Source organism: Mycoplasmopsis californica (assembly GCF_000695835.1).
GTDB lineage: Bacteria > Bacillota_I > Bacilli_A > Mycoplasmatales > Metamycoplasmataceae > Mycoplasmopsis > Mycoplasmopsis californica.
This window is the reverse complement of record NZ_CP007521.1, coordinates 346029-403699: the sequence shown is the minus strand read 5'-3', so window position 1 is coordinate 403699 and position 57671 is coordinate 346029. Positions and strand designations below refer to the sequence as shown.

The following is a 57671-nucleotide window of genomic DNA, read 5'->3' as shown; positions in this document are numbered from 1 at the left end:
TTCAATATCAGTTGAAGCAGAGTTTAACTCGTTAATTTTGTAATTTACATTTTCAATTGGACTGAAATTTGAATCGGTTGCAATCAAAATACCTTTTTTGATATTTGAATGAATTTGAGTTAAAAAGTTGGTTGAGGCAATTAGTTTCTTGTTTTTTTCATTAGAAATGAAGCCACGTCCAGGACGCAAGAACATTTCTAAGTGTAATTTGCCTTTTGTACCACTAATTGTTGCCAAATGTATTGATTTTGAAGTAATTTCAATATTTGAGTTAACAACTTCTAGACTTCTTGAAGTAACTGGCCCAGGTTTATCAACGTTTAAAACAACTTTGATAACTTCATCGTCATTTACTAACTCAGGGCTATATTGGAATTTAACTTTACGTAAATTCATGATTAAAGATGTAACATCTTCGACCACGCCGTTAATTACTTGAAATTCATGTTCAACATCTTCAATTTTAACAGCGCACATTGCCAATGAAGTAATATTTGACAATAGCACTCTACGTAAAGCGACTGCAACAGTTTGACCAAAACCTCTTTCTAAAGGTTGTAAGGCAAAAGTTGCATGATTGACTTCTTTAACATTTGCATTGATTGTTTCAAGTTGGGTGTAGTCTAATTTTGCCATTTTTTCCATTATTTCCTCCTTAGATTGTTTTGTTTCTATCTCATTTTTTCACGTTTAAGAACACGTTTAGGAGGTCTAGTTCCGTTGTGTGGAACTGGTGTAACATCCTTGATTTCAGTAACTGTGATACCTGACACTTCTATTTGTTTACGAGCGGCATCTTTACCTGCTCCTAAACCTTTTAATTCAACTCTAACACTTTTCATGCCACGCTCTTTAGCCATTTCGGTAGCTGCTTGCGCTGCTAGACCGGCAGCATAAGGGGTTTTTTTCTTCGATCCTTTGTAACCAATAGCCCCTGATGATGATCAAGCGATTACGTTTCCGTTTTCGTCCGCAAAAGTAACAATTGTATTTTGATTAGTTGAGTGAATGTGAGCAACACCACTAACTACTGCTCTTTTTTTAGTTTTTTTAGTTTTAGTTGTAGCCATTATTAACTCCTATTTTTTCTTACCTGCAACTGTTTTTCTAGGACCCTTACGTGTACGAGCATTAGATTTAGTTGATTGACCTCTAACAGGTAAACCTTTACGGTGTCTCATACCACGGTAGCATTTAATTTCCATTAAACGTTTAATATTTAATGAAACTTCACGGTGTAAATCACCTTCTGTTTGGTATTCTCTCGCAGCTTCACGGATTGCTGATAATTGTTCTTCGCTTAGATCTTTAACTCTAATGTTTTCGTCAATTTTTGCTTTTGCAAGTATTTCTTTTGATATTGTTAAACCAATACCATAAATGTATGTTAATGAAATAACAACACGTTTATTGTTTGGGATTTCAACGTTTAAAATTCTAGCCATTTATATTCCTATCCTTGTCTTTGTTTGTGTTTTGGTTGTGCGCAGATAATTCTAATAATTCCTCTACGTTTAATAACACGACAATCTTTGCACATTCTTTTAACGCTTGCTCTAACTTTCATGTTTTCTCCTTATTTATGACGGTAGATAATACGCCCTAAATTCAAGTTGTAAGGACTTATTTCTACATCGACGCTGTCCCCCGGCAAAATACGAATATGATTTACCCGCATTCTTCCAGAGATATGAGCTTTAATTACCATACCGTTTTCAAGCTCTACCTCATATTCATCAGTAGAAAAAGCTTGTTTAACGATTGCTTTAAATTTAATAGCATCTTTTGCCATTTAAATTCCTTTCGTCAAAACCACACCCTTGCCATCCTGAATTAAAACTGTGTGTTCATAATGTGAATTAGTTAAACCGCTAGCGCTAACAACAGTTCAGCCATCACTTTTAACTTTGACTTTTGAATTTTTTTGCATAACCATAGGTTCAATGCAAATTACCATTCCATCTTTTAATAAAGGACCACTTCCAGGCAGGCCATCATTGAAGACGTTAGGTTCTTCATGTAATGAATAACCTATCCCATGCCCGCAGTACTCATCAGGGGTGTAAAATTTGTTTTTTCTAATAACTTGACCAATTGCGTAACTGATATCACCAACTCTAGCGCCGGGTTTAATCGCTGCTACGCCTGCCTCAAAAGCTTGTTTGGCCACATTAATTAGTTTTTTATTTATCGGAGTGATAGTACCAACACCTTTTGTGAATGCACTATCGCTATTCATTCCTTTGTATATACATCCTAAATCACAAGATACGATATCGCCATCTTTTAAAATGTAATCACTAGGAATGCCGTGGATCAATTCTTCATTAACTGAGATGCACATCGTATGTTTAAATCCATATAAACCTAAAAATGCAGGTTGTGCTCCTCTTTTTACTATTTCATTAAAAGCGATTGAATCCAGTTCTTTTAATGAAACACCTGGTCTTATGTAGTTATAAACAATTTGTTTAACTTCTGCCAGAATTTGGCAAGATTTTTTAATATTTTCAATTTCAATTTTATTTTTAATATGTATTTGCATCTTGCCACCAAAAATTGTTATATTAAAATATAACATTTAAATATTATCAAAAAAACATAAAAACACAAATTTATTTTTAGGATTTTTTAGTTTGTATTAAAATTTTGCTTTATTTTTTTCTTATATATTTAATTTAGTGCAATTTTAAATGTGATAGCGGAAAAGTCTAATTTGCCACAATGTCTATACGCATTTTATATAATTAATTTAAAAATAAAATTAAATTTTGAATTACAAAGATAGTATTAGATGATAAATTTTTGCAATAAATTTATTATAGTCATTTATGATAACGTTATCACCAAAATCTGAATCTACGTCGTCATATTTAACGTTAAATTCTTCTTGATGTGTTAAAAAATAATCCTGATATTCAGAAAAATTTTTAGGATTAAAGTCAGCACGCGTTTGTAAATCAATAACTACTAAGAGAGTTTTATTTGGCGTATGAAAAAATAGTCTGTGTTATCACGGCTCGTTTTGACATATTTTTTTAAATTTTCAGCAGAAGGACAATCTCATCTGGATATATTTTTGTGCAGATCATAATAAGGCATCTTTTTAGAAATTATAAAGATTTGAAAATACGGGATATTATTTGTGCGTATATTTACCGTTTCACCGAGCATATTTTCAAAATAATTGTTAGAATTCTGCTTATAGTTTGACATTACGAATTTAACTGCGATTTCTGCAATCGCTTTTTTATTTTTAGTAATTGTGACATCAACTCTTTTATCAATATGTCGTCCGTTAATTGTACCCTCTTTACCTGCATTAAAGCCTAAACTTTGCACTTCGTACTCGGTGCCTAATTTTTTGCTTAAATCTGTAGCAATAGCGCCTGCAAAATTTTTAATTTAGCATTGCTTGGAGGCCCTGAAGTAAGCGAGGTTAAAAAGATTTTTTTAGAATTTCTAAAAATTGATAGTTATAGCTCCCATATGTTTTTGTTGAGTTTTTTTTGATTTTTGCAGTTTATAACAAATATATTTTTTTATGTCACTTGATGAATAAGTAAAATAACCACCATTCTTATACTTTCCCAGCCTTGAGACATAACTTATAAAATCTTGATCTCTAAGTATACCCTTAATTTTATTGCACAAAAATTAGCATTTTTATATTTTGAATGCTAATTTTATTTATTTTTTTACCTTTTTTTAATTAATGCACCTAGATATAAATGTAGATAATTGAAAGGTTAAAATGAAATATAAGAAAGTTAAAATCTTAAGCACCATCACGACATTAGCGTCTTATGCTACTGTTGCCTGCGCGAAGTCCAATAACGATGTTGGGATTGATATTAAAGTTTCAAAAAAACAAAATCAAAAAAAGACGATTAAAAATAATAAAATTGATCAGTTTAACTTTAGTTATGACGGAATAAATTATTTATGTCTTAAGGAAGATAATTTCCATAAAAAACGTTTGTACTATGGTTCGATGGTGCTTGATGAAAAAAATTCACAGATCGATAAAATGATACCTAAGATAAAAGATTATTATATTGATAATTTTGAAGATTTTGATTTTCCCACCATTTCAGAAATATCGCTATTAATAAGGTCGCTAAAACCAACTAGATTTTGAACTTTTAGCAAGTATGAACCTAGGCCAATAAGCCCTTCTGAATTCAATGAGATTGCTGATAAATTATTGTCTTTTTTGGACGTTAAATCCATCAGAGAATATATTGCAACTCCTGATGCAAAAATATTGAAAGAGAGTGCTTTTAGAATTTTGAATTTTGACTTTTTAAAAAAACATCTTGAGACTTATTTGCATAAGAGTTTTGAACTTTATTGCTCATATGAGGCGAGTGAAAATCTGATGAAAACACAAGATAATTTGATTGGCGGCTACCAAGAAAATAATGAAAAAACCTGCTCAATAGAGAATTGAGTGCCGAGGTCACCAAAAGATAAAAATTCATATCACGACAAGAATCTAAATAAAAAAATTCCTTCGCTTTTGTGAAAGTTGCAAAGAACAATTACTTCTAAGTCCAGTTTCCATGAAGATAACCGAGATATTTTCATATCAAAACAATTTTATGAAAAAAGCTTAAAAGAAGATGAGTCGTTATCTCTTGACCTAATTGACTGAATTTATTTAAGTGACGCTAAAGGACTAATGATTCAGTCAATACAATACAAATTACTGCTTAATTGACTGAAATTTTTATGTTTTATTACAAATTCAGTGCAAAATGAAATGCAAGAAAATCTTGTTTCAATTAACGACCCAAGAAAAACACTGGCTGAACATTTTGTTGATAATTTTAACATAATAAGCGAACTTGAAGATGCAATTTTAAATTATCTTAAACTTGATTATGCTATGGGTCTAACCTTTGAAAGTGAAAATAAAAATATTTTTCAATTATTTAGTGGGTTTGAATATACAAAAACAACTGATTTTAGAGATACCTATCGCTGAGCATGAAAAATATATCATGACGTTGTTCAACCTATTAAATATTTAATGGGACAAAAATGACAAAAGGAAACTAATTCAAAATTTATAAAAACATTTTCGTCAAAAAATATTGAATTTTACAACTTTATATGAGCAAGCATAAGTTCTGTTGACAAAATTGATAAACCTTATCTATTACTAGAAGAAGCTGCTGAATTAAAATTAAGCAATTTTATAAATCTTTATTCTGAGATATTTCAATGGAAATTTAAACATTAAAATTCAGTGTATTTATTTGAACTTTTTGTGTAAAAACGCAATTTTTTTCCTTTTTTTAGAAAAACTACAAAATAATTGAATATGTATAAGTGAATGGATAATCGTCCATTTTACTAAAGGAAAGGAGATAAATGAAACTAAGAGCAATTTTAGATGGTGCATCTAGTGTAGGTGGTGGATTGGATATAAGCAATAATTTACAAGCTATTGCAGATAAAGTCCAGTTTTACTTAAACATCACATTAGGTGCATTTGCTGGACTGCTAACTTTAATTGTGATTTGTGTTGCCGCTTACTCATTTTGAGCGGCAGGAAAAACGTCTAATGAAGAAGAAAGAAAAACGCAGTTAAAAAGGTTGAAGTGACTTGGCATATTTTTAATCGCAATTGTTGTTTTATGAGGAATAACACCAATTATTACAACCATTATGAAAACATTTGCAACAATAGGTAATTAATATGATTACAAGTGCAATAAATACATTAATTTATTATATTTGACTAGGTCTTTATTACATTTGTGTTGTGGTACCATTGTTATTTGTTAAAGGTATTGTCAAAATTTATGAATTAATTTCTATAGGTCTACCTCAGTATTTGCTTTTTGGGATGAATGTAAATAAACCGCTAAGTTTTTCTCATTTGCCAGATATGTTTAAACGTTTAGCTATTATTTCAGCATTGGTTTACGTGTTTTTATTCATTATTAGCGTTATTAGATTAGGATTTTGAAGAGGGGAATGGGCGGAAACTAACCCTGTGTCTACTGCTTTGAAATTTTCATTTATTTCAATGATTTTTGTTGTTGGCATCCCGTTATTAATATATTTATTTAACATTTTAATTTCGATAATGTTTAGCCTAATCATTTCAACAAAGGATTTAGCAGTAGATAAACAAATTTTTAATTCTTTATACAACCCCGAAGAAATGTCTTCGGTAAGTTTTGATGATTGACAAAGCGTAGCAGACAACAATTTTAATTTTACGCGGGAAATATATAATGAGTTAAGTCACGGAACCCGCTCTAAAATGTTATTTTTAGGTTCCTTAATGTCTTATGCCACCTGTATTCCGTTGGTGGCGGGTCTATTAACTATAGTACAAAAAATATTTCAGCAATTTTATTTATTTATTATTTCTCCATTTGTCGCATCAAGTTCAATTGCGGATGGTGGCAAACGAATGAAGAGGTGAGCATGAATGTATTTTGGAAAAAGTTTTGTAATTTTAGGCCTAGTATTATCAGTTCAGGTATTTACAATATTTCTTTCACTAAGCGAAAAATGGATAAACACTCTCGAAATCGACTGAATAGCCAAAATTTTACTGCTGTTTGCAGTATGTGTGGGTGGTGCATTTGCTGCCAAGGGTGTGGCATCAGAACTTGGTAATCTAGTCGGCGAAGCTACGTCACTCAAAGCCTCATTGAATCAAACTAAAAAAATATTCACCACATCTTCAAACGTCATACAAAATATGCCTGTTTACAAAACAAATAATTTTAGTAAAGATAGAACCGTATTAAATAAATTTACTAATTATGAATGAGCGGGAAGGTTAAAAAGAAGGGATATTTTATCAAGTAATATTGCCCAAAAACACAGAACTAATACTGAATTTAATCAAAAAATAAGCAATGTTACACAATTAAATTCTAATACAGGCCTGTCAGGGGTAAGAAGCTCAATCTTAGATATAGTCTCAAAACGGTTAAATTCACACAAGGTCTCTAATTCAAATGCAAAAATATCATCTGGTTACAAAAATAAAAATATATTTTAGAAGAATATTTAAACACAAAAGGAATAAATATGTTACAACCTAAAAATATTAAAAAGACAAAAAATAAAGTATTTAAAAACTATACGTGACTAGATTTTGGTATTCTTGTTGCTATTTTAATGACTTCATTTTTTGGATCAAATATTTTATTGCCTAAAAGTTTAAACACTCTGATTAAACTTGTGGTTTGGTTTGCTTCGTTTGCCGTTTTAAGTATAGTTTTAATTAAAATTCCTAAATATCAGGTTCGTTTATATATTTTATTTTTTTGAATGCTTAGATACTCATTTAAAACTAAGAAATATGAGAACAAAAATTTAAGCACACAATTATTAGTTCCATATGAAAAAATTCTAGACAACACTTATGTGCAAACAAAAAATTTAAAAAGTGGAACTAAGTATTTTGCAGTAATTAAATTTAAAGGTAAAACGCCATGAAGTGAGGAAGCAGAGGATGCCGAGGCGTTTTTAGCAAAGTTTATCAATTTGCTAGATTCGTCAAATTTACATTTAAGCATTATACGGAATAAAGAACTTATTGATTACACTGCGAATTTTGAGTGTTTAAAGTCAAATATTGAGTCTAAAATGAATCGGTTAAATGATTTAGGGGCACCTAAATCTGTTAAAGAAAATTTTGAAAATCTTTATCACGAAAGATACTTAGATTTTGACATGCTTGATAAAGAAATTCTGGTGGATACTTATTATATAGTTTTGTATCAAAGTCGAATTCATGAATTAAACAAAAGCGTGGACAATGCGTATACGTTACTTAATTCTATGGAACTTGAACCCGAAGTTGTAAAAGGTATAAACTTAATTAAATTTCTTGCAAGACAGAATCATTTAAAAGTTGATCAGCAGAAAGCTAACGAGTATTTAGAAAAAGCAAGCGATAAAAACAATTGAAAAACTCAATTGAACCTACCAATAAACAAAAAAGATTGAATTTCACGTGTAAAAAACTGGTTTTTTAGACATAAAACAAAAGGAAAAGAACTTAGCATCGAAGTAAAAGAGTTAAATTTATCATCATTATTATGTAGCGAAAAAGTTATTTTTAAGCCTAGTTATTTTATTAAAGATGGCAAATACTATTCAATTCAGGTTTTGTCCGAATTACCATTGCGTTTAATGAACGGGTGGAGTTATGAGTTGCTAAATAATAATTCCAATATAGTTTGAAATATGGGTGTTATTGGATACGATGGAATTGCTGATTTAATAGATAAAAGTAGCCGAACAACTCGCGACAATAATGAAGTTATAAATTCGCAATTTAATAAAAAAGGGAATAATTTGCAGTTGGAAGCGATTGAACATCTTGAGGAACAAATATTGGTCAATGATAATAATTTGTTCAATTTCCATTTATTAATAGTTAATGAAGCAAGTTCATTGCGTGAGCTAAGAAATCTTGAAAATAAAAATTTATCAAACGCGAAAAGAAGCAAAATAAAGCTAAAATCACTGCCTTTTCGTCAATTTGAAGCATTCGCACAAACTATGCTTATTCCGACTGACAATTTAAATGAAGCAATGCAAATTAGCTCGCATAATTTAGCTTATGGATGAAGTTTTGAAAATGAATACCAAAATGACGGAAATTTAGCTTTATTAGGTACTACACTCGATACTGGCGAAGCGATTATTGTTGATCGATTTTATAAAAAAAATAATCGTCGTACCAACTACAATTGATTTACATTAGGATCAAGTGGTAAAGGAAAATCAACCTCAAAATCAAAATCAATTGTCGATGCTTTAATGGAAAATCACAATGTTTATGTAATCGATCTAGAAAATGAATATAACTATTTAGCAAAAAAATTTGGAGGGACAATATTTAATTTAGGCACAAGCTCAACAGCTTGCTTAAATCCCCTTGAAGTTAGAATGCAATTGTGAGAAAAAGAAACTAATAAAGAACCACAAATTGGTTCGATTATTAAAAAGCACAATGAATGATTAGAAGGATTCTTTAAACTTGTTAAAGATGATTTTAGTGATGTTCATATTATGATAATAATGAAAGCAGTTAAAAAACTTTACGATAATATCGGAGTTAAGGAGTGTAAGCATTATACCGATTTAAACAACCTGAAATGGCCGGTGATGAGTGATTTAATTTCTATTTTAAAAAAATGGGATTATAAAGATAATTACGATCGTGAGAGAAAGGCATTTTTAATTGATGGCATTATTGATACTTTTGAGTATTTATTCGAAAATAACGGAAAATATGAAAAATTATATAACGCACAGACCAACATTAATTTAAATAATGATTTTATTGTCTTTAACACAAAAGAATTAATGAGCTTAGGAAAAGAGGAAAATAACATTGCAACATATGTACTACTATCTTTAATTCAAAACCTAGTTTATCAGAACGTAATTTTAAACCCTAATAAACACACGGTGCTATTTATTGATGAAGTACACCAATATGTTGATGAATTAAAACCACTAATGCTTAATTTCTTATGAAAACTAACTAAAACAGGGCGTAAATATTTACTTTCTATGGATTTAACAACACAATCGCCATCAGATTTATTAATCTCTAAAAAAGCGGAAAGTATAGTTCAAAACTGCCAATATTCAACGATTTTCGGTCTTAAAAATCATGACTTAGGAGCTGTTAAAAAGATGTACGAATATGCCGGAGGGTTGAACAGCACTACTACAAGCTTTTTAAACGATGGTATTATCGGTAATAGTCTTGTTTCATTACATTTGAATTCTAAAATAAAAATTGAAGCTTGATATAACAATTTCGAAAAAAACCTTTATTTTAAACAAGGTGATTTTAAGAGAATGGAGTAAATTTGGGTATATTAAAGAGAAAACTACCATTACACAAGCTTGCTGTTGGGCTTCCTATGGCAGTTAGTTTTATTTCATTAGTTTCTTCACTTTCAGCAACTTATAAACAACTGCCCATCGAGTGATCGTCGAAGGCTACTAAGACACCACAAACAAAAACAGCGCATAAAATCAATATAAATAACGTAAATCTTCCTTTAGAAAAAGGTGCGGATACAATAAATATTTTGGGTCATAAATTTAAAGTGGAAAAATCCTATTTTTCATCAGAATACGAACCATTAGATGATGTGATGAAAGAAGAATTATTTAACACAGAGCGGACAAGAGATGAAAAAATATCCAAAGGATTTATTACGCAAATTAAAACAAGTTTTAAAGAATTTAATCAATTTATTGCCGATAATCTATTAAAAACTACTCTATCTGAGTCGGAAAAAGAGTTTATAAACGATTTGCATGATAAATTTAAAATCTTGAAGATGAATTTAGATGAAAAATCAAATCCAAGTGTTGAATTAATTTTTGAAAATGACTACTATGTTGTAAATTATGAAGAATATGACACAGAAGAAGTACTAGATCATATCGAAGAATACCACGGTGATTTTATTTACCATACTGAAACAATATGAACTTGACAGTCAAAAACCTTTCAAGCTCCCGATAGATTAAAGAATGCTTCGAGAATGACACTTTCTATAAAAGGTGATTATTATCAGCCCTTCAGAAATAGTGAACAGATTGAAAAAGACTGATCATTTATTAAAAATGAACTTCTTAAAAACACCGATTTAATCAAAATAAAATCAGAAATTGGCGGTGATTTATACACAACTGTTAATAAGGCGGGATTTAGGTCTAATATTGATATGCTAGAAGATAAGATTAGTAATTTTAATAAAAAGCTATCTGATATAGGGGCTAAATTACGTCTGAAATACAGAGTAAAAGGCAACAATAACATTAATGTTATTGTAATTAATAATGAAAATAATGAAACTAAACTGTTTGCTGAAAACATAAGAATTATTATTGAAGCAAGCGAAAATATTGATCAATATAATATTGATGAAAGAATTAAAATAAATCTTGGAAAATGAGTTGATTTCAACACAAATACAACTGAATTAGTTGATGATGTATTGGTTCGCGACCCAGAAGATAAGACAAAAATAGGCAAAATAAATTCTAAAGAATTTTGAGGTGGACGTTGAATAGCTCACACTCCTTTAAAAATTATTTTTAACACAAGTTTAAAAGAAAATGAAGTTTTATTAGTAAACGGAAAAAAAGTTGATGTTATAGATAGACAATTTAGCAAAATCCTGTTAGATGGAAGAAATGATAGTGCTGACAATTCATTTAGCGTAGATAGTCAAAGTGGTGATCGTTTTCAAAAAAACGAGTATAAAATTGAAATTTATCAGTATAAAGGCTCAAATAATTTAGAAGAGAACCTTACACTAAAATATACTAAAATAATTGTTGTCGATTCACTTTCTTCGCAAATAGATTTTAAATGATATGGATGAGATCCTAGCGCAAATAATAGCCAAGCTCAATTAATTAGCGAGTATTTAATAGATTCAAATGGAAAGAGAATTAGAGACGAAAAAGGTAAATTAATAAAAAACGAAAAATACGACCCATCAATCGATCCAATCACGGGAACTAAAAAAGAATTGGTTTTACTTGATTTTAATCACTATTTAAAAAAATCTATGTTTACTGACGGTAACTATAAAGATTTCAGTTATTTATACTCAAATTATCAAGAAAAAAAATATTATCAGCAAACTAAATTACCCTATAAAGCCAAAACACTATTTGTACCTAATTCAAAAGAAACACTCGATAGAGGCGTTATAGCTGAAGCAATAGTGTTAGGAAAAGGAGGTTTAAAACAATTAATAGGAAAAAGTGAAAACTTTTTACTTTTTAAACTAGTTCAAAAAAATAATATTTTGCAATTTGAAAACTTTGACAATAAGCCGTTTAAGGAAGAAATTTTGCAAACGAGTGATAACAGCTACTTTTCAAATAGCGGAATTTGGTTATTTGTATCGAATTCGCATAATTCAATAAGTAATTTTAAACTGGTTTTAATTAAAGAAAACACTGAACCATCGAGCAATTTTACTGATAACGTCGCTTTAACAAGTGGTCAAATAGTTCCGTTATGAAAATCGAAACAAGGTGCTCATTTTCGCGATTATTTATACTCACAAAACATAAAAGACAAGGAAATAGATAAATTAAATTATCAACAAACAATGGAGCATTATAAAAGGTATGTTAATTACTTATTTTGACGTTCTAATTCTAGTCAGTATATTCCAATAACTCCCTTGCCGACACACATTAAAGATAACTTATTTACAACTAGCTCATTTTTGTCAAAGTATAAATCAGATTTAAATTTAGCTAAAAAAGAATTGCTAGATGAATTTAAATATAAAGACAAAGTGGAAATTCAAGGGGTTGAGTTAAGTAGAGATAATCAAGGATATATTATAAAAATCAGACCAAAAAGTTTAAACGATAATTTTAAATTAACAAGCAATGAGATTTTTGTACCGCTTAAATTTTCTGATGTCGACTATAAAAATGTTGAAAATATCAATATAAAACTTAATACCGAATATTTACATCTCTTGTTTACCGAAAACTCACTAGACGAATTTGAAACGAAAATAATACAAAATATAGATCAAGTGCTAAAAACCGAAAAATCAGTTAGTTTAGCCAATTTATTTCATATATATACATTCCTAGATAAAGTAAACAATGTTTTAAACATACAACTTAAGGTAAAAGATGGAAAAAATATTCGTGCTTTTCCCTCAAATAAATTTCAATTTTATTTAAAAAATAATCAGCAAGGAATCTCATTTAAAACACAACAAAAACATTTATTTTTGAATAAAAAAATCAATAATATTCACTTAAATGGTTTAACAGAAGTTAAAAAAATAAAAGAATTTATTACTAAACAAATTACAAATGATTTAGCACCCTTGACTAATGAAGATTTTATAATCAAAAACCTAGACCAAGTTGCAAAAGAACGCCAAACTCCTAATACACCCGCAAAAAATGAATACAATCCACATTCTATACTAATAGTTGAGGCAAAAAAAGGAGCTGGAATCTTATTTGCAAAGGTATACAATAGCGCATCAAATATATTTGAAAAAGAAGTCGATTTATCAAAGATAGAATTTGAGTCTTTTAGTTTTAACGAAGATAATGCAGAATTGATAAAACCGATTTTGGATAAATTTATAGTTGAAAGAATTGCGAAATTACACAACCTGAGACTTAACCAAGATATTAAAATAGATAATTATGATATTGGATTGTGAAAATTAAGCAAGGGAGGGGGCGAATCGTTTACCTTTACGATTTCGGGGATAAATCGCAAACTTGTTAATAGAGGTGTGTTTAAAATTACTAACCACGCTTCAAAAGTGGTTTATTCCAAAAATGAAAATACCGTCCTAGATTTAACTAAAATTACTGGAAAACAATTCAATTACGCTGAAAGTCAAAAATCAATTTTAAGATTAAATATAGTTAGAGATATTGTTAATTATTTTGAAAATGAATTCAAATTAATATTTAATGTAGATTATCATATTAGCGCTGATGAATTGGATAATTTAACAAATAAATTGACCGCTAGCCCCAATCAATTCTTTAAGGAAAAAATTGAAATTAATGCGTTTGGAAAGTATGTAAAAAATTCAGCCACACTGTGATTTAGTAATAAATCAGGTGAGCGAATAATTAATGATTTAAAACCGATAAAAATTACTGACATACTCACAAAATTGAATATTAAACAACATAAAACAAAATCAACAAATACTAAATTTTTATTAAGTATTATTATTCCTTCAATAGTCGGAATTGCGCTAACGACTATCATTGTTGTTTGAGCGGTCAAAACTAGATATTATGATAAAAAAATTAAATAACTCAGTATAAATTTCAGTAAATTAATCATTTTTAGGTTATCTCCATTAAAAATAATTTAAGAATCTCTTATATAATCTCTCAATTTAAATTTAAATGATATAATTTTATATACTTAATTTAAGTATGAGAAAACGGGGGTGTTCATGATTTTAGATAAAGTATATAACCCAAAAGATTTTGAACCTGAAATTGCGAGTAAATGAAAGAATAAAAAGTTTTTTAGCACTCATGATAATGCTAAAAAACCTTTTAGTTTATTATTACCGCCTCCTAACGTTACTGGTAAATTGCATATTGGACACGCGTTAAACACAGCTATTCAAGACACCATTATTCGTTATAAAAAATTAAAAGGGTACGATGTTTTTTATATTACGGGAATGGATCATGCAGGAATTGCGACCCAAAGTCGAGTTGAGAGCAATATATATAACCAAACAGGAAAATCTAGACATGATTTAGGTCGTGAAGATTTTCTAAAAAAAGTGTGAGAGTGAAAGAATGAGTATTCAAAATCAATTCGTTCTCAATGAGAAGTGCTTGGTTTAGGTCTTGATTATGAGCGTGAGCGTTTTACACTAGATGAAAAATCCAATAAAGCAGTTAATCATGCTTTTGTCGAACTTTATAAACAAGGTTTAATTTATCGTGGGACTAGAGCGATAAGTTGAGATCCAAAATTAAAAACAGCACTATCAAATATTGAAGTTATCCCCAAACCAACCGAGCAAGAAATGTTGTACATTAAGTACCCAATTTTAAACTCTGATAAACATTTGCTAGTAGCAACTGTACGCCCTGAAACTATGCTTTCTGATGTTGCGATTATTTATAATCCAGCAGACAAAAGATATAATAATTTAAAAAACATTCAGATTTGCCACCCTTTAACAAATGAAGTAATTCCTTTTATCCCTGATGATTACGCAGATATTGAGTTTGGAACCGGAATAATGAAGTTATCAGCTCATGCTGAAATTGATATTGATATTATTAAAAAACATAATCTTGAAATTAAAGAAACAATAAATCAAGATGGGTATATCAATGCTTCCGATTCAATCTTTCACGGTTTAGAACGCTTCGAAGCCCGTGAGAAAATTAAGAAATACTTGCAGGATAATAATTTCCTAGAAAAAATTGAAAAAACAACATCAAATGTTGGATATTCAGAACGTAGTGGAGAAGCTGTCGAAATTTTAGTTATGCCGCAATGATTTGTGAAAATGGACAAATTAAGTTCTTTAATTTTAGAGCACTTAAAAACAAAAGATTCAGTCAAGTTTTTCCCAAAAAGGTTCTCTTCAACACTGCGTACCTGAATGGAAAATGCACACGATTGAACAATTTCTCGCCAGTTATGATGAGGCCACAGAATTCCTGCTTGGTATAAAGGAAGTGAAATAAAAGTTCAAGTTAATTGCCCAGGAGAAGGTTGAATTCAAGATGAGGATGTTTTAGACACTTGATTTTCATCAGGTCTTGCTCCATTTTCATTTTTAGGTTGACCTGACGCTAACTCTGAAAGTATAATAAATCGATATTTCCCTACATCACTGCTTGTAACAGGTTACGACATAATCTTTTTCTGAGTTGCACGCATGTACTTTTTCTCCTTAGCATTTAAAAACGCAAAACCATTTGAGCACTTACTTTTAACCGGTCTTGTTCGCGACGAACAAGGACGGAAAATGTCCAAATCGTTAGGAAACGGAATTGATCCAATGGATGTAATAGCTGAATATGGTGCTGATGCATTACGATGATTTTTAACCACCAATACAACGCCTGGATTAGATTTACGATATTCAACAGAAAAAGTTAAATCTGCCTGAGCTTTATGCAATAAAATTTGAAATATAGCTCGTTATATTCAAAATCTGCCAGATGATTTACAAAATAAATATTCCCCTGCCGATAAATGAATTAATAATCGCTTAGTTCAACTAAATAAAACAATTGACAAAGCTTTTAAAAAATATGAACTAACCATAGTAGGCTACGAATTAAATAAATTCATTTATTCTGATTTTTCATCATGATACGTGGAACTTTTAAAAATTATGCCTAACAAAAAAGCGGCATTAGATAACTTCAAAAAATTATTATTAATTCTACATCCATTGCTACCATTTATTACTGATTATTTATATAAAACTCTTTATGATAAAGAAATCTTAGAATCAAAACCGTTAATGTTAAAAACCTTAAATGACGAGGTAATTGATCAAGTTCAAAACGTAATAAAAATTGTAACAATTTTACGAAAATACAGAGAAGACAATGGTATTAGTAAAAAAGAAATATTACACTATGATGTTAATATTGATCTTAATCAGTTTATCTTAAACTCAATAGACAGCTTAGCAAATGCTCGCCGTGAAGTGAATAAAGATTCGCTTTTTGCTAATGGTGATTTGAATGTATACATCAAACAAAGCAAAGAGCAAAAACAAGAATATATTAAAGAACTTGAGAAAAAAATCGCTTTCCTAGAATCAGAAATTAAACGTGCTGAATTAATGTTACAAAATAAAAATTTTATCGCAAAAGCACCGGCAATCAAAATTCAGTTGGAACAAGATAAATTAGCTAAATTCAATATTGAACTAGAGCAATATAAGGAGGAGTTAAAATGAAGATCTTAGACGGTAAAGTTGTGGCAAATAAATTAACTCTTGAACTAAAAAATGAGTTTGCTGCTGTAACAAAGGAATTAGGTCGCAAACCAATTTTAGCTATTGTTTTTGTCGGCAATAATCCTGCAAGTGAAAAATATATAGCTAAAAAAATTGCAAAAGCTGACGAATTAGGTGTTGAGACTCAGGTTTATAGTTTCCCAGAAAAAATTCGCTATAAGCAATTATTAAAAAAGATGGATGAAATTAACGAAATAGCTGATGGCATCATTGTTCAACTCCCACTTCCAGAATCAATCAATACATACACTCAACCAATTTTAGATGCGGTTAGATTTGAAAAAGATGTAGATGGTCTGTCTTCGCGTAACTCATTTAATTTCTATAACAAAACTAAGGACTTTTATTTTACCCCTGCAACTGCACAAGCAATTATGGAACTTTTAGACTATTATAATATTGATTTTGATGGCAAACGAGTTGCTGTGATTGGACGTAGTTTATTAGTTGGGAAGCCAACTGCTAATCTACTTAAAACTCGCAATGTAGGTCAAGTATCAACTCACAATAGAGAGTCGGGCATCAAAGGTGTTGAAAACGCAGATATCTTAGTTGTTGCCGCTGGCGTGCCACATTTAATCAACAAAAAAAATATTAAAGAAGATGCTGTTGTCGTTGATGTGGGCTCAACATTAGTTGAGGAGGATGGAACTAAGTGTCTTCGTGGTGATGTGGACTACACTGATTTAGAAAACCATATTTCTGCCCTAGCTCCTTCACCTGGTGGCGTTGGACCTTTAACGGTTGTATGCCTTTTCAGAAATCTTTTAAGAGCTGTTAAAAACAACAATGATTTATAGATTTTATATTTAATTAAAAATCAAAAAAAGCGGGATTAATTTCCTGCTTTTTTTGTCTGAAGTTGAGTTCTAATAAACGTTTTAAAGAACCTCTGTATGAAAATTTTATTGCAAATTTTACTCATTTGAAATTTGGTGGTATTAATCTAACAATTTAAAATGGTAAAATACAAACAAATAAAAAATTAAGATAGCAAAATAAAAAAGGTAAAAAATGAGTAAAAGAAAATTAGGTTTCTTATCCTTAGCACTTACATCTGTGGTATCAATTCCACTAACTGTAATTTCGTGTGCAAAGGAAGAAATAGATTATGAAAAAATTATTTCGATAAGTGTCAAAGAAGAATCTTTTGTCAAAGAAGCAAAAGATGTTGAGCCTAGCGATATTTTGACAAAATCAAGCGACAAAAATTACACACCAGAAATTAAAACGGTTACACCAGCAAACAATAAACCTGGTGCAGTTTTGGTTATACTAGATGTTAAAGATAAATCTGGCAAAGTTGTATTTGCTAATATGCAAAAATCAGTTGAAGGATTCAAAATAGCTGATAAAGCTAATAGCGAACTTGTTTCGCCCCCCCCTTACTAAAGAACCGGAAAAAATAGAAAATACTGATAAAGACCCTCAAAACGGGGAAATAGAAAAAGATACAACCCCTGCACCTCAAGCGCCTGACAAAGATTTAGGACATAACAATCAAAGCAACAAACAATCTGCATCCGAACCTAAGGATCAGTTAAAAGATTTTAGTGATCCTGATTTATTTAATTATTTAAATGAAAACAAAAAAATATTTACATTTGATCAATCAGGAACTAATATTACGAAAATAATAGACCAAGCCAAATCAAAAAATAGAATTAAAATAACAAAGAACTATGATAAAAAATCTGAAAAGTCATCAGGGATTATAGTTCAATATATAAATGGTCAAGATAAAAAAACAGGGTTAAATGTAAATTCTGACATCCAACTAAAAACTCTTACTCATGGAAATGTATCTTATATTGCACCTGCCGAAATAGAATTTGGTAAACCAGGACCAAATAAAAGAAGTAGATTAAAAGGAATAAATTTAATTTTTGAAGATGACAAGGTTTATGCAGAATTTAGATTAGTTAAAAAGGATGGAACCGTTGGAGAAAAAAGAAGAGAATTGATTTATACTCCAGACGCCACTCTAGAAAGCGCAAAACCCGATGTTCAAGGCGAAGGCGGTCAAGGAAAACAAGGGAATACGGAATCAAATACTCAAAGTCAACCAAGTAAACCTCAATCAGATGCTCAAAGCAACCAAAGTAGCAAAGAACCAAAAAAAGATAATGATAAAAATAATTTAGCATCACCAGAAAAACCTCTTGAAAAAAATGAAGCTGAATTATATAAAAATCCAACACTATTCAAAGTTGCAAAAGAAACTGGCGGAAAAATATTTAAATTTGATGAAAAAAAAGAACATTTAGATAATTTAATTGCAGCTTCGAAAGATACAAATAATCGACTAAAAATTCAAGATAAAAAGATTAGTTTTGTAGCAAGTAAATTTAACAAAGACCCAAACAAAAAGCAACACGGGCTTTCATTAATCGATTCATTATCTAGCGTTGCCGATAAAATTATTACACATCCTGGAAAAAATAAAACTATTGATGCAGGTAAGGGCGGAAATAAACATGGAATTTATTTAGAGGGAAATCCAGAAGAAAACTCAGTTACCTTGGTTTATTATCTTGTTAAAAAAGATGGTACTTTATCAGAAAAGTTCGAGCAAAAAATAAGTATAAACGAACCAAAAAACCAGGAATCTACAAAAAAACAATCAGACCAACCGTCAAATCAAAGTGACGAAAATAAACTAAAAAAGGAACCAGAGGTAGAGCATTCCTCTCCTAAACGAGATAACCCGCCAATCAATAGTGGTTTAAATTCGCAAAATGAACCAGAAAAATTAAACCCGCAACATCAGGAGGGGCGAGAGCACGAAGATAATAAAGATATTGCGGAGTTAATGAAAGAGCAAGAAAACATTACCGGCTTCACTCAAAAACATAGCAATGAGGAAGACTCAAAAAAAGATTGATCAAAAATAGTTGAATTTGTTCAAGAATTTAATAAATCAATGTCGGAAATAGAAGATGGAGAAGAACGTAAAATTTTTGAAGAATTCCACAAAAAAATGGAAAATGTTGTTCAACAAATTCCAAGTGTGTCCAAGCAATCTGATTACGAAAAATCAATTGGTGAAATATTAAAATTATTTAGCGATTGAGACAATGAATTGAATAATGAAGAAAATTTAAAAACCGATGAAGGACATAGAGGTGTTCAACCAGATAATAGGAATCCCGAAGCAAACATTTCAAAAGACGAAGATAAACATCAATCCGGAGAGTTAAAAGATCCAAATTTAACAGAACCTAAAAAAGATTCTGGCGAAAGAGAAAATCAAGGTTCAAAAAATAAAAAACAACCGGATAACAATACAGAATCGAGCTCAAATAGTGATAACCCTAAAACAGAAAACGCGAAAAAAATAGAAAGTGATTCGGAGGCTGAAAAAAGTGATGTTCCCGTACCTAACGTTAATGATTCTAGGGACCAAATGAAAGATAAAAATCCAAAACAGAACCAGAGTAATTTGTATGAAAAATATTTATATCCCGATATTAAACGAATAGTTGATCAAAACAATGTTTTTAGCGTTCCTGATGATGCGAAATATCAAACATTTGTAGATAAATTTCAATTAAAAGAGCATCCTGAGTATCATTTTTACATTTATTCAGGTTCAATTCATTTCGGAAAAAATAAAAGTGATTCGAAAAAAAATAAATTAAATGAATTTATCAACTTGAGCGATGAGGCAAAAACGCACTTTAGAACAAGCAAAGAAAAAGACAAACAGGTTTCTATTTATTCATCTTCAAGTCAAACGGCAAATACAAAAGTACAATATATCGACTGGGAAAAAGACGATTCCAAGAAAACTATTACCTTTAAATTTAAAACTCCTTTAAAAGAGGATTTAAAAACATTGTCTGAAGAAATTAAAGTTGTAATTCAATTTAAAAAATAAATGTAGTTTTTCTAATTAGCATAATTCAGTTTACCTTACTATCTTAAAATAGCTTTAGCTCCAAAATTCACAAAATGCCATAATTTTTGGCATTTTTTGTCTTAAAAAATCGATATGTTGTAAAATATTTTTTATATTTAATAATATAAGGGGAACTAAGATGGAATTTACATCATTAATTCAAAAGACAGTTAATAATATTGGGACTAAAAAAAGAATTGTAATCGTTGATGGTGATGACGATCGTGCTATTGAAGCATCGAAAATTCTTGAACAATATCAAAATTGTGAAGTAATTTTATTGACTGAAAAAGACATGACAATCAATACAAAAGCAACTGTAATCAACATTCACGCTGATGCAGATAAAAAAGCTCAACTTGCTCAGCTAATGTTTGAGCAACGCGAAGCAGCGGCACAAGCTAAAGGTAAAGAAAATAAAGATACATTAGAAGTTTGTCAAAAAGCAATTGAACAAAGACCTTTTTATGCAATGATGCTTTTACAAAATGGTGAAGTGGACGGCGTTGTAGGTGGTTTAATTTACTCAACAGCAGATATGTTGCGAGCAGCTTTTAAAGTTATAGGTTCAGCTAAGGGTATTAAAACAATTAGCTCTGTAATGATTATGCACAAGGGAGATGACACAATATTCTTTAGCGATATTTCTGTCAATCCAAAACCTGACCAAGCTGGTTTAACCGATATCGGAATCAACGCAGCGCGTTTTGTTAAAGGTTTTAATATTGACCCAAAAGTTGCATTTTTAAGTTTTTCAACTAACTTTAGTGCAAAAACACCTGAAACCGAAATGGTTCATAATGCAACTATTGACTTTAATGCTAAATATGAAGGAACTAAGGCAATTGGAGAAGTTCAATTAGATGCAGCAATAGATTTAGGAGTTAGAAAAGCTAAATACCCTCTAGATTCATTTAATGAACCAGCTAATACATTGATTTTTCCTAATTTAGAGGCTGGAAACATTGGATATAAATTGGTTCAAAGACTAGCGGGTTATGGAGCTATTGGTCCAATCATTGTTGGTACAAATAAACCCGTAAATGATTTATCACGGGGAGCTAAGGTTAATGACGTAGTTAATACCGTTTTAATCACAATGATTCAAAGTGAAGGAGTGAAATAATGAGTAAAAAATTATTAGTTATAAATGCAGGTAGCTCATCAATTAAGCTACAATTATTTGAAAAAAGTGATTTAAGTGTAATTGCAAGTGGTTTAGCCGAAAGAATTACGCTAAATGATGGAATTATCACAATTAAAGAAAATGATAAAAAACACGTAAAAAACATTGATATGCCAAACCACACAGTCGCTGCGGAAGCGATTTTAGACTTAATGGCTGAAATTAAGCTAATTGAAAATGTTGAGGATATCGATGTAATCGGTTTCAGAGTTGTTCATGGTGGAACATTTTTCACTAAGACCGCTGAAATCAATGATGAGGTTATTGGCGTAATAGAAAAATGTTCAGATTATGCACCACTTCACAATCCTGGGGCTTTGCAAGCTATTAATGCTTTTAGAAATGTTTTACCAAAAGCTAAATTAGCTGCAGAATTTGACACAAGCTTCCACACAAGTATTCCGGATGTTAATGCAGTTTATCCTATCCCAATGGAGTGAACTGAAGAATATGGTATTCGCCGTTTTGGTTTTCATGGAATTTCTCACCAATTCATCACTGAAAAAATGCAAGAAATATTGGGTAAAGACACAGTTAATATCGTTAATGCTCACGTAGGTAACGGTGCAAGTATTTGTGCTATTAAGGATTCAAAATCTATTGATACAACTATGGGTCTAACACCACTAGCCGGAATAATGATGGGTACTCGTTCAGGAGATGTTGACCCTGCGATTATTGAATTTGTATGCTCACGTAGTGGCCTAAGCGTTTCAGAAGTAACCTCAGCTCTAAATAAAAAATCAGGATTGCTTGGTGTTTCTGGAATTTCAAGCGATATGCGCGATATTGAAAAAGGTATTGCTGAAAATAATAAACGTGCAATTTTTGCCTGAGATTTATATGTGCAAAAAATCGTTGACTTCATTGCTAATTATGCAAATAAAGTAGGTAAATTAGATGCAATCGTTTTCACTGCCGGCGTTGGTGAAAATGCTCCTGATTTACGTCGTGATGTTATTAGTAAATTAAAATTTGCTAATATTGAAATTAATTCAGACAAAAACTATGGCAAAATTGCTGATTATGAATTGATTTCTACTCCTGAAAGCGAAATTAAAGTTTACGTAGTTAGAACAAACGAAGAACTTTTAATTGCTCAAAACGCTCTAAAACTATTTAAATAATGAAAAAAGCTATTTACGCAGGATCTTTTGACCCTCTACATTCAGGGCATAAAGCAGTAATTATAAAAGCCTTAAAATTAGTTGAACATCTAATTATAGTTGTATCAAATAACCCTGATAAAAATAACCTTTCAAACCTTCATCAACGATATGAAGAAATTAAAGCAATGTATGCAAATAACACCAAAATCACTGTTATAAAAAATGAAAATGAGTTAATTGGCAATATTGCTAAGCAACATAATGTAAACTTTCTAATTCGTTCAGCCCGCAATAATATTGATTACGAACTAGAATTAGACATCGCCGCCGGTAATCATCAGGTTAATCCAGATTTAGAAACAATTTTAATCATTCCTGATTATGAAATGATTGGGATTTCTTCTACTTTAATTCGTCATAAAAAGGCATTGGATAAAAATAATGTTTAAATTTATAACAAGTTGTTTACACCCCTCCACTTGGCACGACACAAAAGGTAATCCGCAAATTGTTTTTTGGGGTCGCTCAAATGTCGGGAAGTCGAGTTTACTCAACGCTTTAGTCGGGCAAAAAATTGCTTTTGTCTCAAAAACCCCTGGGCGAACACAATTAATAAACTTTTTCGCCGATAACAATAACAAATATATCGTCGATTTACCGGGTTATGGCTATGCTCAAATGTCAAAAACTCAGCAAAATGAGATGATGCAATCAATTAAGCAATACTTGGCAAAAGACCCCAACCCTAAACATATTTTCATCCTTATCGATTCACGCACTGGCGTCACAGCAATAGACCGCAATATATTGAGTTTCATTCAGTCTTTATCATTCAATTTTTCACTAATTTACACAAAATTGGATAAGTTGAACCAAAAAGAAAAATCAACTTTAATTAAGAACCACAATAAATTAATTGAGTTTAACATTATTGATGAAAATACAGAAGCTTTTTTAGTTTCGGCGCAGAAAAAAACAAATTTAGATGAATTAATTAATTTTATCAACCTGATTTTATATCCAAATAAAACACACTAGTAGGAGAAGTAGTATGAAGCTTAAAAAAACATTATTAGCAACCACGTTAACAATTGGATTGTCTGGCGCGACCGTAGTTACAATCGCGCTTGTAAGCAAGCATACCCAGCCACAAAAATCAGCTGAGATAGAGATCGGCAATTATCAGTTTAACTTCGGGAAGGGTTTAAAAAATCCGCAAAATCACTATGCTTCAGAGTTTACGTTCGCTTCTTATTACGACTCTCGAACAAACGCCAACGGCGCAATTGCTCAACCTGAGTTAAAAAATACTACGTCGCTTCATAAACAATTTTGACCTTATAATTTAGAGCTTAGTTTTGACTATAAAACAGCTAGTGATGAAGATTACAAAAGAAAACAAGACCCCTTATTTACTCTAGTTAATCGAAAAAACGGCAATCCTATTGATTTTTTAAAAGAAACTCACAATATTTATTACCATTCATACGCTAATGATTTAGAAGGTGCCTTATATTTACAAGTGTTATTGGAAAATAAAAAACCTGCTAATAAAAAGGAAAAAGATCTTCTAGCTAAGTCTATTTCATCGCGCGAACGAATTGATAGTTGAAAACGCATAGAATTTAGACTAAACGGATTTAAGAAGTTGAATGTTAACGACCAGAATGAATTATTGCGTTCAAAAATTAGCAAAGATTCCTCAATTATCAGCACTTTTCCTATAGCTGAAACATCTAATCTTAGAGAAGCGTTGCATAAGGGTTATTATGAAGAAAACAGCATCAAAATTCCTTTAAATTCAGTTAGCGATTTAATTGACAACAAAATTTTGCCTTCAACAACCTTGGAGCAAGGAAGCACTAAAGAGTTGATCCAAAAACAAAATGAAATTGTTAAAAAGTTTTTATCAATAACTTCTCCTAATTTAAATAATCCACTTTTAATAATTGACTGAGAAAAACCTATTTGATTTTCTAAGTCTGCTGATGATAAATCAAAATTAATAATGTATTATTCAATTAAGCGTCAAGTTGCAAAAGCTTCAAATCTTAATCTCTTTCAAACCTCTACATTTCCAATTGATGAGGTTCAATCACAAAAAATACATTTTAATTTCTTTAAATTAAAAGCTATTGCCAAAGAAATGGTCGAAGTTAAGCCGAAAACAAATATCAATATTGCTAATTTTTCCCAAATTGGCACAACAGCACTGAAATTTACACAAAATCACTCTAGTTCACAGCCGAATTCATCGCATGGTTATTTCGATGAGCTAAATTTACAATTTAAAGAAATAAATGAATTAAAAAAATTACTAATATACACAGATTTGAGTAGTTCTGAGCAAAATTTAAATAATTATACACTCGCTTTTGATACTAGTTTAAATAGCCTTTTAAACAAAAAAACCACTGCTTCTCCGTACGTCGGATCTCAACAAGCTGACAAAATTACTTTCGCATATTCATTAAGTGCTAAAGACATTAATGCTCAAAACGGTATAAACAAATTCTACGGAACATTTATTTTAGGCGGTTTTAAAACAAATTAATTTAATTAAGTCTCAGTTTAAACTGAGATTTTTTTAAGGAAAACATTCCACTAATTAATAATTAATATATTAATATTAAGTAATAAATATTAATATTGGAATATTATATAAATATAAGATATTTTCCACGTAGGAGTAGATATGAAATTAGATAATCATAAGCAAAAATTAACAATTACAATGGGTCCAGCAAGCTCAAATTTGGAGATAATGAAACAAATTATTGGTGCAGGAGCAACAGTAATTAGAGCTAATTTTAGCCATGGTTCAATTGAAGAACAAAAACAAAAATTCGAAATTGCTAAGCAAGCAGCTAAAGAGTTAGGCGTTAACATTTCTTTGATGCTTGATACAAAAGGTCCAGAGATTAGAGTGGGTCAAATGCGTGATGGAGCTGTTGAAATCAAACAAAGTCAAGAATTAAAAATATTAACAACTCCTGAAGCATTTGCAACAATCATTGGCAACGAAAAACAAGTTACCGTTCCATATGACATGAGCAAAGACTTAAAAGTGGGTGATAAAGTATTATTTGATGATGGTAAATTAACATCAACTGTTACTGAGGTTCACCCTGGTGAAATTAAAGTTGTCACAGCTAACACCCATATTTTAAAAACAAACAAACGAATTAATTTACCTAATGTTGATTTTTCACTACCGTTTATGAGCGAAAAAGATATTAACGACGTGATTTTTGGGGCTGAGTATGGCGTAGATTACGTTGCCGCTTCATTTGTTAATAGTGCTAAAAACGTTGTAGAGCTGAGAAAATTACTAAATTCGCACGGCGGAAACAACATACAAATCATCTCAAAAATCGAAAGCCAATTTGCAATCAATAATATCGACGAAATTATTGAAGCCAGTGATGGTATTATGATTGCCCGTGGCGATTTAGGACTAGAAATACCTTATTATGAAGTGCCTTATTGACAAACTCAAATAATTGCAAAATGCCGTCAGGTAAATAAAGTTGTTATAGTAGCTACGCAAATGCTTGATTCATTAGAAAACAACCCACAACCAACTAGAGCTGAAGTTAGCGATGTTTATTGAGCAACTAATTCAGGCGCTGATTCAACAATGCTTTCTAATGAAACCGCGGCTGGCAAATACCCTGTTAGAGCTGTTGAAGTTATGCGTACAATTAATCTTAAAGCCGAAAACGATTTCTACAACAGTGTTAAATATAGCCAAAATATTGAATATTTATTAGCTAATTTAGATAAATCTGCAAAAGATGCTTCATTAATTGAAGAAATTGTTAAAGCTACTGCTGGCGGGGCTTATAAATACGCCATTATAGTTACAAATAATCCGCAAATTTTACAAAAACTATCAAATTTTAGATTAAATACATTGTTCATCGGTGTTATCGATAACGATGAAAAAGCAACTAAATTCGGTCTAACCTCAGGTGTAAAAATACCTTATAACACTGCTGATTTATTTAAAAAAATCAGTGTAAGTACTGAAAAAATTACTGAAATAATTGATAAATTAGACCTAAACCAAGGCGATGAATTCTTGTTTGTCCACGAGGGCAAAATTGAATTAAAAAAGGTTTAGTTAACTATGAATTTTAAAAAAAATAAATTATTTTCAATTATTTTACCCGCACTATCAGCTCCACTAATCTTGGCCGCGAGTTGTTCATCTTCAAGGGAATCTAATCCAGAACAAGAGCAAAAACAAGAAAAAGAAACAAAAGTTCAAGGTAAAACAAAAAATAAAAGCAATTATTTTATCGAACAAAAAATCAAGTTCGAAGATAAGTTACCATACACCATCGCAAATAATATCGATACTTTAAAACCAAATTTTGCATATGAAGTTGATAAAAAACATAGTGTTCGTGATGGCGATACAGTGGATTTTATATTTTTGGGTATTAACAGGAGGCTACCAGTTCGTTTTTCAGGTGTAGATACCCCCGAAAAAAGAAATTATAATTTAAAACAAGAAACTGTTGGGCAACAACGAGAATACGCTTTAAAAGCTACTGAATTTACCCAAAAAATGCTAAATGAAGAAAGTGTTTCTAAAATTTATATAGTTCCACAGAAAACTAGGGGTGGAAAGGGTTATTTTGCTGATGTCAGCGGTACATATGGTCGTATTATCGGGATTGTTTATATCGAATACAAGGATAAAGATAACAAAAGTAAATACATTAATTTGAATGCTGAATTAATTCGTTTAGGATTTGCGCTTGTTAAATATATTAGCCTGTCTGAACGATCACAATATTACACGCCTAATACCATGTATTATTACCAGTTAAAAGCATCTGAGCAAGAAGCACGAGAGAAAAAAGCTGGGATTTATAGCGATAATGCAAATCTTGCAGAAATCTATCCAAACCCTAATTAAAAATGCGATTTAAAGAGAATTTTACTCAAAAAATTAAACAAGAGCTTCTCGCAAAGAAAAAAACTAGACAAGAAATTAGCGATTTTTTAAGAGGTTTTATATTTGCTGGAGGTAACATTGGTGAGTATATATTGCTGAAAATTACTGCTTCGGAAGTACAAAATTATATTTTAGACTTGTTGGCATCAGTTAAAATCGATTTTGATTTTGATGGAAATTTAATAAAAATAAGAAATGGCCTTGTTGATTTAAAGGAAATAATATTTAGTCCATGGGCATTTTTTGCCGGCGTCTTCGTAGCATCGGGATCAATTTCTAATTTAGATAAGTCATCATACCACTTGCAAATTAGCTCCCGTTATGAAAAATATATTGATTTATTTCAATCCAAACTTAATGAATATGATTTTGGCTTTCAAAAGATAAAACATCAAAACAGATATTTAATTTATATTAAAAAACATGAAAAGATATCAGATTTTTTGAAAGCTATTACAGCAATTGATTCAATGTTTTTATTCGAGGATTCAAGAATTCAACGTGATTTTGACAATTCAATGAATAGAATTAACAACGTTGATGTTGCAAATATTAAAAAAGTAGTCGAAAGCAATCAAAAACATATTAAAAACATTGAAATAATGATCGCGAACAATTTACAGCACCACTTTAACCCAAATCAGATCGCTTTTTATAATTTAATGCATTCTAATCCAGAAGAAAGTTTAAATTCGTATGCAAATATTTTATCTCAATCCGGAATAGAGATTTCAAAATCCGGTCTTAATCATTGACTTATAAAACTAGCTAAAATTGTTAAAAAAAATGCCATTTAATCGATCTAAAACCACGCTAAGTTGTGGTTTTTATTTAAGATGAATTACTTTAATAATGCCGCAATCCGCACTAATTTAAATATGCTTTAAATTCTACACAATTAATATTGAATTTTCAATCTAACAATGGACAGGTAAAGTATAATAAAATTATGTTTATAATCTATGGTCAAGAAAAATATTTTATTAATAAATATATCACAAACATAATTAAAGCCAATGAGTACGCACAGGTTCATAATTTTTATTGAAATGAAATTACTGATTTAAATAATATAGTCGAAACAATTGCCTCACATTCACTTTTTGGCGAGCAACGGATTATTTGTATATATGATTGTCCTTATTTAGAGACTAAAATCAGTAAAAATGAGCAAAATAGCGCCCAAGACCTTTTAAATCAGATTTTAATTAATGACCAAGATATCATTGTATTTATCAATAATTTAGTCTCAAAAGATAAAATTTATACTAATTTTTTTACCAACTCATTAAATTCTTTAAGTCCAACCTTATTATTTGCGAATACGCTGAACGGCTTTGAATTAAATCAAGAAATACAACAAATTGCAATGCAATCAGGAGCGCATATAGATAATTTAGCCATAAATGCCCTAAATCGTAAATTACCTAACAACTTATATTTAATTCAGCATGAGATTACCAAACTAGCACACCTAAATTCAAAAATAACTGCCGATTTGGTTGAAAATAACGTTTCTAATGTTTATGTAGAGGATACATTCGGCTTTTCAAACTCATTAGAGACCAACTCATTTGATATCATTTGGCGTAAATATAAGGAAAAAATTAATGAAGCAATTGAAATAACTTCTCTAATTTCGCAGTTAAGTCAACAGCTGATTTTAGCTGATCAAATTTTCCTTTTTATGTGTGCAAAATACACAATAGATGATGTTGCAAAATCGCTTAAATTAAATCCATATCGTGTCAAAAAAGTTTATTCACTTCTAAATATATTAGGCATCAAGAAAGTGCAGGCATTAATACTGGCTTTAGCTGAACTAGACCAAGAAATCAAAGAAGGTAAAACCGATGAGGTTTTAGGTTTTGAAAATATCCTTATAAGATTTTTTAATTAATAGACAATTTCACACAAAACAAAAATTGCAAGTTTATCATTAAACAATTTTAAATTTAGCTTTTTTTGCAAGAAATCGTTTTGTTTTTTTTTTTTTTTTTGCAATAATAATTAAAATAATAATCTATTCAAAATTGGAGAATATCAATGAAAAAACTTTTATTATTAGCTCCTTTAGGAGTTGTTCCATTTGTAGCTGCATCATGTAGTACAAAAGAAAAAGTTAAACCAATCAATGAGCTATTAACAAAACAAAATTCAGGCATCCAAAGCCCAATAAATTCCGATAATAAATATAAAAAAGAATTAGAGGAATTAGCGAAAATTATTGATGAAATTAGTATAAATTTAGGCTTGGATAAAGATACTTCAACAGTGTTTAAGGTATCTAAAATTCTTGAATTATTAAAAAATATAAATAAAGATCTGCTTATTAAGATTTCAAAATTTAAAAATGCATTTAATCTTAAAGATATTGCTGATAAAAGTGATGAAAAAGTGAAAAAGGCACTAGAAGCCTTGAGGAAAGCATTTGGTGAAGAAGGTTTAAATCAACCTAATAATGAGCAAAATGATGATCCATTGCAAATTTCGCATGACGAAAAAATTAATAATTTGTACGCAAAAATTAAAGAACTAACCAATCAACTAGAAAAAGTTGAGAAAACAAACCAAGTAATTAATCTTGTTGCCCAAAAATTAGGCATTAAAACTTTAAAAAGCGAGGGTGATAAATACCTTGATGAAATAAAAAACAAACTTGCGATGTTTAATGAATCTGATTTAACAAAACTTTTAAAATTCAAAGAAGAATTTAAATTAAAAGATTTAGCAGATAAAAAAGATAAAAATGTTAAGCAAGCAATCGAAGCACTTAAAAAGGCTTTTGCTGATGAAGGAATCGATAAACAAAATCTATCTGACGCGCCACAAGATGATGAAATTACACCGCAAACAAAATCAGATACTGAGCAATTAAAAAAAGAGACAGAACAACTAAAACAAGAAAACATAAAACTTCAACAAGAATTACAGCAACTAAAAAATCAAACAAATCCATCTATTCAAGATAGTGAGAAAGACAAAAAAATCAAGGAATTGGAATCAACTAATGCAGACTTAATGTCGCAACAACAAAATCTAATTAATGAAGTAAATGGATTGATGCAAACCCAACACCTTATAAAGCTAAAACCTGAAATTTTAGATGTAATTAAAGGTGACCCAGATTTAATGGATACTTTACAAAAAGATGCCGAACTTAGAGATTTACTTAATGAAGGTGATTTAGATCCTTCAGAAATTAAAAATAGCAAAGAATTCCAGCCCTTGGACGACGATGATAATGATGATAGTTTAATAACAGATGATTTCTTATTTTCGACATCGCCGAAATATGATGAGGAAATTAAAGTCTAAACCACATAAAATCACCTTTAAGGGTGATTTTTATTAAAAAATATCTTGGATTAAAACCAAGATATTGCTTGATTGTAAGTTCAAGTGCAACACAAATTAATGTAAAATTAAATTGTGGGGCTTGAACTTTTTTGTTTCGATTATTCTTTAAAATAAAAAAAAGAAAAAAGCTCCAAATTGGCCAGGAACTTCATATGAATTATAGCATTAAAAAATATACCCATATAACAAAAAGTGATAGAGAAGCAATTAAAAGTTATTTAGAAATAAATTTATCAATAAGAAAAATTGCAAATATATTACATAAAAACCCATCTACAGTAAGTAGAGAAATAAAAAGAAATTTAGATAAATTTGGGAAATATTCCCCATTTTATGCTGATATCAAAGCCCAAAGACGTCATTATCATAAATATTATTTTAAATTTTTGAATAGTAAATATAGTGAATTTAGTGAATTATTTCTAAAAAAATTTGACAAAAAATATTATGGGGTAAAACTTACCCATAAATATATAAAAGAGAATTTTAAAATTAAAATCCCTTGCTTAAAAACAGTATTCAATTGAATCAAAACAAATAAATGAATAATCAAAAGATCAAATTTATTGCGTTCCTCATATAAAAAGGGTGGAAAAAGACATGCAAGCGTAATTAGTCGCCTTGTAACATCAGCTGATTATGTATTCCCGATATGAACAAGACCTAAATCGATAGATAATCGTGAAGAATATGGTCATTGAGAAGCTGATATGATAGTTGGGAAAAGAGCTACTGGATATAACAACATTCTTACTTTAACAGAGAGAAAAACCAGAGTCGGTTTTGCGATTTTGATACCAAGTAAAAACCCAATGAAGGTGAATGCAGCATTAAGAAAACTCGTTTTAGAAAGACAATTAATAGTAAAAACTATAACTATTGATAATGGCATAGAATTCGAAAAAATAGGTATTTTGGCAAAATGACTCGATATAAAAATATATAGAGCTGAGCCATACGCCTCTTTTCAAAGAGGATCAAACGAACACTGAAATGGACTTATAAGACGCGAATACAAAAAAGGATTTGATTTTAATCAAATTTCGCAAGAAATATTAGACCAAATTACCAAAAGAATAAATGATATGCCAAGAGAAATTTTGGGTTGAAAATCTGCCAATGATTTATTTATCGAGGCTAACTTTTACGGCCTAGTATGATAGTCGCTTATTATGTTGCATAAGCTCTATCCACTTACACAATCTGCCTCTTTATTTTCTAACCCCAAACCCCTTACATAGGGGCTTTTCATCATAAGTTGTATTATCTTTTTGCAACCCCAAACCCATTGAAAAGGGGCTTTTCTTTCTTCCTAACCCCCAACCCCTTACATAAGGGGCTTTTATAGTAACTACTATTTGCAAAAAATGAGAAAAAAATCATTAAAATGTTAAAATAAAAAAGCCAAGCGCATGTGTTGCACTTGAACTTACTATTTAGGAATATCTTGGATTAAAACCAAGATATTTTAAATTATTGCTTAGCTTTTGCCATTTGTGCTTCAACTTCAGCAGCAAAATCGTCTTGACGTTTTTCTATACCTTCACCAACGCCGTAACGAACAGCTTTGATAAGTTCTAAATTGTGTTGTGATAGGTATTTTTCAATTGAAACACTTTCTTCCATCATAAAGCCTTGTTTAACTAAAACTATATCTGCTAACTTTTTATTTAATGAACCGTTAATGATATTTTCTTGAATGTTAGCAGGTTTTGAATCAAAGTTAGCGGGTTTAACAAATTCTGCTTTAAATGTTTCGATTCTTTCAGCAGGGACTTCTTCAACAAAAATAAATTCAGGTTTCATAGCAGCTGTATGCATCGCTACATTTCTTGCCACTTCTTCATTTGAGCCTTCGACTTTAACAAGAGCTGCTATTTGTCCATTTACGTGAGCAAAAGCACCAATTGTTTCTCCTTCGCTTGCTTGAATTCTTTCAAAACGACGAATACTTAGTTTTTCTCCAATTGTTGCTGTTGCATCTTCTAAAATTGATTCAACAGTTTCTGAACCTTCTTTAACAGCTAAGAATTCTTCCACAGTTTGCGCTTGAGAATTTAAAAGAATTGAGCTAAATCTTTCAACTAATTTTCTAAAATCTTCATTTTTAGCAACAAAATCAGTTTCTGAGTTAACTTCTAGCATAATTGCTTTGTTGTCTTTTGATGCTACAGCAACAAGACCTTCGGCAGAAACACGCCCTGCTTTTTTAGCGGCCTTAATTTTGCCATTGCTTTTTAATCAAATAATTGCTTTTTCAACATCTCATTCTGACGCCTCTAAAGCTTTTTTGACATCAATCATTCCGCCGCCTGTGCGTTCACGAACTTCTTTAATAAGAGCTAATTGATTAGCCATAATTATTCTCCTTTTTCCGAGGTTGTTGTAGCAGTTTCTGTTGTTTCAGCTGACATATCGCCTCTTTTGAAGAAACCTCTACGTTCTCTTTTAATTATTGTTTTTGGATCTGGTTCATATTTAGGAAGTTCAATTTCTGCATCAGGACGATATGCGTATTTAGCTTTTCCGCCACGAGCAGTAACTATTGCATCCGCTAAAATAGTAATAATTAGATTAATACTTTTAGCTGAATCGTCATTTGCAGGAATTCCAAAATCAACTGCATCAGGGTTTGAGTTAGAGTCCAAAATACCAATAACTTTAACACCTTTTTTACGAGCTTCTTTAACTGCAATTTCATCTTCATTAGGGTCAGCAACAATCATGAATGTAGGCAAACCACGCATATTTCTAATTCCGTCTAGGTTTTTGTGTAGTTTATCTAATTTTTTTTGAAGATCTAATTTTTCTTTTTTAACATAGCCATAGCCTTCAAAGTTGTTTGCAGCTTTTTCTTCTAATTCTTCCATTGCACTAACTCTTTTGAAGATTGTACTTGAGTTAGTTAGAGTACCGCCCAATCATCTATCAACAACGTAGAAACTACCTGTTCTGATAGCATTTTCTTTAATGGTCTCTTTCGCTTGTTTTTTAGTACCAACAAAAATGAATTGAGCACGTGGGTTTTTAGCTACAAATTTATTAATTAAATTGTAAGCAAATTCAAGCCTTTGAGTTGTAACCGCTGTATTAATGATGTGAATACCTCTTTTTAGTTGTGGGTATAGGTAATCTTTCATTTTTGGGTTTCATTGACTAGCTCTGTGCCCAAAATAAGCACCTGCTTCTAGTAGTTTTTCTTTTGAAACAATTGATGTTTTAACTTCTTTTGCTTTTTCATCAACTTTTTTTGTTGTTGCTTCATTTGCAACAACTTCTTTTTTTTCGACTGTATCTGTCATTGTAATAATTCCTTTAGTTTGTTGTTCTTCCTAATGTTTCTAACGCCTAGCACCCTTTCTGGGGGCACACCCAAGCGAATCCGCATTAGTGATTTTATTTGATATCAAATTTTAATATAAAAATTCTTTTTAATTATAAATTAAAAATTTAAAAAATCAAATAATATTTTCAATGTATTTACGTTATATTAATTTTCCTTATTTCAATATAAAAAGAGTAGTTTTAGTCAAAAATATGATTCAATGAATAAAAAAGCACAAATAATATTTGAAGTTTTTATCTTGTAATATAATTCTCATAATAATGATAAGGAATTAATATGATAAACTACATAACATTTAAAAACCGCAAAATAGAAATTTTAATTCAAAATAATAATAAGCACAAAACTGCATTATTTATTCATGGATTTTCTTCAAATTTTATTGTTTTTGAACCGATAATCCAACTTCTTTCTAAAGACTATAACATCTGCGCAATTAATATGCCATCTCACGGAAATAGTGAAATTGCTCCAGAATTAATGAATATGGAATCTTTTAAAGATATTGTCGCCCATTTTGCGCAAACATTTAACCTGCAAAATGTTACACTAATTGGACATTCAATGGGCGGGGGAATCGCCTCGATGGCCGCTTCAATTTTGCAAGAATTTAAAATACTTGATAAAGTTGTTTTAATCGCTCCTATGAATAGAACAATGTTAATATTCAGACACCTTTGACCTTTGTTTTTCCCACGGACATATGAAGAATATACAAAACTTGTTCCTATACTCTTAAAAAATCCAGAAATTATCTTGCAAAATGAACAGCTTACTGATCAAATGAAACAATATTACCAAAGTGAATCGACACAACGAAGATTAGATGTCATATATCAATGAGGTTCTCGTATGCCAGAAGAACATAATCAAGAAGTGGTGGATTTAGGTATAGCCTCTATTGCAGTTCCGTGTGCATTAATCAATGGAGATCACGATGGAATAGTTAATGTTGAAATTTGCAATAACCATTATAAAAAATTGAATGAAAAAATTATTCCATTTGTCATTAAAGATGCTGGTCACAACATATGAATAGATAACTGAAATCAATTTAGTAACGTATTGGTCGAATTTTTAAATAAATAGCCAGCATTGTCTGTTTTCCAAAAATGAATAAATGCTGATAGACTTAGTTAAAAAACGCTCTTTTGATTTTAACAACCATTATTTGGTTGTTTTTTTAATAATTTTTTCACTGATGACACAAAATAATATTAAATTTAATAATTTAATATAGCTAATTCTACATAGAATAAATCAATATTTCAATAATTAATATATTGAAACGATATGAAACCTTTTTTATATGGAATTGACTAAATGATAAAATTTAATATGGAGTGATAAATGAAAAAAAGAAACAAAATAATTTTAGGAACACTGGGCGGCGTCGCTGTAATCTCAGCGATAGTTGCCATTAGCGCTTGCTCAATAGTTAAAAACAAACAAGAACAACGGAAAAAATATCAAACTAAATTCGATAAATACATTGAAGAATTAACTCTTGAATTGCAACAAAATTTTTCAACAGAAAAAGAAAAAGCAGTTGCAAGAGATATCCTTCAGGAAATTCAACAAATTAAAAACACAGATTTTTATCACAAATTGACTGATGAAGGCGACGTACAAAATTTAATATTGCATGCACAACAAATTATTGAAACAAAAATTTTTGAACACCATAACGATATTGACGATCCTGAAATCGACACTTGAACTCATCTAAAAACCGAAAAACCTAAAAAACACGGTTCCAAAGATAAAATAGAAAAAAGTAAATTAATTTTAGAGAAAGGCCTTCTTGAAAAAGTTAGGGCTATTTTCGATAAAGCTAATAATCAAGAATTTGCTAAATTCATTCAAAAATATAAGAAAAAACCTGTCGTAAGCCGCGGTAATAAAAGTATTGACTTTAAGCATTTTAATCATTTAATTAAAAAAGTGAAATCATTACACCAAACCAAACAATACCAAAACTATGTGAATGAGCTGCAAAAAGAAAAATTTGAAGAATTTAAACTGCCATATTGAAAACGTTATAACCAAATTAACGATTTTTATACCCGTTTGATTGCTGCAAAACCTAATGATCCTCTATTGGAAGTCGACAAAGATCAAATTTTAGCTAGATTAGAAGAAATAAAAGGACGTTTAATTAATGCTCCACTTAAAAATTATGATCACGTAAAACTCGCTGACAAAGAACTGGAATTATTTTATATTGCACGGATTGAACCTCTAGTATTTAGAGAGGATTATTTGATTCTTTTAAATCATATTAAGGAAAACTTTAAGGAAATAAATGTTAGCGCTATTGAAGAAGAAGTAAATCAAGGATTGCAACAAAATATCACAAGAGAAGTTTTTCACAAAGGCTATCAAGCTTTAAAAGTAAGTTTATTTTTAAACAAAAACTTTAATATTGATAATTTAATTCCGGAGCCAAAACATTATGAAATGGGCGAATTAATAAGTAAAAATGAAGTTTATGCACGAATTTATGTAACTTTATTAACCAATCAAAAAAATATTGCATCATTCGAAAAATATGGTTATTCAGCACGCATTCGAGATAAAATAGGAAAATTAATCCAAAGCGATAAAAATTACATTAATTATTTCAAAGGAATTTTATTCCTAGAGCAACAAATTGCCCTTATTAATGAACGAATTAAAGCGGGGCAAGAAATGTATGTGTATTATAAGGAAGTTGTGGATGGATGAGGCTTTACTTATGATGTAGAAGATCGTCGAAAAGTGGAAAATATTAAAGATAAAATTTCCTTTACATCAAGTACGGAAGAAGTTAGAAAAGCTACTGAAGAAATTAAAGAAATTATTGCTTCTAAGAAGGTTAATCACCGTAGATAAAGTTAATGACTTAATCGAATCAAAGCGATATTTTCTCCTGACATTTAAACTAATTAACTATAATTTTTCGTATAAGCATTAAACAAAAAACATAGCTTAAAAAATATAATTAAGCTATGTTTTTGTTTTACTAATTTATCAAATTTTTACTCGTTTTGATGGCTCAATATACATCCCATCGCCTTCTTTAATATTGAAAGCTTGGGCAAATTCTTCACGATTGGCCGCTTGGATGTTAGCTCTTAACTCAACAGGGGCATGAGGATCTTGTTCTAAAAGTCTTGCCGCTAATTCTGGTTTATATTTACCTTTTCATATTTTAGCTCAATTAATAAAGAATTTTTGTGCATCATAATCAGGTTCCATTTTTGCTGCTTCTAACGCACAACCTAATCCCCCGGCATCGGCAATATTTTCTGAAACTGTTAATTCACCATTGCAGGCTCCGTGTTCGATTTTAGCACCTTGAAATAAATTGATCATTCCTTTTGTTCGCTCTTTAAATTTAGCGAAATCCGATTCTGTTCATCACATTTTTAAATTTCCGTTTTCGTCAAAGTTAGCACCGTTGTTGTCGAAAGCGTGAGAAATCTCATGGGCTATTACAGCTCCTATTCCGCCGTAGTTTTCAGCAGAGCTTTGTTTACTTGAATAAAACGCTCCCGCTAAAATACCTGCCGGAAAGACAATATGGTTCATTGATGGGTTGTAGTATGCATTAACAATGTGTGGAGCCATTCCTCATAGGTTTTTATTAACCGGTTCTTTATATTGGGATAAGCTATACTTTGCAACAACTTTGTTGAATTCAAAGACATTTTCAATTATTGAATCGCTAGTAACTTTAAGTTCTGGATAGTATGGCTTGAACTCGTTTGGATAACCAATATGAACGCCTAAAGTACTTAGTTTTAGAATGGCCTTATCAATTGTCGCCTGACTTAATCACTCATTAGATTGAAGTTTATGTTTGTAGATATCAATCATATGAACAACCATTTTTTCAATATTTTTTTTACTTTTTGGTCCTAATATTTTTTTAGCAAGAATTGTTCCGATCGGAATTGAGAAATAGCTTAGCGCTAATTGAAGAGCGTGTTTTCGTTTATTTGTTGGCTTAGATTGACCACTAATTGATAGCGAATATTTTTCGGCTGTGTTTCTTGTTTTTTGATCAAGATATTTTGAAAATTTCAATACTAAATTAATAGCTAATCATGCTTTAATTTGTTCAAAAACATTTTCATTGAATAATTTGTCAATATTACGCGCAAATTTAGTATCGCTAAATATTATTTTGTCTACAGGTTTTGCAATTGATTGTGAAATAACACTGTTGAAATCAAAATTTTTAGTTTTTGATGCTATTTTTTCTAATTTAAACGGTTTATATAATTCGGTATATTTAACTTTTTCAAGAGATGTTAATGAATATTTGGCAATTAATTTATCGTATTTAAGCGCTAAATTAATTAGATTTCTAACTTTTTGTGCATCTTGCAAGTATGGAATAAGTAATGATTTTGCCATTGATTTATAAGTACGCAAAAACTTGGTTTTAACTCTTGGAATGTCATAGTGCGATTTATCAGGTAAAATGTGGTCAGCAATAGCAAAATGTAATGTTTGAATTCTAGAATCCATAAAATCAGTTGTAACGCCATAATCGATTGGTAAAGTGTATCCACGAAGAGAATATTCCACATATTTAGATTTTAATTCATCTAAATCCTTTAAATTTATAATTTCATCAAAAAATGGTTTTAGTGGCTGAATATTTTTTTCTTCACGAGAATCAAAATTTTTTGTTAAAGCATAAAACTTCGCAAAATTAATTGTGGTTTGCTCACTTAATTCATTTTTATTTAGTTGTTCAACTAATTTATCTGCCAATCTTTGCATCATTCTTTCATTTTTAATGTGCAAAACAGTAAATTCGCCAATAGAGCTTTTGTCGTCTGGTATTTTATTTTCCGCTAATCATTCGGCATTTACAGCCTGAAATAAGTTATCTTTAATTTCATATTTCATTAGCATTCTCCTTATATATTGATTTTTATCTTAGTTTTAGTATATCTATTATTTAAATAAATGATCAAAAATTTCTTGATAATGTTCCACAGGAACAAATTGAATTGCATTTAAAACTTCCTCAGGGATATCTTTTAAATTTTTTTCGTTTGATTTTGGTATAAACACTGTTTTAATACCATTTTTAAAAGCTGCAAATGATTTTTCTTTTAAGCCGCCGATTTCAAGCACGCGACCTCTCAAAGTAATTTCACCAGTCATTGCAACATCTTGAGAAACTGGTTTTTGCGTCAGTGCTGATATTAGTGCTGTAGTAAAAGTAACTCCGGCACTTGGTCCATCCTTAGGAACCGCCCCCTCAGGGACGTGAATGTGAATCTCATTACTCTCAAATTCAAACTCAATTCCAAAATTTTTAGCATTTGATCGAACAAAAGAATATGCAATTGAAGCAGATTCCTTCATAACATCTTTAAGCGAACCTGTTAGTTTAAATCCACCATTTTTATTTAGATATGGTATAACCTCAATTTGTAAAGTGCTTCCACCGATAGATGTGTATGCTAGACCATTAACGACTCCAATTTGCGGTTTACCAATTTTGTCCTCGCCCGAGAATTTTGGAGTACCAAGTAGTTTGAAAGCTGTTTCTTTATCGATTTTAAATTCTTTGATATTTTCGCCTGCAACAATCTTGGTTACTATTTTACGAGCAATTTTATCAAATTGACGTTTTAAGCCACGGACTCCAGCCTCAGTTGTATAATGCTTAATTATCGCTTCAATTACATCATCCTCAATAATAAACTGGTCCTTGGTTAGCCCTGATTGACGTATCGCAATGTCAATTAAGTGTTCACGGGCAATTTTTATTTTTTCGTTTGTTGTATATGAGTGTAATTCAATTATTTCAACGCGATCTAGCAATGGTTTTGGAATATTTTCATAATAGTTAGCAGTAGCTATAAACATAACCTTCGATAAGTCGTATTCATGTTCCAAGTAATTGTCCTGGAATTTGGTATTTTGTTCTGGATCTAAAACTTCTAGCATAGCTGATGAAGGATCGCCTTTATAATCCGAACTCATTTTATCAATTTCATCAAGTAAAATTAATGGGTTTGAAACACCGGTTTTTTGAATAGCTTTAATAATTTTACCTGGCATTGCCCCAACATACGTCCTTCTGTGTCCTCTAATTTCACTTTCGTCATGAACCCCACCTAGAGAAATTTTGATGTAACTTTTATTTAATGCTTCGGCAATTGCACGGGCAAGTGATGTTTTTCCAGTTCCTGGAGGCCCGACAAGAGTTAAAATAGGAACATTATTAAAGTTTTTTTGTACTTTTGCATTTTGATCTTCTTCTTTAAATAATTCTAGGTCAATTTGATGATTATCATCAAAGTTTAATAAAACATCTTTTTTAGAATTTTTCGCAATGTTTTTGTGATTAATAATCAGTGATAAATACTCAATGATACGTTCTTTAACTTCTCCTAAACCATAGTGATTTTTATCTAGTATTTCTCTAGCTTTATTGATATCAAGAGTTTCGACTTCAACTTTTCTTCACGGTAAGCTTTTTAAAACATTTACATACGAACTTGTAATATTTGCATCAGGGCTTCCTGACATCATTGATTTTAGCTTATTGGTCTCTGATTTTATCAACTTAACCACTGAATCAGGGTATATTTTGGCTTTTGTTTTATCTTTTGAGTTTTTCGCAAATTCAGAATCGTCTTCATCATTATTAGACTCTTCTTGTAACGTTTCTTTAATAACCTTTAATTTTTCTTTTAATAAGAACTCGCGTTGTTGCTTTTCTAAATTATCTTTAACTTTTTTATTTAATTCATTTTCAACAATAGCATCACTTATAGGGTCAGTAGATTTTTTGCCTTTTTTAGATGACTTAGGATTTAAAGATGTAGCTTCTGCAATTTCATCCATTTCACCATCTTCGCTAAGTGCTTCTTTGAAAAGAGCGATGCTTCTGAATACAACTTCTTCTTTGGGACTTCATTCCATTAAGCTATAAAATCAAATTATTTGATTTGTTAAAATTTCAGCTTGTTGTAGATATGTTTTGGCTTCAATTATTTTTAGTTTTGTTAAGTTATTGGCAAATGAATAACGAATTAGTTGCGAAATAGCCTCGAAATAAGTCGGTAATTCATCATCAACATTTTCTGATTTCGCAGTTTTATAACCTTCGGACAAATTTTGCTTATATAAATCATTTCAAGGGTTGGATAAAAGCATTTGTTGTTCTATTTTAGGTCAAACAGAAGATTTAGCAAGCGCAGTCAAAGCTTCTTCAATTCTACTTATCGCTATCTCAGTTTGTGGTATTTCTTCATCTGGTAAAACAAGAGGAAAGCGTTTTGCCGACACTCTAATAATATCTTTAATTAAAATTTTATCTGCGCTAATTCCACTTTCATCTGGTAAAGTAATAATACTCTCCAATTCATAACGGTCAATAGATTTAAGTGTAAATTCGTAAATGTTTTCTTCAATTTTAACAACATCCAAAATTTGAGCATAAGTCAATACACTGCTAATATTTTCCACTTTCAACTCATCGATTGGAATTGTTTTATTATCATAAAGATCACCAGGAAAAATTGGGTGGTAACCCAAAAGTAAATATTCAGACGACTTCTCACTATTTTTAGATTTAGAAGTGGTTTTAGTTGTATCAAGAACCTTGCCTTCACCAACTTTTTTTACTAAGCTATTTAAGTATTTTTTAGTTCACACTTCACCATATGGCTTAACCTGTATCGTTCTTGTTTCATAGCCGTATAGAACGTTTGATTTTAATTCAGGGTCACCAATTCTAGTAATTAATAATCTTTCTTCCATAATTCCCTCTTTTCAATTCTTTTGATATATTTTAGCACAATAATACTGGGAGTGCTAAAAATATTTTAGATACTTTCAATTATTTTCTTTTTTAATAAAAAAGGGGGATTTAACCCTTTATCACAATATTAACAATTTTATCTTGAACAAATATTTCCTTTAAAATTTGTTTTTCTTGAATTCAATTAGCTACTGCTTTTTTAGCTTCTGAAATTACAAATTCTTTATTATTTTTAGATTTTAAAATATCAATCTGAGCTCTAATTTTTCCATTGACTGTTATAGGATATGTGACACTATCGACTTCGAATGCACGCTCATCGATTGAGAAATCATAGAGATTTTTTAAATCGAAAAATCTTTTTGATAATTCTCACGAAAGATGAGGGATAAATGGCTCTAATATATTTAATAAAACGTAGAAAAATTCAGTATTTAATGTGTGTGAATTGATTTTTTCGTAAGCATTGTATGTTTCCATACATCAGGCAATAATTGTGTTGAATGCATATCCGCTACGACGATCATTAAACATTTCTTTTTGCTTTTTAAGTCCTGCATATAGCTTGCGACGAGCAAGTTTTTCATCAGCATTAAGTTTGGTTATATCTAAACTTTTAAAATCAAAATCAATATTTAAAGTTGATGCTTTTTCAATTAATTTATTAATAAATTTAAAACTGCCATCAATTCCTGAACTTGATCATTCCAATTCTTTTTCCGGCGGAGCGGCAAAAAGAATAAACAAGCGTAGCGTGTCAGCATTATATTCTTCAATTGCTTCTACTGGGCTAACTATATTTCCTTTTGATTTAGACATTTTTGACCCGTCTTTTAATACCATTCCCTGGGTAATTAAGTTGGCAAATGGTTCGCGGAAATTTAAGTAGCCTAAATCAGCTAAAACCTTTGTGAAAAAGCGCGCATAAAGTAAGTGTAGGATTGCATGTTCAACCCCACCAATGTATTCATCAACTTGATTTCAATACTTAGTATGTTCAGGACTAAGAGCCATTTTCGAGCGCAAAACAGGAGGTACGCTGAAACGAAGGAAGTATCAACTAGATTCGAAAAAGGTATCAAATGTATCACTCTCGCGTCTAGCATAACCATCGCAAGAAGGGCATCTAACTTGCATTCATTCTTTGTTGGTTTCTAATGGATTGCCAAATCCAGCAAACTCAACATTTTTTGGAAGAGTTATAGGTAAATTTTCAATTTTTTCAGGTACAATTCCACATTTAGGGCAATGGACCATCGGGATTGGCGTCCCTCAATAACGCTGTCTCGAAATACCTCAATCACGCAAATTCATTTGTTCCGCCGGGAATAGCATTTCAGTGTTTATAGGGGAATTTTCAATGTGAGTGTTGATATTATTTTTTCTTGCATATTCAGCATGAGATTTAGACTTTTCAACATTAACTAAAATAACTCTATCAACTGCTCCAATGGAAGTGAAATCACTGATAAATACGGGATATTTTAATTCGTTAAATGTTGCTTGCGCACTGACATTTAACCTCAAACACAATTGTGATTTAAAATCCTTCGCAGCAGATTTTGCTTTAATTTTTTGAATAAGTGTGAGTTCATCATCACTGAATTTATTAGCTTTTATTAACTCTTGAACTAATGGGTGTGAAGCTGAAATAGCAATAAAATTAAATCCCTCTAGCTCGCTTCCATCTTTAATGAATACATTTAAATCAGTATATTTTGTGTCTTTATCCTGAATCTTGAAAACAGCTTTATATCCATTTACAAAATCAATTCAACGTTTTTGCATTGTCAAGACTTTTTCAGGTCAATGACCTCGCAATGAGGCCAAATCATTTTGAAGTTCCTCAGCGTATGATTTAATTTTTAGATAGTATTGATCCATTTCTTTTTGAATTACTGGCTCATCGCACCGTCAGCATAATCCATCAATAACTTGTTCATTTGCTAATACTGTTTGATCTTTTTCACATCAATTTAATGGCGATTTTTTTCGATAAACAAGACCTTTTTTATACATTTCAATAAAAAGAAATTGTTCTCATTTAGTATACTCAGGATCGCACGTAATAACTTCATATTCATCTCTTGCGAATGAAATACCCAGCCTTTTCAATTGCGGATTCATGTTAGCGATGTTTTCGTATGTTCAATCCTTGGGGTGGATTTTGTGCTTAATAGCTGCGTTTTCTGCCGGCAAGCCAAATGCATCTCAACCACCAGGATGTAACACATTAAAGCCAAGACGACGATAATACCTCGCCATTGCATCACTAATTAAATAATTACGGGCATGACCCATATGTATGTTTCCTGATGGATAGGGAAACATACTCAAAATGTATTTTTTAGGTAAATTTAAATTATTAGATGGCTTTGAATAGTCAGTATCATCTCAGTATTTTTGTCATTTTAGCTCAATATTTTTTTGATTATATTCAAATTTTGACATGAAAACCTCCGAAAATTAATAAATTATTTTTGCGTTTTGTGCCAATGTAAATAAATTAGCCTTAGCACCAATTCTCAAAATTAAAACAATTAGAACTGAGTTTATAGCGTAGTTAGAAATATTAAAAAGACCATAAACAACACTAGAACCTAGGTAATAATTAGGTATTCCGAAAAATAATCCTTTAAATTTTGAATCGTATTGAGCAGCTAGTGTTACAAAATTTGGTGATTTGATTGCTTTAAATAAATAAAAATAGGTTGGAGTTGCGAAAAACACATTAACCACAATCATAAAGACAGTTGCTAAAATGGTAGCGATAATTAAAGCGATCGGGTTAGCTATTAATTCAGCTTTAACCCTAGTAGAATGATGCTTTAAGCGAAAATGAACTGTAATTAACTTGTAAAACAATAAATAAAACAAAATAAACGTGGTTTGAGCCAATAGAAGAAGTGCGTGACCTAAAATTCCAATATCAGTGTAGCCCGCTGAAGAATAAGTGGGGCCTAAAATCATCAACGAAAAGACAACAATCATACCTCAACTAATGCCAATAAATCTAAATGCACTTAAAGTGAAAATTAATGATAAATTAAATTTCAAAAAAGAATTGAAAGGCAGAAATTTACCAAAAAAGTCACCAATGATTGATAAAGCTAAAAGTAGTCCTGTTAAAACTATTTTTTTAACAATTTGCGAGCTTCAATACATTATTTTGTACCAAATATCCTATCACCGGCGTCACCAAGGCCTGGAACAATATACTTTTTGCTGTTCAAAACAGGATCAAGTGATGCTAAAAATATATTAAAGTTAGGGCCAAAATTATTCATCACATTTTGCACACCTTCTTTAACTCCGACTAAACATACGAGTTGAATATTATTAAATCCATCGTTTTTAAGTTTTTTAATAGCATCAACAGCGGATCCGCCAGTAGCTAACATCGGATCGACTACTAAAATGTAGCTATCTTTTGGCACTTCAGGCATTTTATAAAAATATGTTTCAGGTTCATGTGTATCAGCATCACGATATAAACCAATATGACCCACACGAGCATTCGGAATTAATTTCAGTAACCCTTCTGTCATACCTAGTCCCGCTCTCAAAATTGGGACGATTACAATTTCTTTGTCGTAAGTCGCTCCAACATATTCATCATTTAATGGAGTTAAAATAGTTTTGTTTTTTACCTTATAATCTCGCATTATTTCATAGACCATTAATGATGCAATTTCATTCAAATTTTGACGAAAAACTTGGTGATCGGCATTTTTATCACGCATTGCGGTTAGTTTTATTGAAATTAATGGATGTTCAATTACCTTAAGCATTAATCCTCCAATATTAAATATATATTTATAATACCATAATTAAATTTAATACTTAATTATTAATATAAGTTATGATTCATTATCTTATTGTCAGCAGTTAAATTAAGGGTTTTTATTAAAAAAAACACAAAAACTCAGTCTTATATACTGAGTTTTTTGCATTTTTTATTTTTAAACGTCCCCACTCTCGAAATCACAAGACTAGTTAATATAGTAACAAGAATAACCGTTGAAAAAGAAATAAACATACGCCAAAAAACTGAAAGAGGCGTTAAAGAAAGTACGATTACTAAACTATATAAGACGGGAATAGTTATCACAAAATTCATACCTTTTAACCTAATAACATTAAAGTAAACAAGTAAAATAGCCCCGCAAATAGAAATAATTGTTATCCCTAGCGGAATTCACAAAATAAAGTGAAAATTGAAAATTGTTTGATTTTGGAAATCGGGGGTGGCAAAATACCACAATATTGTTAAAGGTAACACTTGTATTATAGCTATATAAAATAGAGCAACTAAGGATCAGTAGCGATTACTCATAATTTGCTCTTAATTTATTTAGCATCATAACAAAATCATCCAATGATACTGTATGCGTGTCAGTTTCGCCATATTTACGGTATGAAATTGTTTTAGTTTTAGATTCGTTTTCGCCTAAAATTATCTGGTATTTAGATTTTGATATTTGTGCTTCGCGTATTTTTTTGTTCAATCTTTCATCACGATCATCAAGTTTTACTCTAAAATTATGTGACCATAATCCTTCGTAAATTTCTTTTGCGTATTCAAGATTGTCATTAAGATTGACCGGAATAATAGTAATTTGCTTTGGAGCCAATCAAAACGGTAATACACCTTTAGTTTGTTCTAAAAGAATGGCTACGAAACGTTCATAAGTTCCAATCAAACCTCTATGAATCATAACAGGGCGAGCCTCATTCCCGGTTGAATCTGTGTATTTTAAATCAAATTTCATTGGTTGCAAGAAATCTAATTGAATGGTTGCGACAGTAACCTCGTGACCCAAGGCAGTGTGAATTTGGACATCCATTTTTGGACCATAAAATGCAGCTTCTCCAGGCATTTCCTGGTATTGAACATTCATTGAATCAAGAGCATCTTTCAACATTTTTTCGCTCTTAATTCACATGTTCTCGTCATTAAAATATTTTTGTGTGTCTTTTGGATCGCGAAGCGAAAGTGAAATGTAAGAAATTTGAATGTTAAATATTTTTAATGTTTCACTTATTTGATTGTACATGCGAACAATTTCATCAAAAATTTGGTCTTCGCGTACATATAAATGCCCTTCGGTTAATAACATTCCTCTAACACGTTCAAGTCCGGTTAAAGCTCCTGATTTTTCATAGCGATATAACTGAGATTGCTCTGAATAACGAATCGGCAAATCACGATACGAACGTTTTTCCAAACCAAAGCATATATTGTGGTGCGGGCAAGTCATTGGCCGAGGAATTAAACGTTCTTTCTCAACGACAATTGGAGCAAACATATCATCTTTATAGTGTGCTAAATGACCGGAAATTTTGTAAAGCTCTTCATTACCGAAATGGGGAGTTAAAACCTCTGTAAAACCATATTTTCTATCCATTTTCAGTACTAAATTGCGGATTTCATTATGGATATACATACCGTCTTCTAATCAAATCGGCAATCCTTGCCCAGTCAATTGATGCATTGAAAATATTTTTAAATCTTTACCAATTTTGCGATGGTCCCGCTCTTTTCGATCTTGTAATATAGCTAAATAATTATCTAATTCTTCTTTGGTTTCTCAAGCAGTTCCATAAATACGTGTCAGCTGAATGTTATCTGAATTGCCTCGTCAGTATGCCCCGGCTAATGATAGCAATTTAAAATTTTTAATTTTTTTTGTACTTTCAACATGACCGCCAGCGCAAAGATCTTTAAAAACAATTTCCTTGTTCAAGGGATCCTGCAAGGCGTAAAAAGTAATTGTTTCACCACGTTCTTTTAATTCGTCATAAAGCTCTTTTTTGTATGGTTTATCTGTAAAATCATACTCATCTTCACTAATTTGCACTGTAATAAGATTACGACTAGCTAATTTTTTCATTAGTCTTTCAATTTTGGCTATTTCACTATCACTAATCACTTCAGCGAATTCAAAATCATAGTAAAACCCTTCTTGAGTGGCTGGTCCAAATCCTAATTTAACTTGAGGATATAATAGTTCTACAGCGGCGCCTAGTAAGTGCGAACAGGTGTGATTTAATTTTTTATCAACTTGTATTTTCATATGATTCCTTTTATTTAAAAACCCATTTTTTTAGCCAAATCACTCACAATTGGAGCGCAAATTAATTTAGCATTTTTGCGGCCTTGGGCGGTAATTTGGTCTATATTTTGAGTAGCGTTTTGATAATTTGATTGAATTTTAATTAATGTTTGCTTAACGCTTTCGGCAACTGCACTTTTAAATTCTGCATAATTAGCTTCCTTGAAAACATCAGCAGCTTTTTCAAGCGAAATATCATTTAGAGCGGCGTAAATATTTAATAAATTCAAAACGCCAGGCTTATTTTCGGAAATGTAAACTTTATTCTCTGAATCGGTAACTGCTTTCATAATTTTTTTGTAAGCAACCTCAGGGTCATCCAATAAGTAAATCGTCCCTTTTGAGCTTTTATCACTTTTTGACATTTTCACTTTTGGGTCACTTAGCGATTTGATTCTGGCGCCAACCGGCGGAATAACACCTAAAGGCAACTTAAATTTTGTTTTGTATCGTTTATTAAGACGTTGAGCAATTGTGCGCGTCAATTCCAGATGCTGTGTTTGGTCCTCGCCGATTGGCACAACATCAGCGTTATAAATTAAAATATCAGCAGCCATTAATATTGGATACATTAAAAGACCTACTGGTATTTTTTCAGTTCCGTTTTCTTGTTTTTCAATATTTTTTGCTTTGTCCTTAAACTGTGTCATACGTTGAAGCTCGCCTAACGAAACTTCGCTAGTCATCAATCATTGAGCATATGTATGTTCATACAGTTCCGATTGATAAAATATATTTGCTTTTTTCGGGTCTAAACCGCAAGCTAAATACATCGCCACAGTTTCGCGACGCGCTTTTAAATTTGCGACCGCATCAACAAAACCAGTAGTCAATCCGTGTAAATCCGCTACAAAAAAGTAAGCATCGTATTGATCTTGCATTTTGACAAAATGTTTCAAAGCGCCGATGTAATTACCTAATGTTAGCTCGCCAGTCGGTTTAATTCCGCTAATCAATCTTGGTTTTAGCATTTAACACTCCTATTAATTTATAATTTTAAATTATAATACAAAAAGACAATATTGATATAATACAAACATGACTAAAAAAGATAAATTTAATTTGGTATTATTAACAATTTTTACTCTTGGATTTTGTTGGTTGCATTGGTATTTGCGAAATAAAAAACGTAAAAATATAATTTTAGGTAAAAAAGATTTAAATATTAGCGATGCTAAAAGCGATGAGCTTATTTCATTATTAGGTGGTGTTGATAATATTATCAGTTTGAGTGCTAAAGGTTCAAAATTAATCGTAGAAGTAAGCGATAAAAATATTGTTAACGTAAACCAAATTAAATCTAAAAAAATAGCTTCTGGCATTATGATTTCAACAAGTAAAATAACCTTAATAATGGGCGAACAAGCTCACTCATATGCTCAAAAATTCAATAAATAATCCAGTATTTTACACACAAAATACTGGATTTTAAAAATTAGCCCTCGGGCTAATTATTTGTCTTGAATTGCCTCAATAGCTGGTAATGAACGTTCAAGTAAATATTCTTGACTAGCTCCTCCACCGGTTGAAACGTGATTAATTTTGTCTTTGAAGTTGAATTTTTCGCTCGCCGCAATTGTGTCTCCGCCACCAATAATGGTGTAGGCTCCTGAACTTACCATTGCAAGACCGATTTCCCTAGTCCCAGCTTCACCAAATGGCAACTCAAACACTCCTAAAGGACCATTTCAATATACGAGTTTAGCAGTCGCTAAATGTTTTTTGTATAGATCAATTGTTTTTGGCCCAATATCGATACCCATTTTTCCTTTTTCAACATTTTGATCTTTTGAGTATGAAGGTTGAGTGGCATCGAAATTTTCAACCATAGCGTTATCAAGCGGGATGATAAATTCTGCTTTTGATGTCGCCATTAACTCTTTGGCAAATTCAATATGTTCGTCTTCCACAAGCGATTTAGCAATTTCAAATCCTTTGGCTTTTAAAAATGTATAAGCCATCGCACCACCAATTAGTATTTTGTCTGCTTTTTGGCTTAATTTTGTTAGGTATGAAATTTTATCTTTAACTTTTGCTCCACCAACAATTGCAACAAACGGATGAATATCGCCAGCAAAAGCAGTGTCAAAAGCATTTAGCTCTTTCTCAACTAATAACCCAACGGCACTTTCGTTTACACGTGAACTAATTCCAACATTCGATGCGTGCGAACGGTGTGCTGTTGCAAAAGCATCATTAATAAATATATCTGCTAGTGAGACTCATTTTTCTCCTAGTCAACTAGCATTTTTGCTTTCCGCTTTTTCGTTTAAGTCTTCGTAGCGAGTATTTTCAACAAGTAACACTTCTCCATTTTTTAAATTATCGACAGCTTCAACTAGTGTTTGGTCGCTAGTTTGTGGCGCAAAATAAACTTTGTGCCCTAATAACCTTGCAAGCTCAATCGCTACAGGTTTTAGTGATTTTTTTGCTTTATCTTCCTCAGTTTTTATTCTTCCTAGGTGTGATAATAAGATTATTTTTGCGTTATTTTCAATTGCGTATTTAATAGTTGGCAAGGCCGCTATAATTCTTTCATTTGATTGAATAATACCATCTTTAATCGGTACATTAAAGTCAACTCTAATAACGACTTTTTTATCGTTTAAATTGATATCTTTAATTGTTTTTTTCATAATTAATCCTTACTTATATATCTTGTATTTTTATTATATTAAATTCAAAGATGTTGAAATTTTAATGCAAACTTTTCTGTGTAATCATTTACACAGAAAATATTAAAAAGTTGAATAGCACACTATTCAACTGCAATAACTTCTAAAAATGTATCTAAATCCAGAGTAGCATTACCAATCAAAAAACCGTTTATTTCTTCAATTTTTGCTAATTCTTTAATATTTTTAGCATTTACCGAACCGCCATAAATAATTCTTGTATCAGGAGTGGTTATTGAGCGAATGTATTCAGCCATTTCCTTCAAAAACTCAGGTGAAGCACTATGTCCTGTACCCATCGCCCAGATTGGTTCGTAACTAATTATCACTCTATGAAAATCTAGACCTTTTGAAGAATCCATAATTTTCTTATGAACAACCTCTTTCGAGCGTCCTTGTTGATATTCTTCTAGTGTTTCTCCAAAACAAATAAGTGGTGTTATGCCATATTCAAGTGCAATTCGAGCTTTAGCATTGACATCTGCACAAGTCTCATAGTGATACTTACGGCGCTCAGAATGTCCAACAATTACATATTTAATATCAAATTCACTTAACATTTCTGCTGAAACATCTCCTGTATATGGGCCAGCGTGAAATGCCGAAACATCTTGGGCAACTAAAAGAAGTCTTTTTTCATTATTAAAAGCTACGTGAGACGCTAAATTAATTGGGGGCATAGCAATTCCAAATTGGTTTGAATATACGGCGTCGCGGTACTCGCGATCATTTTTTATTTTTTTTGTGAATTTTTTGTTAAATTCAGTCAATCACTGCGCACTTTCATCAAATGTTTTATTCATTTTTCAATTAGCAATAACAATTTTATTCATATTACTCCTTATGAACTTATTTTAATAAATTATTAAATTCATTTTCATTCAAAATTTGAATATTTAAACTTTTAGCCTTATCTAATTTGCTACCGGCGTGTTCGCCCGCTAATAAATAGCTTGTTTTTTTAGAAACGCTTGAACTAACATTGCCCCCGTTCGCTTCAATGATGGCAACAAAATGCTCACGTGCATAAGATAGTGTCCCAGTAATTACAAACGTTTTACCAGCAAAAATATTTGATTTTGTTGCATTTGCATTTATATAATTTAAATTAATGTCTAAAAACTTCATTAATTGAACATTATTTTCATCACTCATATAGTCTAATATACTGTTAACTGTTTTTGGTCCTATATTATCAATATTTTTCAATAAATCCAACTCACGATCATTAATCAAATCAGCGAATGAAGAGTATTTTTGTGCAATTAAAATTGCAGCACGGGATCCTAAATGATTTAGTCCTAATGCAAAAAGAACTTTCGCAAAAGATACATTTTTACTTTTCTTAATGTTTATTAATAATTTCTGAGCTCTTAGCAAGCCAAAATTAACATTTCCTTTTAACTTAATGTTGCTTAACTCTTGAATTTTTGTTTCTAAGCTGTATAAATCTTCAATTTTCTCAATAATTTTTGCACGATATAAGCTCCGAACAAGTTCAAGACCCATACCAACAATATTCATTGCTTTACGTGACGCAAAATGATAAATTTTATTTACTTGTTTTTCTTCACAATTTTGGTTTGTGCAAAACTGGTCCACTATTCCTTCATATTCAACTAATTGGCTTAAACACGAGGGACAAGATAATACTTTTTTGAATGTATTTTCAGTGTTTTTGTGTGTTAAAGCAATAATTTTAGGAATTATTTCACCGGCTTTAATGATTGCTATCTCATCTCCTACATTGATTTTAAGTTCCTCAATAAAATTGTAGTTGTGTAAGGTTGCTCTGGTTACTAGCGTTTGGTTTAATTCAACCGGATCAATATCGGCAATGTAAGTGACTTTCCCAGTGCGCCCAACAGAAACTGCAATATTTTTTATAATACTACTTGCTTGCTCAACATCATATTTAAAAGCGACTGAATGTTTTGGGAATTTAGCAGTTTTACCCAATCTTTCTCAATATTTTAAGTTATTTAACTTAATTACTAATCCATCAACATCATAATTAAATTTATTCTTTATTTCAGCAAAATCCTCAATTTTATCAGGCAATTCCTCTGAATCGACAATTTGCATATATGGGTTTATTGGGATATTTATTTTTTTCAAAAAAGCAAGAACTTCTTTTTGAGTATTTAAATCATGTTTAAGTGGCTCCACTATTTCATAAATATAACAGCTTAAGCTACGTTGTTTTACAACTTCCGAATCTTTTTGACGTAGTGTGCCGCTAGCCGCGTTGCGTGGATTAGAAGGGATTTTTTTACCTTCCTGTGACATTTGTGTTTTTAACGTGTTGAATTGGTTTTTACTCATAAACACTTCGCCACGCACTTCTATATCGTTGCTGTAATCGATTATATGAGGTATGTCTTTAATTTGAAAAACATTGTCAGTAACATCTTCTCCTTCAACTCCATCTCCACGAGTAAGCGCTTTTGCTAAATAACCATTTTGATAGTGCAAGGCGATTGAAAGTCCATCGATTTTAGGTTCTAAACTAAATTGAATTTCTTCAGTCGGTACAACTTGCTCAATGTTGGAGATAAATTTTTCAACATCATCATAACTATAAGCTTTGCCAAGCGAAAGCATTGGTTGCATGTGTTTAACTTTGGTGAATTTTGAAAGATAAGCATTATAGTTTGCTCCAACCTTTTTGGTTGGTGAATTTGGGTGGATAAACTGAGGAAACTCTTTTTCTAGTCTTTCTAATTCAAGCAGTGCTTTATCATATTCTAAGTCACTCACTGTTGGTTCATTAAGTATGAAATACTCATAATTTCACTGATTTATTAAGTTAGTCAATTCACTAATTTTTTGCTTCATTCACCCTCCAAAATACATATTTTTATTATATTATGTTGTGTATTTTTGCTCAACAAATGGCTTAAATTTTACGATATAACCACACTTAAATAAAAAGCTCAATTATGTGAGCTTAGTATTTGGCAAAACTTGTTAAATTATATAAATAAGTTAATTCTAACATATCTTTTTTTATTAATACAGTTAAAACTAATAGCCCGATTAGCACAATGCTAACAATTAAATCTCTTCAAGTAGGAATTAATAAACGATAACGAGTACGTTTAGAATATGGATCATAACCCCTTGTCTCCATTGCGTTTGATAAGTCCTCAGCTTTGGCAAAAGATGTTGAAAATAAGGGAATTATTAGCGTTGTAAAAGCTTTTGCTTTGTCTTTAATCTTGCCATTAACAAAATCAACACCACGCGATGCCTGGGCTTTAATTATTCTTTTAGCTTCGATTAATAAAGTCGGGATAAAGCGTAAAGCTACAGAAATAATCATTGCAATAATGTGTGTAGGAATGAATAATAGTTTCAAAGGCAACATTAAATCTTCAATTGCTTTTGTCAATAAAATCGGTTTTGTTGTTGTCACGAATAAATTCGTTGACATAATCATTATGTAAATTCTAAATACTAGCGATAGTGTGCGAGCAATAACACCATAACTTAAAGCGTACGTTGAAGAACCAAAAATATAAAGAAATGGCTTATAATCAGTTTCCGGAGTATTTTTCATCGTGTAAATATTGACGAAAAATACAAAAAATCCTACAAGCAGTGGCATTTTTAAAAGTTTAAAAACGCTTTTAATGTTTTTAGTCCCCAGCAGGTGTAAAATCAGTAAAGGTATAAATAATATTGCTAGTGTTGCAAAATGAAGAGATAAAAAAGTCATTACAATATAAACAATATTAGCAACTAATTTTACTCGTGGATCAAGCCTATGCACAAATGTATCATCATAAATGTAACTTCCAACCGGAGTAGAATTCATTATTTAACCCCCTTTTTAGCGATATATTCACTCAAAAATGCAGCCAATTCATCAAGGGATTTAGTTGGTGGAACTTTAATGCCTTTATTTTCAAGTTCGCTTACAAATTCAAGTAATCTAGGTGCTTCTAAATTATGCTGTTTTAAAAATTTTGTATCTTTTAAAACATCGTATGTCGGCCCATCTTTAACAATAGTGCCGCCATGCATCATTACAACACGTTCGCTAACTTGTAAAATGTTATCTAAATCATGAGTAACAATAACAACTGTTTTTCCCATTTTGTGTAATTTTGTAAAAATTGACAGAATTTCTTGCACGCCAACTGGATCTAAACCAGCGGTAGGTTCGTCAGCAACTATAACATCAGGTTCAATCGCTAAAATTCCAGCTAAGGCTACTCTACGTTTTTGACCTCCCGATAATCCGAATGGCGACTTATGCAAAAACGAATCATCAAGTCCGCAAAGGTTTAAATATTTCTTAGCTCGTTGTTTCGCTTCTTTTTTATCCACACCAAATGACATCGGTCCAAACATAATGTCTTTTTCAATTGTTTCTTCAAACAATTGATACTCAGCAAATTGAAATGCAATCGCAACACGAGAACGTATATCCTTTGATCTCCGCACTTTTTTCAATCTTTTTGTGTGTAATTTAACTGTTTTTGTGCCATCTGAGTGGTTACGCTGTGTGTATCAAGATGCTCGAAGTTGAATTCGGTCCTGATATTTATATCAAGTTTTTGATTTTCGATCAAAAGATTTGTTTTCAAAATCTCAAGTTATTGAGCCAGTACTTGGCAGTAATAAGGCATTTAAGTGTTCGATTAAAGTTGACTTACCGCAACCTGTTTGCCCAATTATCCCAACAAATTCACCTTGTTTGATGTTTAAGTTAGCGAATTTAACTGCCGTATACTCCATACGAGTTCCAGGAGCATAAGTGTGTGAAAGATTATTTATTTTTATTTGCATATTTGCTCCATCAATTCATTTAGTTCATAAGTAGGTTCAACACCTGCAATTTTTTCACTTAATTTATAAATAAATGGCGAATCTATTTTGGCGATTTTAATAACTTCTTTATTTCTTAATATATCCTTAGGTGACCCTTGTGCAATAATTTTTCCTTGCGAAAACACTAGGCAATAGTCAGCTAAAATAGCCTCGTCCATATCGTGAGTAATCGAAATTAAAGTTTTTTCTCTCTTTACCTGAATATCACGAATCAACTTTAATACTTGTCTTTTACCAACTGGATCTAACATAGAGGTTACTTCATCAAAAATAATTATTTGAGGATCGCGAGCTAATACAGAAGCAATCGCAACACGTTGCTTTTGGCCACCTGATAATAAATGGGGTTCACGTGTTAAGTGATGTTTCATTCCGACATTAGATACTAACTTATCAATAATAGGTTTCATTTCCTGGCGTGGAACACATTTATTCTCAAGACCAAAAGCGATATCATCTTCAACGCTAGCTCCTACAAACTGATTATCTGGGTTTTGAAAAATAATTCCAATTTGTGCCCTAATATTTCTCATTGTGCGTGATGATATTTCTGTTCCGTTAATTTCAATTGAACCACTTTTAGGTCTATAAAGAGCTACTAAAAGTTTTGAAAAAGTTGATTTACCAGAACCGTTATGACCCAAAATAGCCACATATTTACCGTCAGGTATTTCAAAACTAATCCCATCGATTGCATTTTTGTCCGCATCTGGATATTTAAAAACTAAATCTTTCACTTTAATCATAATGTCTAATTATAATACCAGTTCGATTTTAAAACACTAAAAAAAATAAAAAGCTAAATTTAGTTATTTATTCTTTTTATAAGTGGCTGAGTTTGAACAATGCAAGATTTTGATATATTGTTTCAGTATCAAAAAAGGGTAGATTATAATTCAATTATGTAATAAAAACAGATTTTTGCAATATTTTAAAAATCAAAAAACATAAATAAACCTTAAAAACGTGTATTTTGGGAAGGGATGATAACATGAACAAATTAGAAAAATTAATTGCCTCAATGCGAGGGTTAGTAATGGATGCGGTTAACAATGCTAAAAGTGGCCATTCAGGAATGGCGATTGGTTCTGCTGAAATTACAGCGACATTGTTTACTAAATATTTCAACTTTACAAATCTCAATCCAAAATGATTAAATAGAGACAAATTTATTTTGTCAGCAGGCCATGGTTCATTAACTATATATACAATCATGCATTTTATGGGGTTATTGGATCGCCAAGATATTGAGCAATTTCGAAAATATGGTTCTAGAACTAGTGGCCATCCTGAAATTGATCGTTTTCAATACATTGATGTGTCAACTGGCGCTTTAGGACAAGGAATTGCAAATGGTTTGGGGATGGCATTAGGTCGTGATTATTTAGCTAAACGCTTCAATAAACCTGATTACAACATTATTGACCACACTGTTTATGTTTTACACGGCGACGGGTGCTTACAAGAGGGAGTAGCTTTAGAAGCGATCCAGTTAGCTGGAACCCTGCAAGTTAGCAACTTTGTTCTGATACACGATTTTAACAAAATACAAATTGATACGCCTTACAATGAGGTGAATAATATTGATTTTAAAAAGTTTTTTGAGGCTCAAAAATTTAATGTTATCGAAATTGAAAGCGATCCCTATTTAATTGAGCAAGCACTTTTAAAAATAAAAGATTTAAAAGGGCCAACATACTTGCAAATACACACAAACATTGCAAAATATACTGATTATCAAGATTCATCAAAAGGGCATGCTGCTTTATTTACACCAGAACAAACAATAGCCACTAAAAAAGCTATGAGCCTAGATAGCTTTACCCCTTTTGAATATGAT

At 31.0% G+C, this 57671-nt stretch carries 46 protein-coding genes (2 of these 46 cut by a window edge); 24 read left to right on the top strand and 22 right to left on the bottom strand.

Annotation, left to right across the window (positions count from 1 at the left end; genetic code table 4):
* From MCFN_RS01635 to MCFN_RS01605, 7 genes are all read right to left on the bottom strand, one after another.
* On the bottom strand, nucleotides 1-645 hold the 5' portion of the coding sequence (locus MCFN_RS01635) for a DNA-directed RNA polymerase subunit alpha (protein ID WP_038561615.1). 378 nt of this gene lie to the left of the window's left edge; only the first 645 of its 1023 coding nucleotides appear in the window; its start codon is at nucleotides 643-645; its stop codon lies beyond the left edge, outside the window.
* Nucleotides 646-671: 26 nt separating this feature from the next.
* Entirely contained in the window at nucleotides 672-1070 is a 399-nt protein-coding gene (gene rpsK, locus MCFN_RS01630) for a 30S ribosomal protein S11 (RefSeq protein WP_038561612.1), read from the bottom strand.
* A 9-nt stretch (nucleotides 1071-1079) separates the two neighbouring features.
* Nucleotides 1080-1445: a 30S ribosomal protein S13 gene (gene rpsM / locus MCFN_RS01625; RefSeq protein WP_038561609.1), complete on the bottom strand. Its 366-nt coding sequence runs from the start codon at nucleotides 1443-1445 to the stop codon at nucleotides 1080-1082.
* An 8-nt stretch (nucleotides 1446-1453) separates the two neighbouring features.
* Nucleotides 1454-1567, bottom strand: coding sequence for a 50S ribosomal protein L36 (rpmJ, locus tag MCFN_RS01620; RefSeq protein ID WP_004419372.1), 114 nt, complete (start codon nucleotides 1565-1567; stop codon nucleotides 1454-1456).
* A gap of 9 nt (nucleotides 1568-1576) precedes the next feature.
* Entirely contained in the window at nucleotides 1577-1792 is a 216-nt protein-coding gene (gene infA / locus MCFN_RS01615) for a translation initiation factor IF-1 (protein ID WP_038561603.1), read from the bottom strand.
* Nucleotides 1793-2545 (bottom strand): type I methionyl aminopeptidase, encoded by a 753-nt coding sequence (map, locus tag MCFN_RS01610; protein ID WP_038561600.1) that lies wholly within the window; start codon nucleotides 2543-2545, stop codon nucleotides 1793-1795.
* Between the two features lie 425 nt (nucleotides 2546-2970).
* On the bottom strand, nucleotides 2971-3342 hold the full coding sequence (locus MCFN_RS01605) for a hypothetical protein (protein WP_051604559.1): 372 nt from the start codon (nucleotides 3340-3342) through the stop codon (nucleotides 2971-2973).
* Nucleotides 3343-3754: 412 nt separating this feature from the next.
* Here MCFN_RS01605 and MCFN_RS01600 point away from each other — a divergent pair, with 412 nt between their 5' ends.
* The 20 genes from MCFN_RS01600 (at nucleotide 3755) to MCFN_RS01505 (ending at nucleotide 32238) form a co-directional block, all read left to right on the top strand.
* Entirely contained in the window at nucleotides 3755-5248 is a 1494-nt protein-coding gene (locus MCFN_RS01600; RefSeq protein ID WP_038561597.1) for an MAG3960 family lipoprotein, read from the top strand.
* Nucleotides 5249-5379: 131 nt separating this feature from the next.
* Nucleotides 5380-5706, top strand: a complete 327-nt coding sequence (locus MCFN_RS01595; RefSeq protein WP_051604558.1) for an Mbov_0395 family pilin-like conjugal transfer protein — start codon at nucleotides 5380-5382, stop codon at nucleotides 5704-5706.
* 1 nt (nucleotide 5707) lies between these two features.
* On the top strand, nucleotides 5708-7033 hold the full coding sequence (locus MCFN_RS01590; RefSeq protein WP_038561594.1) for an Mbov_0396 family ICE element transmembrane protein: 1326 nt from the start codon (nucleotides 5708-5710) through the stop codon (nucleotides 7031-7033).
* A gap of 29 nt (nucleotides 7034-7062) precedes the next feature.
* Complete coding sequence (locus MCFN_RS01585) at nucleotides 7063-9867, top strand: Mbov_0397 family ICE element conjugal transfer ATPase (protein ID WP_038561590.1); 2805 nt, start codon at nucleotides 7063-7065, stop codon at nucleotides 9865-9867.
* A 2-nt stretch (nucleotides 9868-9869) separates the two neighbouring features.
* The gene (locus tag MCFN_RS01580) at nucleotides 9870-13850 is read left to right on the top strand and encodes an Mbov_0399 family ICE element protein (RefSeq protein ID WP_038561587.1); all 3981 of its coding nucleotides are present in this window, start codon (nucleotides 9870-9872) and stop codon (nucleotides 13848-13850) included.
* Between the two features lie 144 nt (nucleotides 13851-13994).
* Nucleotides 13995-16499, top strand: coding sequence for a valine--tRNA ligase (locus MCFN_RS01575; RefSeq protein WP_038561584.1), 2505 nt, complete (start codon nucleotides 13995-13997; stop codon nucleotides 16497-16499).
* Complete coding sequence (locus tag MCFN_RS01570; RefSeq protein ID WP_038561581.1) at nucleotides 16487-17350, top strand: bifunctional 5,10-methylenetetrahydrofolate dehydrogenase/5,10-methenyltetrahydrofolate cyclohydrolase; 864 nt, start codon at nucleotides 16487-16489, stop codon at nucleotides 17348-17350. Before MCFN_RS01575 ends, MCFN_RS01570 begins: the two co-directional genes overlap by 13 nt.
* Nucleotides 17351-17564: 214 nt before the next feature.
* The gene (locus MCFN_RS01565; protein WP_038561579.1) at nucleotides 17565-17942 is read left to right on the top strand and encodes a hypothetical protein; all 378 of its coding nucleotides are present in this window, start codon (nucleotides 17565-17567) and stop codon (nucleotides 17940-17942) included.
* Nucleotides 17920-20430, top strand: coding sequence for a hypothetical protein (locus MCFN_RS01560; RefSeq protein WP_038561576.1), 2511 nt, complete (start codon nucleotides 17920-17922; stop codon nucleotides 20428-20430). Before MCFN_RS01565 ends, MCFN_RS01560 begins: the two co-directional genes overlap by 23 nt.
* A gap of 160 nt (nucleotides 20431-20590) precedes the next feature.
* Nucleotides 20591-21577, top strand: coding sequence for a phosphotransacetylase (locus MCFN_RS01555; RefSeq protein WP_038561574.1), 987 nt, complete (start codon nucleotides 20591-20593; stop codon nucleotides 21575-21577).
* Nucleotides 21577-22764 carry an acetate/propionate family kinase gene (locus MCFN_RS01550; RefSeq protein ID WP_038561571.1) on the top strand — a complete coding sequence of 396 codons (1188 nt, stop codon included), beginning with the start codon at nucleotides 21577-21579 and terminating at the stop codon, nucleotides 22762-22764. The genes MCFN_RS01555 and MCFN_RS01550 overlap by 1 nt, the downstream gene beginning before the upstream one ends.
* Entirely contained in the window at nucleotides 22764-23195 is a 432-nt protein-coding gene (gene coaD, locus MCFN_RS01545) for a pantetheine-phosphate adenylyltransferase (protein ID WP_038561568.1), read from the top strand. The genes MCFN_RS01550 and coaD overlap by 1 nt, the downstream gene beginning before the upstream one ends.
* Nucleotides 23188-23784: a ribosome biogenesis GTP-binding protein YihA/YsxC gene (gene yihA, locus MCFN_RS01540; protein ID WP_038561565.1), complete on the top strand. Its 597-nt coding sequence runs from the start codon at nucleotides 23188-23190 to the stop codon at nucleotides 23782-23784. Before coaD ends, yihA begins: the two co-directional genes overlap by 8 nt.
* Nucleotides 23785-23797: 13 nt before the next feature.
* Complete coding sequence (locus MCFN_RS01535) at nucleotides 23798-25300, top strand: MAG1430 family protein (protein ID WP_038561561.1); 1503 nt, start codon at nucleotides 23798-23800, stop codon at nucleotides 25298-25300.
* Nucleotides 25301-25441: 141 nt separating this feature from the next.
* On the top strand, nucleotides 25442-26872 hold the full coding sequence (pyk, locus tag MCFN_RS01530) for a pyruvate kinase (protein ID WP_038561558.1): 1431 nt from the start codon (nucleotides 25442-25444) through the stop codon (nucleotides 26870-26872).
* 6 nt (nucleotides 26873-26878) lie between these two features.
* A complete protein-coding gene (locus tag MCFN_RS03400) occupies nucleotides 26879-27676 on the top strand; it encodes a thermonuclease family protein (RefSeq protein WP_051604557.1) in 798 nt (265 codons plus the stop codon).
* Between the two features lie 2 nt (nucleotides 27677-27678).
* Complete coding sequence (gene whiA, locus MCFN_RS01520; RefSeq protein ID WP_038561555.1) at nucleotides 27679-28512, top strand: DNA-binding protein WhiA; 834 nt, start codon at nucleotides 27679-27681, stop codon at nucleotides 28510-28512.
* Between the two features lie 152 nt (nucleotides 28513-28664).
* Nucleotides 28665-29615 (top strand): DNA polymerase III subunit delta, encoded by a 951-nt coding sequence (gene holA, locus MCFN_RS01515; protein WP_038561552.1) that lies wholly within the window; start codon nucleotides 28665-28667, stop codon nucleotides 29613-29615.
* 146 nt (nucleotides 29616-29761) lie between these two features.
* Nucleotides 29762-31033 carry a coiled-coil domain-containing protein gene (locus MCFN_RS01510; protein ID WP_038561549.1) on the top strand — a complete coding sequence of 424 codons (1272 nt, stop codon included), beginning with the start codon at nucleotides 29762-29764 and terminating at the stop codon, nucleotides 31031-31033.
* A 194-nt stretch (nucleotides 31034-31227) separates the two neighbouring features.
* Nucleotides 31228-32238: an IS30 family transposase gene (locus MCFN_RS01505; protein ID WP_038562473.1), complete on the top strand. Its 1011-nt coding sequence runs from the start codon at nucleotides 31228-31230 to the stop codon at nucleotides 32236-32238.
* Between the two features lie 310 nt (nucleotides 32239-32548).
* On the opposite strand, the gene tsf is transcribed toward MCFN_RS01505, so the two are convergent.
* The gene (tsf, locus tag MCFN_RS01500) at nucleotides 32549-33436 is read right to left on the bottom strand and encodes a translation elongation factor Ts (protein ID WP_187468870.1); all 888 of its coding nucleotides are present in this window, start codon (nucleotides 33434-33436) and stop codon (nucleotides 32549-32551) included.
* Nucleotides 33436-34377: a 30S ribosomal protein S2 gene (rpsB, locus tag MCFN_RS01495; protein ID WP_041103121.1), complete on the bottom strand. Its 942-nt coding sequence runs from the start codon at nucleotides 34375-34377 to the stop codon at nucleotides 33436-33438. The genes tsf and rpsB overlap by 1 nt, the downstream gene beginning before the upstream one ends.
* Before the next feature lie 320 nt (nucleotides 34378-34697).
* Here rpsB and MCFN_RS01490 point away from each other — a divergent pair, with 320 nt between their 5' ends.
* Nucleotides 34698-35510 carry an alpha/beta fold hydrolase gene (locus tag MCFN_RS01490; protein WP_038561543.1) on the top strand — a complete coding sequence of 271 codons (813 nt, stop codon included), beginning with the start codon at nucleotides 34698-34700 and terminating at the stop codon, nucleotides 35508-35510.
* 261 nt (nucleotides 35511-35771) lie between these two features.
* A complete protein-coding gene (locus tag MCFN_RS01485; RefSeq protein WP_038561540.1) occupies nucleotides 35772-37295 on the top strand; it encodes a hypothetical protein in 1524 nt (507 codons plus the stop codon).
* Nucleotides 37296-37430: 135 nt separating this feature from the next.
* Here the strand turns inward: MCFN_RS01485 and MCFN_RS01480 are convergent, their stop codons facing one another.
* From MCFN_RS01480 to trpS, 7 genes are all read right to left on the bottom strand, one after another.
* Nucleotides 37431-39326, bottom strand: coding sequence for a M13-type metalloendopeptidase (locus MCFN_RS01480; RefSeq protein WP_038561537.1), 1896 nt, complete (start codon nucleotides 39324-39326; stop codon nucleotides 37431-37433).
* Nucleotides 39327-39374: 48 nt separating this feature from the next.
* The gene (lon, locus tag MCFN_RS01475) at nucleotides 39375-42200 is read right to left on the bottom strand and encodes an endopeptidase La (RefSeq protein WP_038561534.1); all 2826 of its coding nucleotides are present in this window, start codon (nucleotides 42198-42200) and stop codon (nucleotides 39375-39377) included.
* Between the two features lie 109 nt (nucleotides 42201-42309).
* Nucleotides 42310-44652: a class I tRNA ligase family protein gene (locus tag MCFN_RS01470; RefSeq protein WP_038561530.1), complete on the bottom strand. Its 2343-nt coding sequence runs from the start codon at nucleotides 44650-44652 to the stop codon at nucleotides 42310-42312.
* 15 nt (nucleotides 44653-44667) lie between these two features.
* Nucleotides 44668-45366 (bottom strand): MPN527 family putative ECF transporter permease subunit, encoded by a 699-nt coding sequence (locus MCFN_RS01465; protein WP_038561527.1) that lies wholly within the window; start codon nucleotides 45364-45366, stop codon nucleotides 44668-44670.
* Nucleotides 45366-45992 carry a uracil phosphoribosyltransferase gene (gene upp / locus MCFN_RS01460; RefSeq protein ID WP_038561524.1) on the bottom strand — a complete coding sequence of 209 codons (627 nt, stop codon included), beginning with the start codon at nucleotides 45990-45992 and terminating at the stop codon, nucleotides 45366-45368. Before upp ends, MCFN_RS01465 begins: the two co-directional genes overlap by 1 nt.
* A 537-nt stretch (nucleotides 45993-46529) precedes the next feature.
* Nucleotides 46530-48278: a threonine--tRNA ligase gene (gene thrS, locus MCFN_RS01455; protein WP_038561521.1), complete on the bottom strand. Its 1749-nt coding sequence runs from the start codon at nucleotides 48276-48278 to the stop codon at nucleotides 46530-46532.
* Between the two features lie 14 nt (nucleotides 48279-48292).
* Entirely contained in the window at nucleotides 48293-49288 is a 996-nt protein-coding gene (trpS, locus tag MCFN_RS01450) for a tryptophan--tRNA ligase (protein ID WP_038561518.1), read from the bottom strand.
* Between the two features lie 67 nt (nucleotides 49289-49355).
* On the opposite strand from trpS, the gene MCFN_RS01445 reads away from it, so the two are divergent.
* Nucleotides 49356-49715 carry a PTS transporter subunit EIIB gene (locus MCFN_RS01445; protein ID WP_038561515.1) on the top strand — a complete coding sequence of 120 codons (360 nt, stop codon included), beginning with the start codon at nucleotides 49356-49358 and terminating at the stop codon, nucleotides 49713-49715.
* Nucleotides 49716-49768: 53 nt separating this feature from the next.
* On the opposite strand, the gene MCFN_RS01440 is transcribed toward MCFN_RS01445, so the two are convergent.
* From MCFN_RS01440 to MCFN_RS01415, 6 genes are all read right to left on the bottom strand, one after another.
* Nucleotides 49769-50953: a phosphoglycerate kinase gene (locus MCFN_RS01440; protein WP_081817277.1), complete on the bottom strand. Its 1185-nt coding sequence runs from the start codon at nucleotides 50951-50953 to the stop codon at nucleotides 49769-49771.
* A 122-nt stretch (nucleotides 50954-51075) separates the two neighbouring features.
* The gene (gene tpiA / locus MCFN_RS01435) at nucleotides 51076-51825 is read right to left on the bottom strand and encodes a triose-phosphate isomerase (protein WP_038561509.1); all 750 of its coding nucleotides are present in this window, start codon (nucleotides 51823-51825) and stop codon (nucleotides 51076-51078) included.
* 16 nt (nucleotides 51826-51841) lie between these two features.
* Nucleotides 51842-53830: an NAD-dependent DNA ligase LigA gene (gene ligA, locus MCFN_RS01430; protein WP_038561507.1), complete on the bottom strand. Its 1989-nt coding sequence runs from the start codon at nucleotides 53828-53830 to the stop codon at nucleotides 51842-51844.
* Between the two features lie 112 nt (nucleotides 53831-53942).
* Nucleotides 53943-54812: an energy-coupling factor transporter transmembrane component T family protein gene (locus MCFN_RS01425; protein ID WP_038561503.1), complete on the bottom strand. Its 870-nt coding sequence runs from the start codon at nucleotides 54810-54812 to the stop codon at nucleotides 53943-53945.
* Nucleotides 54812-55789 (bottom strand): energy-coupling factor transporter ATPase, encoded by a 978-nt coding sequence (locus tag MCFN_RS01420; protein ID WP_038561500.1) that lies wholly within the window; start codon nucleotides 55787-55789, stop codon nucleotides 54812-54814. Before MCFN_RS01420 ends, MCFN_RS01425 begins: the two co-directional genes overlap by 1 nt.
* A complete protein-coding gene (locus tag MCFN_RS01415) occupies nucleotides 55780-56577 on the bottom strand; it encodes an energy-coupling factor transporter ATPase (protein ID WP_038561497.1) in 798 nt (265 codons plus the stop codon). The genes MCFN_RS01420 and MCFN_RS01415 overlap by 10 nt, the downstream gene beginning before the upstream one ends.
* A gap of 245 nt (nucleotides 56578-56822) precedes the next feature.
* Between MCFN_RS01415 and MCFN_RS01410 the strand changes: the two genes are divergently transcribed.
* Nucleotides 56823-57671 carry the 5' end (the start) of a transketolase-like TK C-terminal-containing protein gene (locus tag MCFN_RS01410; protein ID WP_038561494.1) on the top strand. The gene runs 1107 nt beyond the window's last position, so the window shows 849 of its 1956 coding nt (coding positions 1-849); the start codon lies at nucleotides 56823-56825; the stop codon falls past the right edge of the window.